Here is a 54064-nt window from a genome sequence, read left to right as displayed (position 1 = left end):
CGGGCCATCGTCAGCTCCCCGTGACCGAGGCGACGACGTCTCCCCAGATGCGCAGTGCGTCGTCGACCTGCCCGGCGCTGACGACCAGCGGCGGCACCATGCGGACGACGTTCATGTACGGCCCGCAGGTGAGCAGCAGCAGCCCGCTCTTCGTCGCCGCCTGCTGGGCGGCCTGCGCGGTGGCCGTGTCCGGTTCGCCGTCGGCGGTGGTGAACTCCGAGCCGACCAGCAGCCCGAGCCCGCGCACCTCGCCGATCGACGGCGTCTTGTCCGCGATCACGCGCGCGCCCTCCAGCAGCTGGCGGCCGCGCTCGGCGGCGTTCTCGACCAGGTTCTCCTGCTGGATGACTTCGAGCGTCGCGATCGCCGCGGCGCACGAAACGGCGTTGCCGCCGTACGTCCCGCCTTGCGACCCCGGGAACGCCTTCGCCATCAGCTCCTGCGAAGCGGCGATGCCGGACAGCGGGAAGCCGCTCGCCAGGCCCTTCGCGATGAGCACGACGTCAGGGGAGACGTCGAAGTGGTCGTGGCCCCAGAACTTGCCGGTGCGGCCGAAACCGGTCTGGATCTCGTCGACGACCAGCAAGATGCCGTGCCGGTCGGCGCGCTCACGCAGACCCGCCATGAACTCGGTGTTCGCCGGGACGTACCCACCCTCGCCCAGCACCGGCTCGACGAAGAACGCGGCGGTTTCGTTCGGCGCGCAGACGGTCTGGAACAGGTAGTCCAGCTCGCGCAGCGCGAACTTCGTCGCCGTCTGCTCGTCCCAGCCGTAGTGGTAGGCGTACGGGAACGGCGCGACGTGCACGCCCGCCATCAGCGGGCCGATACCGGCGCTGAACCGCGTCCCGGACGTCGTCATCGACGCCGCCGCCACGGTCCGGCCGTGGAAGCCGCCCTGGAAGACGATGACGTTCGGGCGTTTCGTCGCCTGCCGCGAAAGCCGCAACGCCGCTTCGACGGCCTCGCTGCCCGAGTTCGCGTAGAAGAGCGAGTCGAGCCCGCTCGGCAGGACCTCGCCGAGGCGCTCGGTCAGCTCGAGCAGCGGCTTGTGCATGACCGTCGTGTACTGGCCGTGGACGAGCTTGCCGATCTGCTCCTGCGCGGCCCGCACGACGTGGGGGTGGCAGTGCCCGGTGCTCGTGACGCCGATGCCGGCGGTGAAGTCGAGGTGGCGTTTGCCCTCGACGTCGTAGAGGTAAACCCCTTCACCGTGGTCGACCACGACGGGCGTTGCCTGCTTGAGCAGCGGAGAGAGCTGGGCCACAGCGTGCTCCTCGGTCGGTCTGAGCGGGTTGTCGATTGTTGACAATATCCATAGCATGGCCCTCGGGACAACACGTGAGGAGCAAGTCGGGATGAGCACGAGCACCGAGTCCGGCGTCGTCGAGGCGGTCGGCAAGGAACTGTTCATCGGCGGCAAGTGGGTCGCCGCCCGGAACGGGAAGACCTTCCCGGTGGTCGACCCGGCCACCGGCAACGAGCTGTGCCACGTCGCCGACGCCTCGCCGTCGGACGGCGTCGCGGCGCTGGACGCCGCCGTCGCGGCACAGGCCGATTTCGCGAAGGTGGCGCCCCGCGAGCGCGGCGAGATCCTGCGCCGCGCCTACGAGCTGCTGATGCGGCGCCAGGACGAGCTGGCCCTGCTGATGACGCTGGAGATGGGCAAGCCGCTCGCCGAGTCGAAGGGCGAAATCGCCTACGCCGCGGAGTTCTTCCGCTGGTTCGCCGAGGAGGCCGTCCGCATCGGCGGCGGCTACGCGACCGCCCCGAACGGCGCGGGCCGGTTCCTGATCACGAAGCAGCCGGTCGGGCCGGCGCTGCTGATCACGCCGTGGAACTTCCCCATGGCGATGGGGACGCGCAAGATCGGCCCGGCGATCGCCGCGGGCTGCACGTCGGTGATCAAACCCGCCGCGCAGACGCCGTTGTCGATGCTCGCGCTGGCCGGCATCCTCGCCGAGGCGGGACTGCCCGAAGGCGTGCTCAACGTCGTCACCACCAGCGACTCCGGCGGCGTGATGGAGCCGCTGATCCGCGACGGCCGCGCCCGCAAGCTCTCCTTCACCGGCTCCACCGGCGTCGGCCGCAAGCTGCTGGAGCAGTGCGCCGACAAGGTCCTGCGCACGTCGATGGAGCTGGGCGGCAACGCGCCCTTCCTGGTCTTCGACGACGCCGACATGGACGCCGCCATCGACGGCGCGATGCAGGCGAAGATGCGCAACATCGGCGAGGCGTGCACCGCGGCGAACCGGTTCTACGTGCAGCGCGGCGTCGTCGAGGAGTTCGCGCGGCGGCTGACCGAGCGCATGCGGGCCCTGCCGATGGGCCGCGGCACCGAGAAGGACGTCGTGGTCGGCCCGCTGATCGACCAGAACGCCGTGGACAAGGTGACCGAGCTGGTCAAGGACGCCACCGACCGCGGTGCGAAGGTGCTCACCGGTGGCTCGGGCGTCGACGGGCCGGGCCACTTCTACCCGGCCACCGTGCTCACCGACGTGCCGCAGGAGGCGCGGCTGACGCACGAGGAGATCTTCGGGCCGGTCGCTCCGATCACGCCGTTCGACACCGAAGAAGAGGCCGTGGCGAAGGCGAACGACACCGAGTTCGGGCTCGTGTCCTACGTCTTCACCAGCGACCTCAAGCGGGCGCTGCGCGTCTCGGAAGCGCTCGAAGCCGGGATGATCGGGCTCAACCAGGGCATCGTGTCGAACCCGGCGGCGCCGTTCGGCGGGATCAAGCAGTCCGGGCTCGGCCGTGAAGGCGGCTCGGTCGGCATCGAAGAGTTCCTGGAGACCAAGTACATCGCGGTGGCGCTGTGACGGCCTACCGCCTCGCGAGCATCCCCGGCGACGGGATCGGCGTGGACGTCACGGTCGAGGCCCGCAAGGTCCTCGACCGGGCGGCCGCGTTGTCCGGTTTCTCGCTGGAGTGGACGGAGTTCGACTGGAGCTGCGAGCGGTACGCCCGCGTCGGCGCGATGATGCCGGAAGACGGCGTCGAGCGGCTGTCGGCGTTCGACGGGATCCTGCTCGGCGCGGTCGGTTTCCCCGGTGTCCCGGACCACGTTTCCCTGTGGGGCCTGCTGATCCCGCTGCGGCGGGCGTTCCAGCAGTACGTCAACCTGCGGCCGGTGCGGCTGCTGCCGGGCACGACGTCCGTGCTGGCCGGGCGGAAGGCCGAGGAGCTGGAGCTGGTCATCGTCCGGGAGAACTCCGAAGGGGAGTACTCGGCGATCGGCGGCCGGCACAACGCCGGCCGGCCGGACGAGTTCGTGCTGCAGGAGTCGGTTTTCACGCGCGTCGGCGTCACGCGGATCATCCGGTACGCGTTCGAACTGGCGCGGACGCGGTCTTCGCGAGTCTGCTCGGCGACGAAGTCCAACGGCCTGATCCACTCGATGCCGTTCTGGGACGAGATCTTCGCCGAGGTCGCGGCGGAGTTCCCGGACGTCCACAGTGAACAGATGCACGTCGATGCGCTGGCGGCGCGGATGGTGCAGGCGCCGGACCGGCTCGACATCGTGGTGGCGTCGAACCTCTTCGGCGACATCCTGAGCGACCTCGCGGCCGCGATCACCGGCGGGCTCGGCATGGCCCCGTCCGGAAACATCAACCCATCGGGTGAATATCCGTCGATGTTCGAGGCGGTCCACGGGAGCGCTCCGGACATCGCGGGGCAAGGGATCGCCAACCCCGTGGCGCAGATCCTGGCGGCCGCGATGCTGGTCGAACACCTGGGTGAAACCGTTGCCGCGCAAGGAATCCGCGCCGCCGTGGACCGGGTGCTCGACGAGGGCCGCGTGCGCACGCCCGACCTCGGCGGCACGGATACCACAGAACGGCTCGGCACGGCGGTGGCCGAAGCGCTGGGCTGAGTTTTTGTCGGTGCCCTCCGGCACGGTGGTTCCCGAGCCCACCGAGGGGGAGGAGTCACCGATGTGCTTCGAGTGCGAGAACCGGGACAGACCCGGTTACCTGGAGCGGCTTCGCTGCGGCGTGGCCGACCGGGGCTGGCTGGTGCAGGCAGTCGCGGGAACCGGGCCGTACCCGCCGTGGGCCTACACGATCGGCCTGAGCGGGTACGGCTTGCCGGAGCTGGTCGTGACGGGCCTGCCGATCCTCGCGGCCGGCGGCCTGCTGAACGACCTGGCCGCCCACACCCTGCACGGCCCGCCACCGGTGGCCGGCGAACGCATCCCGCTGGACGACGGCCTGCTGATCGAGGTCGTCGAGCTCGCCGAGCCGTCGGTGCACCTGGTGTTCGCGGCCGCACTGTACGGCCCGGAAATCCGTGCGCTGCAACTGGTCCACGCGGACAACCGGGGCCGCTTCCCCTGGTCCCCCGACTACCGCGACGGCCGCGCCGGCCAGCCGGTCCTGGGACCCCGCCATGCCCACTAACCCCACCCACACCCCCAACTTCCGCCCCCAGTCACACGAGTTCCGCCCCCAATCACACGAGTTCCGGCCCCAGTCACACGAGTTCCGCCCCCGGGCAGGCGTGTCGTCCGTCCAGGTACGCGAACCGACCCTCCAGGTACGCGAGTCGACCCTCCAGGTACGCGAGTCGACCTCTCAATCACGCGTGTCGGCTGTCCGATCACGCGTGTCGGCGTTCCGGTCACGCGTTTCCCGGCACCGGCGGGGCTTCCCCGTCCTGCAGGCTCGTGCCCGGCGCGAGCCGCTGGACGGCGTCCTCCATGTGGGCGTCGAGCAGCATCAGTGCCGTCTGCTCGTCGCCGTCGCGCAGGGCCTGGATCAGCTTCGTGTGCTCCTCCACGCGCTCCTCGACCCGCTGGTACGTGCTCTGCAACGCCGTCAGGCACATCCGCGTCTCGATCAACAGCGTCCGGGCCATCCGCACCAGCCGTTTGCTGCCCGAGGCGTTGATCAGCGCCTCGTGGAACTTCAGGTCCGCGGTGGAGAGCGCGCCCGGGTCGTCCTCGCTCGCCGCGGTCGCCATCTCGGTGACGGTCTGTTCGAGGACGTCCGCGATCCGGTCGCGGTCGCCGCCGCGCAGGGCACGCAGCATCGCGGCTCGCTCGATCGCCGAACGGGCGGCGTAGATGTCGTAGACGTCGCCCGGCTCGAGGTCGATCACGAACAGGCCGCGGTGCCGTTCGCTGCGCAGCAGCCCTTCGGACACCAGGTGCTGCATGGCTTCCCGGAGCGGCCCCCGTGACACCTGGAACCGCGCGGCCAGCTCGGTCTCGCCGAGCTGGGTCCCGGGCGGGAGGGCGCCCGTCATGATCGCGTCACGCAGCTGGCGTGCGATGACGGCGGCCGTCGACTCGCGGCTCACCGGCTCGATCTCGGGCAGCATGCCCGGTGGCAGGGCCATCAGTCTCTCCCGTCCGGAAGCTGGCGGAAGAGCGCGCCGAGCGAGCGGACGAGCCGGTGCCGTCCGGTCAGGCGCAGGCCCTCCCAGACCGTGACCTGGTTGGCGGTCAGCACGGGCTTGCCGAGCGCGGCCTCCACGGCGTTGATCTCGCCCAGGGTGCGCATGGCGGTGTCCGGCACGAGCACCGCTTCGGCGTTCGGGTGGTCGTGGCCGACGGCGAGGCCGACGACGGCCTCCGGGCTCATCGCGCCCACCTCGGCCGCCGTGACGATGTCGGCGCTGGCCATCGAGACGACCTCGATGCCGCCGGCCTTGAGGAAGTCCACGAACAGCCGGGCGATGTCGTCCGGGTAGCTGGCGGCGACGGCGACCCGCTTGACGTCCAGCGCCCGCGCGGCGTGCACGAACGCGAAGGAGGTGCTGGAGGCCGGGACCCCGGCGACGGCGGCGAGGCGGTCGGCCTGGTCGCGGGCGCCTTCCCAGCCGTAGACGAAGCTGCCGCTGGTGCACGCCCAGATGACCGCGGCGGGCTCGTGCTTGGCGAGGAGGGCGGCGCCGTCGGCGAGGCGGGCCTCGCTGCCGAGGTCCAGCAGCTCGGTCACCGCGTGCTTGTCGGTGCCGTAGATGTGCTCGACCGCCAGCCGGATGTCGCCCTCGTCGACGGCCGTGCCGCCGAGCAGCTGCTCGGCCAGCGGGTAGTCGTCTTCGGCCGCGTGGTCGGGGTAGATGAAACCGATGGTGGTCACGGAACCTCCGGAGGGGACGCAAATTGTCGACAATCCTAGAGGGGAGGTCAAGGAAAACCTTCACGACACGTCACGGAGCCACCTTCCGGGTCCGACGATGGGGAGGTTCATCCGGCGCAGGCACGCCCACATCGTCAGCTGGTTGGCCGTGAGCACCGGTTTGCCGAGCGCGGCTTCGAGGGGTTCGATCAGGTCGTAGGTGGGGAGGTTGGTGCAGCTGACGAAGATCGCTTCGGCGTCGCCGTGGTCGGCGGCGAGGATGCGCTCGGCGATGGTCCGGTAGCTGACCTTCCAGATGCCGCCGCCCAGGCCGAGGTGGTCGCTGGCGACGGTCGCGACGTCCAGCTCGGCGAGGAAGCCGTGCAGGGCGGCGGTCAGGTCGGCGTCGTACGGCGTGAGCACCGAGACGCGGTGCAGGTCGAGCTGGTGCAGCACTTCGGCCAGCGCGCCCGAGGTGGTGACGGCGTCCGGCGCGCCGGCGTCGCAGATCGCCTTGGTCAGCGAGCGCTCGTAGTCGACGCCGTTGACGAAGCTGCCCGACGTGCAGAGGTAGGCGACGACCTCGGGCTCGACGTGCAGCACGTCCCGGGTCGCGCCGGCCAGGTGGTGGCTGTCGCTGACCAGGCGGGCCATCTCCATGCTGACCGGCACGGGCTCGTACGGCGTGCGGGCGAGGTGGAGGGACACCTCCATCGGCACCCAGCGCCAGAGCTCGCGCTCCAGCGCGAGGTCGAAGGGGGCGATGACGCCGATGCCGCGTTGCGCCAGCGGGCCGTCGAACGCCAGGAAGTCGAAATCCAAGGCTCAGCCTCCGGAATACGTCTGTGTGGGACAGTCCGGTGCTCCGGGGGTCGTTCCTCGGATTGTTGACAATCATACGAGTGACTTTTACCGTGTCAACGTGATCGCCTCGGAACCCCGGGAAGCTCCCGTCCTGGCAGTGCTCTGCGGCGAGTCCCGCCCACCGGACATGCGTGCTGTCGAATCCGGGGCGGTCGTGCGTTACACGGACGCGGCGGGCCTTGCCGAAGCGTTGTCCGGAGCGGACGCCCTCTTCGTCTACGACTTCCTCTCCACGGCGGTGCCCGGCGCGTGGCACGCGGCCGACCGGCTGCGCTGGCTGCACATCGCCAGCGCGGGGGTCGACCCGGTGCTGTTCCCCGGGCTGCGCGAGAGCGACGTGGTCCTGACGAACTCGCGGGGGGTCTTCGACGACGCCATCGCCGAGTACGTGCTGGGCGTCGTACTCGCCTTCGCCAAGGACTTCGCGCGCTCGCACGACCTGCAGCGCGAGGGCCGCTGGCTGCACCGCGAAAGCGAGCGGGTCGCCGGGCGTGAGGTGGTGGTCGTCGGCACCGGGCCGATCGGCCGGGCCATTGCGCGGCTGCTGCGCGCGGCCGGGATGCGGGTGAGCGGCGCCGGACGTCGTGCGCGCACCGGTGACCCCGATTTCGGCGTGGTGCACGAGTCGGCGCGCCTCACCGAAGTCCTGCCGCACGCCGACTACGTCGTCGCGGTCGCGCCCTTGACCGAGCACACGAAGGGCATGTTCGACGCGCGCGCGTTCGCCGCGATGAAGCCGACGGCGCGGTTCGTCAACGTCGGCCGGGGCGAGCTGGTCGTCACGTCCGACCTGGTCGCGGCGCTCGAAAGCAAGGCCATCGCCGGGGCCGCGCTCGACGTCTTCGACACCGAGCCGCTGCCTGCCGAAAGCCCGCTGTGGAGGATGCCGGACGTGCTGATCTCGCCGCACATGTCCGGGGACTTCGCGGGCTGGCGGAACACGCTGGTCGAGGTGTTCGCCGAAAACTTCCGCCGCTGGCGCGCTGGGGAGCCGCTGCGCAATGTCGTCGACAAGACGCTCGGCTACGTGCCGTCGGGGAACCAGGGAGCCGGATGAACGACAGGATGCTGACCGCCAGCGAGCTCGTCGCCGCCTACGCGACCGGCGAGCTTTCGCCGGTCGAGGCGACCCAGAACGCACTGCAGGCCATCGAAGCCCGGGACGGCGAGTGCAACGCCTTCTGCCTCGTCGACGCGGACCGCGCGCTGGAACAGGCCAAGGCGTCCGAGGTTCGCTGGCGCGACGGCAACCCGATCGGGTGGCTCGACGGCGTGCCGTCCTCGATCAAGGACATGTTCCTCACCCAGGGCTGGCCGACCGTGCGGGGCTCGAAGAGCATCGACCCGGACCAGCCGTGGGACGTCGACAGCCCGGTCACCGCGCGGATGCGCGAGGCCGGCCTGGTGCTGCTGGGCAAGACGACCACACCGGAGATCGGCTGGAAGGGCGTCACCGACAGCCCGCTGTCCGGCATCACGCGCAACCCGGCCGACCCGTCGAAGACGGCGGGCGGGTCGAGCGGCGGCAGCGCCGCGGCCGTGGCGGCCGGGATGGGCGACCTGTCGGTCGGCACGGACGGCGGCGGCTCGGTGCGGATCCCGGCGTCGTTCTGCGGCATCGTCGGGCTGAAGCCGACGCACGGCCGGATCCCGCTCTACCCGGCGAGCCCGTTCGGCCCGCTCTCGCACGCCGGCCCGATGGCGCGGTCGGTGGACGACACCGCGCTGCTGCTGGACGTGCTTTCGCTACCCGACCACCGTGACCCGGCCGCGCTGGCGCCGCCGGCGGGGTCGTTCCGCGAGGCCGTCCGGCGGGACGTGCGCGGCCTGATCGCCGCGTTCTCGCCGACGCTCGGCTACGTCGACGTCGACCCGGAGGTGGCCGCGATCGTCGCGGCAGCCGTCCGCGCGCTGGGGGACGCCGGCCTGCACGTCGAAGAGACCGATCCCGGGTTCGCCGACCCGAAGCCGGCGTTCGACGTCCTGTGGTCGTCGGGTGCGGCGAAGCTGCTGGACTCGTTCCCGCCCGGGTCGGAGGGCCGGACGGACCCCGGCCTGCGCCGGGTCTGGGAACTCGGCCGGAAGTGGACGGCGAGCGACTACCTCGACGCGACCGCCGAGCGCGCCGCGCTGGGCATCCGGATGGGCGAGTTCCACACGCGCTACGACGTGCTGATCACGCCGACCATCCCGATCGCGGCGTTCGAGGCCGGGCACGACGTGCCGCCGGGCAGCGGGCTGAGCGAGTGGCCGGAGTGGACGCCGTTCACCTACCCGTTCAACCTGACCCAGCAGCCGGCGATCAGCGTGCCGGCCGGGCGCACGTCGGCGGGACTGCCGGTCGGCCTGCAGATCGTCGGGCCGCGGCACTCGGACGACCTCGTGCTGGCGGTGGCGAAGCTGCTGGAGGAAGTGCGGCCCTGGGCGCCCGCCTGACCACACGTGAGGGTGAACCCCGGACCGGAACAGGGAAAGCTGTGCCACTGTCGGCCGGGTGAACGCGCAACGCTGGCGGTACGAACGAGTCATCCCGACCGTCGACGTCGCCGGGGAGCCGGCCCGGGTGGTCGTCGGCCTGGTCGAACAGGGTGACCGGCTGGCCGCGGCGTTGCGGGTGGACGACGGCAAGGCGGCGCTGGTCCCGCTGGAGACCGGCGGCGAGCTGCTGAAGGCGCTGCGCGAGACGCTGGAGAGCTGGTGGCGCCTCGACGGGCACCGCGACTTGACGTCCGGGCCCCGCGTGGGCCGCTAGCTCCGGCCCGAGCCGACCGGTGGCCGGCGGACGAGCCGTCGCACCTGCGAGCTGCACAGCACGAGCGCGGTGGCCCCGACGACGAGGGCCGCGCCGCCGAAGAGCGTCGCCGACCGGCCGGCGTGTTCGGCCAGCGGGCCCGCGCTGAGCTGGCCGAGCGGCATGGCGACGAACGAGCCGAGCATGTCGTAGGAGTAGACGCGGGCGAGCTTGTCCGGCGGGATGTTCTCCTGCAGTGACACGTCCCACGCGACGGAAAACTGTTCGATCGCGACGCCCGAGAGGAACATCGCGGCCAGCAGCGGAAGCAGGTACGGCGTCTGGCCGAGGGCCAGCATCGGCAGCGCGTCGACCATGATCAGCGCGACGCCGGCGAGCAGCATCCGCCGCGGTTGCCAGTGGGCGGCGAGGATGCCGCCGAGCAGCGACCCGGCGGTCTGCACGGCCAGCGCGAGCCCCCAGCCGGTGCGGCCGAAGGTGTCGTCGGCGACGAGCGGGCCGATCACCAGCAGCGCGCCCGCGTTCACCGCGTTGGCGATCATGAACTGCAGCACCACCAGCCACACCCACGACCGCGAACGGAACTCCCGCCAGCCTTCGGCGAGTTCGGCGAGCGGGCGGCTGCCGGGCACGCGGGCACCGCGCGGCAGCCGGATCCGCCGGTAGGCCAGCGCGGCGGCGAGGAAGAGCAGGGAGTTCACGGCGAGCGCCCACCCGGAACCGGCGAAGGCGACGAGAACGCCGGCCAGCCCGGCTCCGGCGATGCGGCCGGTGTTGGAAAGCAGCCTGACCAGGGCGTTCGCCTGGGCGAGCAGCGACGGGGGAACGGTCGACGGCGTGAGCGAGGCGGCGGCGGGCAGCGAGATGGCGGAGACGGCGCCGTTGACGAGCCCGAGCCCGGCCAGCAGCGGCACCGAGGCGAATCCACCGAGGACACTCGCGGCCACGGCGGCCTGGGTGAGGGCGGCGGCGGTCTCGGTGCCCTGCAGGATGACGGACCGGGGAAGCCGGTCGGCCAGCATCCCGCCGAACAGCAGGAGCAGCACGTTGGCGATCGAGCGCGCCCCGACGACGATGCCGAGCGCAACGGCGGACCCGGTCAGATCGACAACGGCGAAGGCGAGCGCGAAGGGCGCAACGGCATTCCCGAAGTCGGCGAGGCTCCGGCCGGTGACCAGTGCGCGAAACGGCGCTTCCCGCAGCGGGACGAGCAGGGGCGTGGTCACGGCAGCGGCTCCGGCCGGTCGGCGAAGCCTGGGTGGCGGGCGGCGGAGGCGGGGAGGATCACGATGTCGGCTCCGACAGCTCGAACAGCGCCACGCTCGCGCTGACCCGCACCGTTCCCGGTGTTCTCGGTGGCTTCGCCGCGGCGTGCAGCTCCTCGCTCAGCGCCGTCGCCTTCGCCAGCAGCCGCGCCCACAGCTCCGGGGCCACCCACAGCTCCGCGTCCGTCAACGACGCCGGGCGGTCCGCCGCCCGCGCGGATGCCCGCCTCAGCAGCTCGTTCGCGATCGCCTTCGTCAGGAGCTCTTCCTCGCCCGGCGCCCGGGTCATCAGGCGCTTGCCCGAGTCGGGCTGGTGGCGGTAGCGCTTGGCCCGGCCGCCGCGGATCCGGACCTCTTCGGCCACCTCCAGCAGGCCCGCGTCGTGCAGGCGGCGGACGTGGTAGCTCACGTTCGCCTGCGTCTCGCCGAGTTCGCGGGCCGCTTCCGCCGCGCTCAGGGCGGTGCCCGTCAGCAGGGACAGGATGCGCAGGCGCAGCGGGTGGGCCAGGACCCGGAGGTGGTCGTGGGGCATGGCGCCAGTCCACCACAACCATCAAACAGTTATTTGGGGGTTCTCAGAACGAGTACCGGGTGCCGTCCGGTGGCAGCGAGGCACCCGCGGCCAGCACCGCGGCGTGCTCGGCCGACGCCGGGTCGAGGACCGGGTTCGTGTTGTTGAGGTGCGTGAACGCCCAGTGCCGACCGGCCACCAGGGGCAGGCTCGCCGTGATCGGCAGGTGGCCCATCGCGAGCTGGTCCGGCCCGCCGACCCCGGCCATCTCGTCCGGCGCGTAGAACGTCCCGTCCAGCAAGACGAGAGAAGCGTCCGCGACGAAAGCGTCGAACCCGGGAGGCCGGCTGCGCAGGCACGGCGCGTACACCAGCACCCCGCCGGTCGCCGGGTCCGTGATCCGGTAGGCGACCACCCACGGCCCGCCGGCGGTGGCCGTGGCGTACTTCGGCCGCTTGTCGCTCACCGGCAGCACGTCGACGCGCAGCCCTGAAATGTCCACATCGGACGACCACGTCCAATCGCCGTAGCCGTCCACAATGGCCCGCAACGGCGACAGCGCGGACAGCGCGGCCGCCGGCGCCCACACCGGGAGCCCGCCCGATTCGCGCACCATCAGCAGGCCCAGCGTGTGGTCGAGTTCGGCGTCCGTCAGCAGCACCCCGCGCAGCGGGCTCTCGCGCGGCCCCGGCCCGGCCCGCAGCTCCGGCGTCCCGAGGATCTGCGACCGGATGTCCGGCGAACAGTTCAGCAGGTACCAGCCGGCGCCGTCGGCGCTGATCGCGACGCAGTCCTGCGAGCGCGGCACCAGCCCGGCGGTGCAGAGGCGGCACGCGCAGTTCCACTGTGGACACCCGCCGCCCGCCGCGGTGCCCAGCAGGATCACCTTCACCGGCGCATGACCGGATCGGCTGCCGGCGGACGGGCCAGCACCAGGTCGACGACGTCACGCCGCGGCGACCGCGAGCACACCGGGTCCGTCGCCGCGGCGTCACCGGTGAGCAGGAACGCCTGGCAGCGGCAGCCGCCGAAGTCGAGCCCGCGGCGGTCGCACGTGCGGCACGGCTCGCTCATCCACTCTTCGCCGCGGTAGGCGTTGAACGACGGGGAGTCGTACCAGATCTCTGACAGCGGCGTGTCGCGGACGGACGAAAGCGAAAGCGTCGAGATCGCCGAAGCCGCCGGGCACGGCAGCACCGTGCCGTCCGGCGCCACGGTCAGCTGCCGCGCACCCCAGCCGTACATGCACGGCTTCGGGTACGGCTCGTGGTAGTCGGCGACGACGTAGACGATCTCCATCGTGCCCCGCAGGCGGGCAACCGCCGCACGCACCAGCGGCTCCGCGGCCGCGAGCTGCGCGGCGGTCGGCATCAGCGCGTCCCGGTTGCGCAACGCCCAGCCGTAGTACTGGGTGTTCGCCAGCTCCAGCCGGTCCGCGCCCATCCGTTCGGCCAGCTCGATGATCCCGGCCAGCTGGTCGTGGTTGCGCCGGTGCAGCACCACGTTCAGCGACAGCGGCAGCCCGGACGCCTTAACCAGGGCGGCCGCGGCGAGCTTCCGGTCGTGCGCCTTCGCCCCGGCCAGCCGGTCGGCCCGCTCCCGGGTCGCGCCCTGCGCCGACAGCTGGACGTGCGCCAGCCCGCGCTCGACGAGGTCGTCCAGCCGCGAAGAAGTCAGACCGAGTCCCGAAGTGACCAGGTTGACGTAGCAGCCGAGCTCGCCGGCGTGCCCGACCAGTGCAGGCAGGTCCGGCCGGAGCAGCGGCTCACCGCCGGACATGTGCACCTGCAGCACACCCAGTGCACGGGCCTGCGAGAACACCGACAGCCAGTCCTCAGTGGACATCTCAGCGGAGCGGGCGGTCAGCTCCACCGGGTTCGAGCAATAAGGACAGTGCAGCGGGCAGCGGTGGGTCAGCTCGGCCAGCAGTCCCAGCGGCGGGCTCACGTCCATGCGACGACCCGCCGTTCGCCCAGCCGGGACAGCACGGAAAGGACGTCCTGCGCGACCACGCCCGAGTAGCGCCGGGAAAGCACCGTCGTGATTTCGGTGACGGACCGGGTGCCGTCGCAGAGTTCGAGCACCGCGGCCGCCGTCGCGTTCGGCACCAGGACGCCCTCGGGGAACAGCAGCACGTGCGTCTCCCGGACGTGGTCGAAGGACAGCCGCACGCCGCGGCGCAGCTGCGGGACGGACTCGGGGGTGATCACGCGGCCGCCCGTTCGATCGCGTCGAGCATCGACCACAGGACGTCGCACTTGAACGCCAGCGCGGCGATCGCGCGGTCCTGCTGTTCACGTGTGACGCAGTGGCGGACCACGATGTCGAGGGTGTCCTTGCCCTCGCCGGAAACCTTGTCGATCCGGTTGGTGAAGTAGGCGAGGTCTTCGCGGGCGATCCACGCATAGTGAGCGAGCATGTCCGCGACGCGCTGCTGCATCAGGTGCCCGGCGAACATCTCGGTCAGCCCCGACGCGACGGCCTCCTGCCACGGTTTCGTCCGCGCGAAGGTGACGTAGGCGTCCACGGCGAACCGGACACCGGGCGCGACGTGCCGTTCGTCGAGCACCTCGTCGCGGGTCAAGCCGACCGCCGTGCAGAGCCGCAGCCAGCGTTCGATGCCGCCGGTGCCGTCGCTCACGCCGTCGTGGTAGACGATCCGGTCGAGCCACTGGCGGCGGATCTCCGGCCGCGGGCAGTTGCTGATGATCGCCGCGTCCTTCTGCGGCAGCACACACTGGTAGTACCAGCGGTTCGCCGCCCAGATCCGCAGCGCGCGCTCGTCGAGCTCGCCCGCGTGCAGCCGGCGGTGGAACGGGTGCGTGCCCCAGTACCGGCCGGAAAGACCGCGCAGCGCGTCGACGAATGCGCTTTCCGCGAGTGGCTCGACCGGCATCCGTCAGTCCGCCATGCGCGCGGCGTAGGCGGTGACCTCCATCGGCGTTTCGTACTCGACGAAGTCCGGGGTCGTCCATTCCTCGGTCATGTCCAGCTCCTCTTCTCCGGGGTTGATCGTGGTCACCCTAGGAGCGGGAAGAGTCGCCTGACCAGCATTTTCGCCCCGCTTTCGGAAAGTTTCCTTCCGATGGGGGAGCCGGGGTGTCGGTGAGCGGGCTACCTTACCGCAGCTTCGAGTTCCACCAAGGCCGTGTCGAGGTGCGTCAGGATCCGCTGCAGGTGCGGGACGCTGCGGCGGCAGCCGGTGACGCCGAAGTCGAGGTTGTCGCCGTTGCTGGTCAGCGTGATGTTCACGGCCTGGCCGTCGAGCAGCACCGACGCCGGGTAGATGCCGTCGAGCTGGGCGCCGTTCCAGTACATCTGCTTGCGCGGGCCGGGCACGTTCGAGATCACCAGGTTGAACGGCGGCCGGGTGTTCTTGACGACGCCCGGGATCGGGGAGACGCCGAGCTGGGCGACGTTCACCGCCGACAGCAGCAGCGTCTGCACCGGCGTCAGCTCCGAGAACAGCCGCTTGCCGTTGCGCATCGACTGGTGGATCGTGACGAGCCGCTTGCCGGCGTCCGGCAGGTCGGTGGCCAGGTTGCACAGCAGCGCACCGATGTTGTTGCCCGCCGCCTCACCGGGGTCGTTCTGGCGGCGCAGCGACACCGGCACCATCGCGATGAGCGGCGCGTCCGGCAGTGCGCGCTGTTCGATGAGGTAGTCCCGCAACGCGCCCGAGCACATCGCGAGCACGACGTCGTTGCGCGACACCCCGGCCGCCGTCGCCACCTGCCGGACGCGGTCCAGCGACCACGACTGCGCCGCGAACCGCCGCGCGCCGCCGATCGGCACGTTGAACATCGTCTTCGGCGCCTGTCCGGGCAGGGTGATGGTGTGTTCGCCGAACGCCTCGCGCGCCACCTTCATCGCGGCGGGCGCCAGGCTCGCGAGCTGGTTGGCGGTCTTGCTCGCGGTCCGCAGCAACGACCGGGGCCGCTTCGCGCGTTCCTCGCCGGGCTTGCGCCGGCTGCCCCACCAGGGCGGGCAATCCAGATCTGCCGCATCGTCCGAGAGCGTGCCCTGCAGCTGGCGCAGTGCCGAGACGCCGTCCATCAGCGCGTGGTGGACCTTGGTGTAGACGGCGAACCGGCCGTCGGCGAGCCCCTCGACGAGGTGGGTCTCCCAGAGCGGCCGGTGCCGGTCGAGCAGGGTGCTGTGCCAGCGGCTGGTCAGCTCCAGCAGTTCGCGGACGCGGCCCGGTTGCGGCAGCGCCGAGTGCCGGAAGTGGTAGTCGAGCTCGAGCTCGGTGTCGTTCGCCCAGGCGACGTGCCCCATCGTGTTCACCGGCCGGGCCGGGCGGCGCCGGAACACCGAGCGCATGTTGTCCGACTCGAGCAGCGAACGCCGGACGTCGCGGAGGTAGTCGGGGCCGGCGCCGTCCGGTTTCTTGAACAGCTGCAGACCACCCACGTGCATCGGATGCTCGCGCGTTTCGACGAGGAGGAACATCGAATCGGTCACGGGCATCATCGCCATGGGACATCACCTTCCGCACTCGGCACGCCGGACTCTACGCGCTCGGCGGCCGCCGGTGGATCACGTTCTACTCTGACTCGGATGACCATCCGCGGCGCAGGGGAAACGTCCTTGCCACCGATGGCCGAATGCGTCGTGATCGGCGGTGGCGTCATCGGCGTCAGCTGCGCGTTCCGGCTCGCCGAAGCCGGTGTGGGCGTGCTGCTCCTCGACCGCGGCGAGCTGGGCGGCGGCTCGACGGCGAAGGCCGCGGGCGGCATCCGGTCGTCGTTCACCAGCCGCGTGAACGTCGAGCTCGGCCTGCGCGGGCTGGCCGGGTACAGCGCTTTCTCGCGGGACTTCGGCACCGAGATCGACTTCCGCCGCGACGGCTACCTCTACCTCGTCACCGACCCCGCCGACGTGCCCGCGTTCGAGAGCTGCGCCGAACTCCAGCGCGAGCACGGCGTCCGCAGCCACCTGCTCGACCCGGCGGAGGCCGGGAAGGTGCTTCCGCTGGTGGAAACCGACGGCGTCGTGGCCGCGCTCTGGTCGCCGGACGACGCCAAGGCGACGCCGGACGCCGTCGTCCGGGGCTACGCGAAGGCGGCCCGCGCGCGCGGCGCGAACCTGCGGACCGGCGTCGAGGTCACCGGGATCGAGCGCGACGGCGACGTGCTGACCGGCGTCGTCACGACGGCGGGGTTCGTGCGGACCGGCGCGGTGGTGTGCGCGGCCGGCGCGTGGTCGGGCCGGATCGGCGAGCTGGCGGGCCTGGACCTGCCGGTGCGCCCGTACCGGCGGCAGGTCGTGTTCACCGGGCCGGTACCCGGGCTGCCGGAATCGGTTCCGCTCACCATCGAGATGCCGTCGGCCTTCTACTTCCACCGCGAGGGCCCCGGCCTGGCGATGTCGTTCTCCGACGGCGACGGCGTCCCGGGCTTCGACACGCGGTACGAGGCGGGTGAGTGGCTGCCGCGGCTGGCCGAGCTGGCGGCCCGCCGGATCCCCGCCGTGCTCGACGCGGGCATCCGGACCGCCTGGGCCGGGTTGTACGAAACGACGCCGGACCGCAACCAGATCATCGGGGAAAGCGTCCTGCTGTCGCGGTTCTTCTACGCGACCGGGTTCTCGGGGCACGGTTTCCAGATGGGCCCGGCCACCGGCGAGCTGATCCGGGACCTCTACCTGCGGCGACGGCCGTCGGTGGACATCGCCGAGCTCGACGTCCGCCGGTTCGCCACGGGGGCGGCGAGTGCCGAGCACAACATCGTCTAGGGGCTGATTGCCCGATCGTTCAACGATCTGGCAGTATCCGGGCCGTGGCTGTGAGTGGTGCTCGGGAGCTGGTGGACGCGCTGGAAGCGCTCGGAACGGAGATCGTCTTCGGCCTTCCGGGGGTGCACAACCTGCCGTTGTGGGAGGCGCTCGGCGAGACCGGCATCAAGCTCGTCGGGGTCCGCCACGAGCAGACCGCCGGGTACGCGGCCGACGGCTACGCCCGTGCCACCGGCAAGCTCGGCGTCGCGCTGGTCACCACCGGCCCGGGCGCGGCGAACACCCTCGGCGCGGTCGGCGAAGCCATGGCCTCCGCGGCCCCGGTGCTGGTCATCGCCACCGACATCCCCTCGACGCTGCGGCGGCCCGGCGTCGTCCGCGGTGTGCTGCACGAGACCTCCGACCAGCAGGCGATGTTCGCGCCGGTCACCAAGGGCGGGTTCACCGTGCGTGCCGCCGACCAGATCGGCACCACCGTCCACCGCGCCGCCCGGCTCGCGCAGCTGCCGCAGAGCGGCCCGGTCTACCTCGGCGTGCCGACCGACTACCTGCGTGAACAGGTGCCGCACCGCCGTCCGCCCGCCCCGCACCGCAAGCCCGACGTCGACGTCCCCGACCTCGCCAGGGCCGAGGCGATGCTGTCCGACGCGCGGCACCCGCTGATCTGGGCCGGCGGCGGCGCGCTGCGGTCGGGGGCGGGCGACGCGATCGGTGCGCTGGCCGAGAAGCTCGCCGCGCCGGTGATCACCACGTTCGCCGCCCGCGGGCTGCTGCCGCTCGACCACCCGTGCCTGGCGCCGAACCCGGTGCACACGCCGGAGGTCGGCGAGCTGTGGGACGAAGCCGACGTCGTGCTCGCCATCGGCACCGACTTCGACGGCCTGATGACGCAGAACTGGCGGATGCCCAAGCCGCCCCGGCTCATCGCGGTCAACGTCGACGCCGACGACGCCGCCAAGAACTACCGGCCCGACCTGACGCTCGTGGGGGACGCGCGCTCGATCGTCGAGCGGCTGCTGCCTAAGCAGCGGTCCGGCCTCGACGACATCACGCTGCGGCTGGCCGGCATCGGACGGCGCGTGCGCCAGCGGATCCGCGACGAGGAACCGCAGGCCTACGACTTCCTGTCCACTTTGGACGAGGTGCTGCCGACGGACGCGGTGCTGGTCTCGGACATGTGCGTCGCCGGCTACTGGGTCGGCGGCTTCCACCGGGTGCGGGCGCCGCGCAAGCTCGCCTACCCGATGGGCTGGGGCACCCTCGGCTACGGCTTCCCGGCGTCGCTCGGCGCCGCCGCGGCCGGCACCGGGCGCGCCATCTGCATCACCGGCGACGGCGGTTTCCTCTACGGCTGCGGTGACCTGGCGACGCTCGCGCAGGAGCAGCTGCCGGTCACCGTCGTCCTGGTCGACGACGGCGGCTACGGCATGCTCCGCTACGACCAGGACCGCGAAGGCCTGCCGCACCGCGGCGTCGACTGGGACAGCCCGGACTTCGTCGGCCTGGCCCGGTCGTTCGGGGTGCACGCCGACCGCGTCTCCGGCTTCGGGCGGGCGTTCCGGCGGCTGCTCGGCGAGTTCGTCGAGTCGGACGAGCCGAACGTGCTGGTCGTGAAGGCCAAGCTGAAGCCGCCGCTGAACACGTCGCCGCGGTGGTACCGGACATGAGGATCGGCGTCGACATCGGCGGCACGTTCACCGACCTCTGCGCCGTGGACGAGACCGGGATCGTCGCCGTCCACAAGGTCCTGACCACGCACGACGAGCCCGCGCGGGCGGTCGAAGAGGGCTTGGCCGCGCTGCTCCCGGACCTCGGCGCCGTCGAGCAGGTGGTGCACGGGACGACACTGGTCACGAACGCGCTGATCGAACGCAAGGGTTCGCGGACCGCGCTGCTCGCGACCGCCGGCTTCCGCGACGTCCTGGAGATGCGCCGCGAGCACCGGTACGAACTCTACGACCTGCACCTGGAACTGCCCGCGCCACTCGTGCCGCGGCACCTGCGGTTCGACGTCCCCGAGCGGCTCCTCGCCGACGGATCCGTCCACACCGGACTCGACGAGGAGTACGTCGCGCGGCTCGGCCGGGAGCTGGCCGGCCGCGGGATCGAGGCCGTCGCGGTCTGCTTCCTGCACGCGTTCACCAATCCCGCGCACGAGCGCCGGGCCGGTGAGATCCTCGCCGAGGTCGCGCCTTCGCTCAGGGTGGCGCTGTCCTCCGACGTCGTGCCGGAGATCCGCGAGTTCGAGCGGACGTCGACCACGGTGGCCAACGTCTACGTCCAGGACCTCACCGAGCGGTACCTGCGCGACCTCGAACAGCGGCTGCACCGGCTGGGGATCGGCCGGGCGCCGCACATCATGCTGTCCAACGGCGGACTGGCCACTGTAGACACCGCCGCCCGGTACCCGATCCGGATCCTGGAGTCCGGCCCCGCGGGGGGCGCGCTGGCGGCGGCCGCGATCGGGCCGCCGGACCTGCTGGCCTTCGACATGGGCGGAACCACCGCCAAGCTGTGCCTGATCGCCGGGGGCGAGCCGCTGGTCACCCACCAGTTCGAAGTGGACCGCAAGTACCGGCTGCTGCCCGGCTCCGGGCTGCCGGTACGGGTGCCGGTCACCGACCTGATCGAGATCGGTGTCGGCGGGGGCTCGATCGCGCGCATCGACGCACTGGGCCTGCTGACCGTCGGGCCCGACTCGGCGGGCTCCGAGCCCGGCCCGGTCTGCTACGGCCGCGGCGGCACCGAGCCCACGGTCACCGACGCCGACCTCGTCCTCGGCTACCTCGACCCGGGCTACTTCCTCGGCGGCGGCCTGCGCCTGGACGCCGAGGCCGCGAGAGCGGTGCTCCGCGAGAAGATCGCCGGTCCGCTCGGGGTGAGCGTCGAAGAAGCCGCGTGGGGCATCCACACCAGCGTCAACGACGACATGGCCAACGCGGCACGGGTGCACGCCGTCGAGCGCGGGCACGACCCGGCGAAACTGCCGATGTACACCTTCGGCGGGGCAGGCCCGGTCCACGGCGCCGGCGTCGCGCGAGCGCTCGGGGCGTCTTCGGTCGTCGCGCCGCCCGCCGCCGGAGTGCTGAGCGCGGCCGGGTTCCTCACCGCACCGCTGGCGTTCGACTTCGTGCGTTCGGCCCGCGCGGCCGTGCACGACCTGGCGTGGGAGCAGGTCGACGCGCTGTTCGCCGAGATGGAAGCCGAAGGCGCGGCGCTGCTGGCGAAGTCCGGGGTGGACGAGGTGACGCACCGGCGCGTCGCCGAGATGCGCTACGCCGGGCAGGGCTACGAGATCCGCGTCCCGGTCCACGGCGGTCACTGGCCCGGGACCCTGATCGACGAGTTCACCCGCACCTACCGCGCGCTCTACCGGCGCAGCGGGCCCGAGGTCGGCGTCGAGGTGCTGAACTGGCGGGTCGTTTCGAGCGGTCCCAAACCGGTGGTGTCGCTGCGGCTGACCTCCTCGGACGCCTCGGGGGACGCGCGCAAGGGGACCCGCAAGGCCTACTTCCCGTCGGCCGGTGGATTTGTCGACACGGCGGTGTTCGACCGGTACCGGCTGGCACCGGGGACGCGGGTCGGCGGACCGGCCATCGTGGAGGAACGCGAGTCCACTGTGGTCGTCCCGCCCGGCGCGCACTGCGTCGTCCGAGCCGACAGCGCGGTGGAGGTGACGGTGTGAGCCCCGCCGACGCACTCCCTCCCGCGGAGGCGGCGATGGGCACTGATCCCATCGTCGCCGGGCTGTTCGGCAACCGGCTGCAGTCGATCCTCGCCGAGCAGCAGAACTCGCTGGTCAACACGGCCTTCTCCGCGGTCGTGCGTGAGTCGCTCGACCTGGCCTGCGCGGTGTTCGACTCGCGCGGCGAGATGATCGGCCAGTCCGTCGGCGGCACGCCGGGGCACATCAACGCGATGGCGACCGGCATGCACCACTTCGTCGCCGCGTACCCGCCGGAGACCCTCGAACCCGGCGACGTGCTGCTCACCAACGACCCGTGGCAGACCGCGGGCCAGATCAACGACATCACGGTGGCGACCCCGGTGTTCCGGGGCGGCCGGCTGGTCGCGTGGTTCGCCTCCTGCTGCCACGCGCCGGACATCGGCGGGCGGCTGGTGTCCGCCGAGGCCCACGAGGTCTTCGAAGAAGGCCTGCGCCTGCCGATCCTGAAGTTCCTCCGCGCGGGCGAGGTCAACGCCGACCTCGAACGGCTGATCCGGGCGAACGTGCGGACGCCGGAGGAGACCATCGGCGACCTGTACGCGCAGGTCACCGGCAACGAGGTCGGCGCGGCGAGCCTGCTGCGGCTGCTCGCCGAGCTGGGCCTGGAAAGCCTGGACGAAGTCGCCGCCGAGCTGATGGACCGCTCGGAGCGGGCCCTGCGTGACGCGTTGCGGGAACTGCCTGACGGCACGTACACCAACGAGATCGCCACCGACGGCTTCGACGACGAAGAGATCGTCCTGCGCGTCGCGGCCACTGTGGACGGTGACGAGATCCACCTCGACTTCGCCGGCTCCTCGCCGCAGAGCCGTCGCGGGATCAACGTCGTCCTGAACTACACGCGGGCGTATGCGTCCTTCGCGGTCAAGGCGGCGATCTCGCCGGAGGTGCCGCACAACGCCGGGTCGTTCCGGCCGGTGCACGTCACCGCGCCCGCGGGCTCGGTGCTGAACTGCCTGCCGCCGGCGCCGGTCGCGTCCCGGCACCTGATCGGGCACTTCCTGCCGTCGCTGCTGATCGGCGCGCTGCCCGGCACCGCGATCGCGCCGAGCGCGGACGCGCTGTGGATGACCATCTGGCGCGGGCCCGGTTTCATGCTGAACGTGTTCCAGACCGGCGGCATGGGCGCGCGATCGGGCAAGGACGGCCTTTCCACCACGGGTTTTCCCAGTGGCCTGCGGTCGACGCCGACCGAGGTGATCGAAACCACGGCGCCGCTGGTCCAGCAAGCCCGCGAACTGCGCGTGGACTCCGGTGGCGCCGGCCGGTGGCGCGGCGGCCTCGGACAGGTGACCACGATGGGTGCACTCGACGTGACTTCCTGGAGCGTCAACGGGAACGTCGACCGGGTGCGGGCCGCGGCGTCCGGGGTGGCGGGCGGGCGGCCGGGCGCGCCTGGCCGGTTCGGCCTGCACGGCGGAGCGGACCTGCCCGCGAAAAGCCGGGTGCCACTGGCCGCGGAGTCCGTTGTGGACGTCACGCTGCCCGGTGGTGGCGGGTACGGGCCGCCGTCCGAGCGGCCGGTGGCGGCGGTGCTGGCCGACGTCGTCGAGGGTTACGTCTCGGTGGAAGCGGCGCGTGAGGTGTACGGCGTGGAAGTGCGTTACCTCGGGCCGCCGGACGCACTCGTCCGGCTGCCCGGGGACTACGCCGTGGACGAAGAGCAGACAGCACGACGGAGAGCGGGGCAGTGAGCATGGGTCGGTTGGCCGGCAAGGTTGCGGTGGTCTTCGGCGGCGCGCGGGGGATCGGTCTCGCCACGGTGAAGGAGTTCGTCGCCGAAGGTGCGACGGTCTTCGCCGCCGACATCCGGGAGCCCGCGAAAGCACTCGACGGCTACCGCCATTCCATGGTGGACGCCACCGACGAGGCCGCCGTGACGGCGTTCGTGGACGGCGTCCTCGCCGAGGCCGGCCGCATCGACGTGCTGTTCAACAACGTCGGCATCCACCTCGGCAAGTCCCTTGTGGACACGACGCTGGCGGACTTCGACCACATCTTCGCGCTCAACGTGCGGGCTGCCTTCCTCGGCACCCGCGCCGTGCTGCCGCACATGATCGAGCGGCGAGCCGGCAGCATCATCACGACGTCGTCGAACGGCGGGGTGATGGGCCGCCCCGGCGACCCGGTGTACAACGCCACCAAGCACGCGCTGGTCGGGCTGACCAAGTCGATCGCCGTCGCCCACGCGCACCAGGGCATCCGGGCCAACACGGTGAACCCGGGCGCGATCGACACCGACATGCTGCGCAGCACGTTGAACTCGCCGGAGGAGTTCGAAACCAAGCAGCACCAGCTGGTCGCGAGCACGCCCGCGGCCCGCGTCGGCGAGGCCTGGGAGGTCGCGAAAGCCGTGGTGTTCCTGGCGAGCGACGAGTCCCGGTTCGTCAACGGCGTCGTGCTGCCGATCGACGGCGCGAAGGCCGCGGGCGCCATGCCGGGGAACCGGTACAGCCTCGACTTCGAACTCGGCGTCAGGTAGTGCCGTGACCGTCGATGCCTCGGGACTGGAGAGCGCACGGCACCTGCTCGAGCGCAGCGGCACGGCCGAACGGGTCGCCGCGATCCTGCGCCAGTACATCACGGACGGCGTCTTCGCCCCTGGTGAACGGCTGTCCGAGCCGGTGATCAGCTCGGCACTCGGCGTTTCCCGCAACACCCTGCGCGAGTCGTTCCAGCTGCTCGCCCACGAGCGGCTGGCCGTGCACGAGCTGAACCGCGGCGTGTTCGTGCGCGAGCTGACGACGGAGGACATCGAAGACCTCTACGTCGTGCGCCGCGCGACCGAATGCGGTGCCCTGCGGCGCGCGGCCGAGCTGTCCGCAGTGGATCTTTCGGTGGTGGAGCGGGCGCTGCGCGACGGCCGGGCGGCGGCGGAGGCCGAGGACTGGCCCTCGGTCGGCACCGCGAGCATCCACTTCCACCAGGCCCTCGCGGACCTGGCCGGCAGCGAGCGCCTGTCCGCAACGATGCGCCAGGTGCTCGCCGAGACGCGGCTGTTCTTTGTGCTCAACGAGAACACGCGCGAGTTCTACGAACCGTTCCTGGACTGTCACGAGAAGATCCTGCGCGACCTGCGCCGCGGCCGGTTCGCCGCCGCGGAGGCCGCGCTGGACCGCTACCTGCGTGACGCCGAAGCCCGGCTGCTCGAACTCAGTGCACCGGCGCCGGGAACCGGACCACCGGGAACACCACGCTGAAGGCGTACGGCTTGCGGACCGTGACGGGGTGGTACCGCCCGTCACCGCCGGCCGCCCAGCCGTGCCAGGCGATGGTGCGGAGGACGGAACACGCGCGGTAGCCGGCGGCGGGTGGATCGGCGGCGCGGGCCGCGGCGGCCGGTGCCGAGGCGAGCAGCACGGCGGCCACGGCGGCGACGGTCCTCGCACGTCGGAAGCACACCAGCCCACTCAACCCCGCGGGACTCCCCGACCGGAAAGGATTCGAGCCGGTTCAAATCCGTCTTCCCGGCTGCTACGGTCGGTCAGTGTTCAAGCTGCGGGTCGATGCCGAGACGGTGGCCAGGACACGGTTTTCCCCGTCGCTGGCGGCGGAGTCCCTCGCCTGGCTGAAGCTCGCCGCCGATGCGGGCAGGCACCCGGTGTTCGGCGATCCCGGCCCGGTCGCCCGCGCGGCGCTCACCCACCCGGACGTCGCCCTGCTCCGGGACCTGCTGCCGCGCCCCGGCGAGGTCTACACGCCGGACCTGCTCACCCCGCAGCCGGGCACGGCCGGCCGGCACCGCGACCTGCTCGACGAGCAGATCGCGCGGATCGAAGCGGCCACGCAGGACGACCTCGAAACCCAGGTGCTCGCCTACACGCGGGTCCACTGGGCCCGGCCGCTGCCGGTGGCGGTCCGGCGGAGCCTCGAGTCGGGGACGATGCCCCGGCGCCTGGCCAACGGCCTCGCCCGGTTCTGGCGCGAAGTGCTGGCCGAGGACTGGTCCGGCCTGCAGACGGTCCTCGACCGGGACATCACCCACCGCGGGCAGGCCATCGCCCGCCACGGCGTCGGCGGGGTGCTCGGGAGCCTGCACCCGACCATCGGCTGGGCCGGCGACGCGATCACGGTCGTGAAGCCGTTCGACGGCGAGGCCGACATCTCCGGCCGGGAGCTGGTGCTCGCCCCCGGCGTGCTCAGCTGGCCCGGTGTCAGCATCCAGATCGACGTCCCCGGCCAGGTCGTCCTCTGCTACCCGGCCCACGGGGTCGGCACGGGCGCCGGCCACCGGCCGGGCCGGATCGCGCCGGTCGTCGGCGCGGCCCGGGCGGCGCTGCTGACCGACCTCGAACCCGCGCGGTCGACCGCGGAGCTCGCCACCCGGACCGGGTACAGCCCGGGCACCGTCTCCTACCACCTGAGCGCGTTGCACCGGGCGGGCCTGGTCAGCAAGGTCCGGGACGGGCGGTACGTGCTGTACCGGCGGACCGCCCAGGCCGTCGCGCTGCTCGACGGGGACGGGGCCGGGTAGAAAGGGAGACCGGACGCCGAGCCTGACGAGGAGCCGTCGATGCCCCCTGTTGTCCGCCCGCTGGACGGGATCAAGGTCGTCGACCTCTCGCGCATCCTCGCCGGGCCGTACTGCACCCAGTACCTCGGCGAAATGGGCGCGGACGTGGTGAAGGTCGAGCCGCCGGGGCACGGCGACGACACCCGCGGCTGGGGGCCGCCGTTCGTCGGCGACGAGGCCGTCTACTACCTGGCGGCGAACCGGAACAAGCGCGGGATCGTGCTCGACCTCAAGAGCGAGCGCGGTCGCGAAGCCCTGCGGCGGCTGGTCGTGGACGCCGACGTCCTGGTCGAGAACTTCCGGCCGGGGACGCTCGAGAAGTGGGGCATCGGGTACGACGAGCTGTCCGCGCTCAACCCCCGGCTGATCCACGTGTCGATCACCGGGTTCGGGCAGACCGGGCCGTACCGCGACCGCGCCGGGTACGACCTGGTGGCGCAGGCCCTCGGCGGCGTGATGTCACTGACCGGCGAGCCGGACGGCGCGCCGGCGAAGGTCGGGCTGCCGGTCGCGGACCTGAACGCGGGGACGTGGGCGATCATCGGCGTGCTGATGGCACTGCAGGCCCGGCACACGACCGGCCGCGGCCAGTACCTCGACGTGTCCCTTTTGGACAGTCAGCTGGCCTGGCACGTGTACGCCGCGGGCGCGCACTTCTACGACACGCCGCGGCCGCGCCGGATGGGCTCGGCGCACCCGAGCATCGTCCCCTACCAGGGGTACCACGTCGCCGACGGCTGGCTGATCATCGCGGTCGGCAGCGAAAAGCTGTGGCACGCGTTCTGCGGGGTGCTCGGCCTGGACATCGCGTCCGATCCGCGGTTCTCTTCGAACGCCGCGCGCGCGGCTCACCGCGACTCGTTGAACGCGCTCCTGGAACCGGTGCTGCTGGCCCGCACGGCGGCGGAGTGGATGAAGGCGTTCGACGCGGCGGGCGTCCCGGCGGCGCCGGTCAACGAGATCGACGACGTCTACGCGGACCCGTGGGTGGCGGCGCGCGAGCAGGTGGTGCGGCTGCCGCACCCGACGGTGGGGACGTACGTGGGCACGGGCTTCCCGGTGAAGGCGTCGGACACCCCGGCCCGGCCGACGTCCGCCCCGCCGACCCTGGGTCAGCACACCGCGGAGGTGCTGGCCGAGCTGGGGTACTCGACGGCGGAGATCGCGGAGTTCCTGGACCGGCCGGCCAGTCCCGGTGGGTGAACTGTGCACGATGGGGTGTTCGCGTTCGGCCCTTCGCCCTGGTAGGGATGGGGGCAGGAGCGAGGAGGACCGATGTCAGCACAGCACGCCCTGTGGCACCCGTTCGCCGACATGGGCGCCGTCGACGGCGATCGGATGGTCATCACCCGAGGCGAGGGCTCGTACGTCTGGGACGACGCGGGCCGCCGCTACTTCGACGCGACGGCGTCGCTCTGGTACGCGAACTTCGGGCACGGCCGTCCGGAGATCACCGAAGCGGTCTCCCGCCAGCTGAGCGAGCTCGACTCGTGGAACCTGTTCGGCTACAACGCGAACCGCCCGGCGATCGAGCTGGCGGACCGCGTCGCCGCACTGGCACCGGAGCCGGGCTCGAAGGTGTTCTTCGGCTCGGGCGGCGGCGACGCCATCGACACGGCGGTGAAGCTGGCGCGGGCGTACTTCGCGCAGACCGGCCGTCCGGAGAAGGTGCACGTGATCGGCCGCGCCCAGGGCTACCACGGAACGCACGGTTTCGGCACGGCGGTCGGCGGGATCCCGGCGAACGCGGCCGGCTTCGGCCCGCAGCCACCGGAGTTTTCGCACGTACCGTTCGACAGCGCGGCAGCGCTGGAGGCGGAGATTTCCCGGGTGGGCGCGTCCCGCGTCGCGGCGTTCGTCTGCGAGCCGGTGATCGGCGCGGGCGGGGTGTTGCTGCCACCGGAGGGCTACCTCCAGGAGGTGGCGGCGATCTGCCACCGTCACGACGTGCTGTTCGTGGCGGACTGCGTGATCGCGGCCTGGGGAAGGCTGGGCACGTGGTTCGGCATCGACCGCTGGCCGGTGCGGCCGGACATGATCACGACGGCCAAGGGCATCACGGGCGGAACGATCCCGCTGGGCGCGCTGGTGGTGGCGCCCCGGGTGGCAGAGCCGTTCTTCACGGGAAGCCCGGGAGCCCCGATCTTCCGCCACGGGCCGACGTACGCGGGCCACCCGGTGGCGTGTGCGGCGGGCTTGGCCACGCTGGACATCTACGAGCGCGAAGGCTTGATCCCCCGCGGCCGCGAGCTGGAGAAACCCCTGTCGGACGCGGTATCGGGGGTAGCGGGGCACCCATTGGTGGCCGAGGTCCGGGCCGGCCTGGGGTTCCTGGCGGCGGTGGAGCTGACCCCGGAGGTCCTGGACGCGGACCCGGGAGCCCCGGTGAAGCTGCAGCGGGCCTGCCGCGACGAGGGCGTGATCGTGCGCAACCTGGGCAAGGGCGTGGCGGTATCGCCTCCGCTGGTGGCGGCAGAGCCAGAGCTGGACCTGCTGGCAGCGGCCCTGCCCAAGGCCCTGGACCGCCTGGCAGCCGCGGTTTGACGTTTGCGCCGGGGTGACCGAGGCCGGGATTGGCGTGCTTGGGCACGGGACTCGCGTGGTGGGGGCCGGATCTGGCGTGACTGAAGCCGGATCTGGCGTGATCGGGGCCGGAACTCGGGTGCTTCCCGGCACGTGGGACACCACACCCCCGCGTACGCATCTTTCCTAGGGAAAGTGAATGTGCGAAAGCGAAGATGGGGGCCGGATCTCGCGTGATTGAGCCCGGAACTCGCGTGCGCAAGCCCCGAACTCGCCTCACCAAGCCGGCGGCGGCCCCCAGTCCGCCGCCGACCTAGCCTCATCCCGGCCCCGGCCGGACCTCAGGACACGCAGAACTCGTTGCCCTCCGGGTCCGCCATCGTCACCCAGCTGTGCGGCCCCTGCCGCCCGCGGTGCAGGAACTCCGCTCCCCGGGACTTCAGCTTTTCGACCGCCGCTTCGACGTTGTCCGCGCCCACCCACACGTCCACGTGGACCCGGTTCTTCACCGTCTTCGCCTCCGGGACCTCCTGGAACAGGATCCGCCGTGGCGGGCCGTCCGGTGGCGAGTCCGGATGGCGGATCCCCGCGCCCGTTCTCCACACCAGCGATCCCCGGTAGGTCCGGGTCTCCTCCTCGGAGGCGTACCCCTTCGCGATCATCTCGCGGATGAAGTCCTCGTCCGTCGGCTCCACGGACCAGCCGAGCGTCTCGGCCCACCAGTCGGCGAGCACGTGCGGGTCGGCCGAATCCACCACTACCTGGAAGTCATGCGCCATACCGGCACATTAACGACCGAGTCCGACATTTTCCGGAGCATCGGGTCCTCGGGCACGACCGTGAAACGCCACTTGTCCACGCCGCCGCCCATGATTTCGGCGTACCGGCGGGCACCGTCGGCGTTGGCGAACCGCACCTGCTGGCCGTTCATCAGGTGGGTGATCTTGACCGCCACGACTACCTCCCGAAGTTGGTGGGCCGGCCCGCGGAGCTTCCCCCTCCGGGACCGGCAGGCACAGTAGAACACATGTTCGACCGGCCGCGCCACTCTCTCCCCCAAGTAGGGGAGAAATCCGCAAAAGCGCAGGTCAGAGTGGTCGGATCATGGCGACACGCGGCCACGCGTCCAGGCCGCGGGCCGCTTCGGCGCGGCGGATCGAGCGCAGCCCGGCACCGATTTCCGCGTCCGGGACGACCCGGAACCGCAGCCGCTCGTAGTACGGCGCGTTCCACGGCACGTATTCGAACGTCGTCAGCGTCAGCGCCGTCATCCCGCGAGAACGAGCCCACTCGGCGAGCGTCTCGATCAGCGCGCTGCCCAGCCCGCGCCGCGCGTGCGACGGCCGGACCGACACCTGCTCGATGTGCGCGTGCCCGTCGACGACCTCCGCGACCAGGTAGGCCACCGGCCGGTCGCCGGAGTCGACGCTCACCCACGCGCGACCGGCGGACTGGTGCACCGCCAGTCCCGCCACCGAACCGGGGTCGTCGTCGGCGATCGCCGCCATGCCGATCTCGCGGAACAGCGCGCCGGCCTCCCGTTCGACGTCGATGAGCGCGGGCAGGTCGCCGGGACGTGCGAGTCGGATCACCCGGCCAGTTCTACGCGCCCCGGCGAAACGCTCACAGCGAATAAGACGCGATCGTCCGCTGGATGCGGATCGCGTACCCCTGCAAGGCGGTGATCGCGGTGTGCCGCGTCTCCTCGGTGATCCGGGCGGCCGGGCCGGCCATGCTCAGCACCGTGGGCCGCCTGCCGATCGTCGGCACCGGCACCGAACAGGCCCAGACCCCTTCGTCGAGCTCGCCGGAGCTGACCGCGTACCGGTTCTCCAGCGCCCGCTTCAGCTCGTCGCGGACGGCGGTGCCGCGCTGGTCGACGATCGCCGCCCACCGCCGGTCGCGTTCGATCTCCGGCAGCAGCGCGAGCAGCATCTTGCCGGACGCGCCGACGCCGAGCGGCAGCGAATGCCCCGGTTCGAAGGTGAACCGCATGGCGCGGTCGCACTCGACGCGGTCCGCGCACACCGCCGAGTCGCCGAACCGCTGGAACAGCATGACGGTCTCGCCGAGCTCCCGCGCGGCTTCCTCCATGGCCGGCCGCGCCAGCCGCACCATGTCGTTCGCCAGCTGCGCGGCCCGCGCGAGCGGCATCACCTGGCTCGTCAGGTGGTAGTGCCCGGCCCGGCCCTCCTCGAGCAGCTGCAGCTCCTTGAGCAGCGCCACGTAGCGGTAGGTCGTCGCCACCGGGGTCCCGATCGTCGCGGCCAGCTCGGCGACGCTCGCCTCCCACCGGCGTTCCGAAAAGGCCAGCAGCAGCTGGAGGACCTTGCGGGAACTGCTGGCACCGGGGGTGCGTCGCGGGGCAGTGGTGGCGGAACCGTCGACGGGACTGACGGCAGGCGTCATCGTGACCTCTCGGTGAGCCAAAAACGACCTTCGCTATCACACGGGGTGAATAAATTAGCACGTAGTGTAAAAGGAAAGCCAGGTATTCCCGGAAAAGGGCCGCCGGGCATCGAATATCCACCAAAACGCGCCGACCTGCTGTTTGTTGTAGTACGACGCGGGGTCATTTCGTTTCACGGCAAGGTTTTCCGCACAAGCGACGCCGGTGGGGCCGTCAACCGCGGTCCCGGCCATCGGTGAGGAACGGCGTCAGCAGGCCGGGGAGGGCCCGGTCGGCGAGGGCCAGCCCGTCGGCCTCGCCGACGTCGAGCACCTGGTACCGGCCCTTGCCCGCGGCGACCGGCGCGATCAGCGTGACGAGCCCGGCCCGGCGCTGGAAGTACGAGCGCTCGACGACGATCCCGGTCAGCCCGTCGCAGCGGACCGCCGCCGTGCCGCGGTCCAGCGAGCCCGACCGGGTCACCAGGTAGCGGCCGGTGAGCGCGTGACCGAGGCCGCGGTAGCGGTCCCAGCCGACGAGCGCGGCGAACGGCACCAGCGCGAGCGCGACCTGCCACGGCCAGTCCGGCAGCGCGCCGAGCCACGCGAGTCCGGAGAGCGCCCCGGCGAGCAGCAGCACGCCCAGGACGGCCCGGGACAGCCGCCGGTACAGCGCCCGCCGCGGGTGCCGCACCAGCGGCGTCGCGGCCGGGTCTTCGCCGAGCACGTCCGCGAAGACCTCGTGCGCCCGCGCCAGGGGCGCCGGCGGCAGCAGCAGGCCGCCGCCCTTGTCCGCGCCCTTGCCCTCGCGCAGGCCGCCGGCGATGGCGACGCAGCGGGCACCGCCGGCCAGCCGCAGTGGCAGCGGCTCGCGGATTTCGGCACCCCGCAGGCGGTCCTCCTCGATCGACACCGATCGCGTCGTGATCAGCCCCCGCCGGACGTGCAGCGTGCCGGCGGGCTCGCGGGTCAGCCGGAAGTTCCAGAACGACAGCACGTACCCGCCGATCGACAGCAGCGACACGAGCACCAGCAGCCCCGCGGCGGCGAGCACCAGGCTCAACCACACCGGGGTGTCGGCGAAGTGCCCGACGACCGTCTGGACCAGCGAGAACTGGATCGGGTCGAAGTGCAGTTCGTGCGCGAAGTGGTAGACGGTGCCGACGGCCGCGCCGACCACCGCCAGCCCCGACAGCGTGAACGGCGCGTACCGCAGCCACCGCTTGTCGACCGCGGCGATCAGCTGCTCCGGCGGCGCGGCGGCCGCCTCGTCCGGTGCGGCTTCGGCCTTGCGGTGCAGCAGCAGCGTCCGCAGCCGCCGGGCCTCGGCGATGGTGACGGCGTCGAGGACGAGCTCGTCCTTGCCCGGCCCCTTGCCGTGCGAGTGCCGCCCGGTGCCGATCCGCGCGGCGGCCAGGGAGAACAGCCGGTGCTTCGGCTCGGAGGTGACGTCGACCGTGCGGACCCGGTCGCGCGGGATGGCCCGCTGCTTGCGCAGCAGCAGCCCGGTGTGCCACTCGACCTGCGACTCGGTGATCCGGTAGCGCGAGGTCAGCACGTGCGAGACACCGGTGAACACGGCGATCACGGTGAACACGAGGCCCACCCACTGCCACGGCTCGCCCTGCCCGAACAGCAGCGCGCCCAGCAGCACCGGCAGCGACTTCACCAGGTCCAGCACGGGCCGGATGACCAGCATGCGCCGGTCGAGGTGGTGCCACGGCGCCGTCTGCGTGCCCTCGGCGGGCGGGATCACGACGGTTTCGGCCGTGCTCTCTGCCGCCTCCGCGGGAGAGCGTGCGTCGGCGGGGCTTTCTGCCGCCTCCGCGGGAGAGCGTGCGTCGGCGGGGCTTTCTGCCGCCTCCGCGGGAGAGCGTGCGTCGGCGGGGCTTTCTGCCGCCTCCGCGGGAGGGCGTGCGTCGGCGGGGCTTTCTGCCGCCTCCGCGGGAGGGCGTGCGTCGGCGGGGCTTTCTGCCGCCTCCGCGGGAGGGCGTGCGTCGGCTGTGCTTTCTGCCGCCTCCGCGGGAGGGCGTGCGTCGGCTGTGCTTTCTGCCGCCTCCGCGGGAGGGCGTGCGTCGGCGGGGCTTTCTGCCGCCTCCGCGGGAGAGCGTGCGTCGGCGGGGCTTTCTGCCGCCTCCGCGGGAGGGCGTGCGTCGGCTGTGCTTTCTGCCGCCTCCGCGGGAGAGCGTGCGTCGGCGGGGCTCACGTCGCGTCCCCTCGGGCCGCCTGGGTCGTTTTCGTCAGCTCGTCGGCCAGCTCGAGCGCGCGGTGGTGCGCCAGGCCCGCGATGCGCAGCGGACCCGCCGCGGACGCCGTCGTCACGGTGATCTTCGCCAGCCCGAACAGCTGCTCGAACGGGTCTCGCTCGATGTCGACGGTCTGGATCCGCGACACCGGCGCGATCCGCCACTCCTGCTTCAGCCAGCCGGCCTGCGTGTAGACGGCCTCGGCGGTGACCTCCCACCGGTGCACCCGGTAGCGCCACTGCGGCATCACGACCAGGTGCAGCGGGCCGGCCACGCAGGAGAACACCAGCGTCACGGTGAGGAACGAGGGCGCGTCGTCGCTGGTCACCACGATGAGCGTCTGGATGCCGATCAGGACGATCCACAGGAGCGAGGCGGTCACCGTCCAGTAGCCGATGGCCCGGCGGCTGACCCGGTGCGCCGGCGGCCGTAACCGCAGCGCCGTGTTCGTGGTGTGTTCGCTCACGGCTCAAGCGTGCCCGATCGGGGCCTTGCGTGCCCAGGACAGGGGTCACGATGGCGATGCGGTCCCGCCTCGACCGCGTGGGGTTACGATCAGCGACACCGTCGGCGGAATGGAATCCCACCCGGGGTGTGTTGTGCTTGACGGGTAATCATGTGGACGACCAGGAGGATCCGGTGGGACTCGATCCCGACGACCTGTACGAGGTGGACTCGGACGTCCCCGACCTGACCGGCGTGGTGCTGCTGCACTACTTCGAAGGGTTCATGGACGCCGGCTCGGCGGGCCGTCTGCTGGCCGAGCACCTGCTGGGCGGCGAGCACCGGGTGGTCGCCCGCTTCGACGTCGACCGGCTCATCGACTACCGCTCGCGGCGGCCGGCGATGACCTACGCGGTCGACCACTGGGAGGACTACGACGCGCCCGAGCTGGTCGTGCACCTGCTGCACGACGCCGACGGCACGCCGTTCCTGCTGCTGTCCGGCCCGGAGCCGGACCACGACTGGGAGCGCTTCTGCATGGCGGTCCGGAACCTGGCCGACCGGTGGGGCGTCCGGCTGACCGCCGGGTTCCACGGCATCCCGATGGGTGCGCCGCACACCCGCCCGCTCGGCGTCACCGCGCACGCCACCCGCAAGGACCTGGTCGGCGACAACCAGCCGCTGCCGAACCGGCTGCAGGTGCCGGGCAGCCTCGCCGCGCTGCTGGAGTACCGCCTCGGCGAGTGGGGCCACGACGCCATGGGCTTCGCCGCGCACGTGCCGCACTACCTCGCGCAGTCGACGTACCCGGCGGCGTCGCTGATCGTGCTCGACGCACTGACCCGCGCGACCGGGCTGAGCCTGCCCGAAGGCGAGCTGCGGGCGGCCGCGGACCTCGCCGACGCCGAGATCAACCGGCGGATCGCCGAGTCCGACGAGATCGCCGACGTCGTCCGCGCACTGGAACAGCAGTACGACACCTTCATCGAGGCGTCCGACCGCGGCAGCCTGCTGGCGGAGTCGGTCGAGCACATGCCGACCGCGGAGGAGCTCGGCTCGCAGTTCGAGCGGTTCCTCGCGGAGCAGAACGGTGGCGACGGACCCGAGCGCTGATGACGCGCTACGACGAAATCGGCGTCGGCTACGCGCGGGGCAGACGGACCGACCCGCGCTGGCTCACCCCGGTGCTGTCCGCGCTGGGTCCTGCGGCGTCGGTGCTGGACGTCGGTTCCGGGACGGGGTCGTACGAGCCGCCTTCGCGCGACGTCGTCGCGGTCGAGCCGTCGGCGGAGATGATCCGGCAACGCCGTCCGGGGGCCGCACCCGTCGTGCGGGCGGTCGCGGAAGCGCTGCCGTTCGCCTCGGGCACGTTCGACGCCGCGCTGGCGGTGCTGACCGTGCACCACTGGGGTGACTGGCGCGGGGGCCTCACCGAGCTGCGCCGCGTCTCGCGTCGCCAGGTCGTCCTGGCCTACGACACCGCGCTGCACAACGACTTTTGGCTGGTGCGGGAGTACGTGCCGGAGATCGCGGCGCTGGAGAACTCGCGTCCTTCGGCCCCGCAGATCGCGGACTTCCTCGGGGCGGCTTCGGTGCTGCCGTTGCCGGTGCCGTGGGACTTCACCGACGGCGTCTTCCCGGCGTACTGGCGCCGCCCGGAGGCCTACCTCGACCCGGCGGTCCGCCGGTCGTGTTCGGCACTGGCCCAGACCGCCCCGGCGGCGGTGGCCCGGGGAATGGCCCGGCTGCGGGCGGACCTGGAGTCCGGCCGCTGGTACGCGGACCACGCGGAGCTGCTGGCCCGGCCGGAGTGGGACGCGGGGTTCCGGCTCATCGTGGCCTGAAGCTAGCCGTGGCAGCCCTCCTCGTTCAGCGGCCCGAACGACGGCAGCACCAGCCCGCACAGGTAGCCGTCGACGAAGCGGCCCGTTCCGGCGATGTTGGTGCCGAGCCGGACCAGTGGTGCGAACCCGCGGATTCCCGCGGCCAGCGCGTCCTGGTTGCGTTGCAGCATCGACGTCAGCTGGTCGAGCTGGGTGAGCAGCGGGCCGAGCTGCGCCTCGTTGTCGCCGATCAGCCCGGACAGCTCCGTCGCGAGCCGCCGCGAGCCGTCGAGCAACGCGCTGATCACGGTCTCGCGGTTGCTCAGCTCCGCGAGCAGCCGGTTGCCGTCGTCGAGGAGCCGTCGCACGGCCGCGTCGCGGTCGACGAGCGTCCGCGAAATCACGCGCGTGTTGCCCAGCAGCGTGGCGAGCTTGCCGTTGCGGGAGGCGAGCGTGTCCGACAGCCGGGAGAGGCCGGTGAGCGCGGCGCGCACGCTCTGGGGTGTGTTCGCCAGCGTCGCCGTCAGCGTGTCGAAGCTCTTCGCCAGCCGGGCGGTGTCGATGTGGTCCACTGTGGACGCCAGGTCGCCGAACGCCGCGAGGATGTCGTACGGCACGGTGGTGCGCGACCGCGGGATGGGCCGCCCCGGGTCGAGCGTGCCCTCGCCCTGCGGGTCGAGGGCGAGGTACTTCTGGCCGAGCACGGTCTTCAGCCGGATCGCCGCCCCGGTCGCGTCGCCCAGCCAGGCACCCTTGGCCCGGAACGAAACCAGCACGTGGTCGCCGCGCAGCCGCACGTCCGACACCCGGCCGACCTCGACGCCGGCGATGCGGACGTCGTTGCCCTCGCTCAGCCCGGCCGTTTCGGTGAACTCCGCCGAGTACGTCGTCCCGTCGCCGATCACCGGCAGGGAGCGCGCGTTCAGCGCGGTGACGACGCCCAGCGCCAGCACGGCCAGTCCGGCGAGCGCCGTCCGGACCGGGGCATCGGCGGCCCGACGTGGTGACATGGCGGCCAGGGTGACCCACCTCACGCCGGGCCGCCAGCCGGATCCCCCGATGAGACGAATCACGCGGCGGCGAGCGCCGGGTATTCCCGGTATTCGAGCGCGTTGGCCGCCCGGTCGGTCATCCAGCTGAAGATGCCGCCGAAGACCCGCGTGCTCAGCATCCGGTAGGCGCGGTTGCGGCTGCGGATCTTCGCGGCCGTGCGCGGCGCGAGGAAGTTGCCGGAGCCCTTGCCGTTCTTCTGCCCGATGGTGGCCGGCTTGCGCAGCCGCTGCTCGTACTTCGCGAACGCCGTCACGTGGTCGCCGCCGGCCGCCGTGAGCTCCCCGGCCAGCACCTGGGCGCCCATCATCGCCAGCCCGGTGCCGGACCCGCCCGGCCCGGCGCACCAGGCGGCGTCGCCCAGCAGCACGACCCGCCCCTTCGACCAGCGGTCGAGGTGGATCTGGCTGATCGAGTCGACGTACAGATCGTCGGCCGCGGGCAGCGCTTCGAGCAGCTTCGACGTCTCCCAGCCGGTGTCCGCGAACAACTGCGCGATCAGTGCCCGCTGCTCGGCCGGCGTGCGGCGGTGGAACTCGACGCCGTCGGCCGCGAAGACCAGGCCGACGTGCAGCCGGTCCGGCAGCCGGTGGCTGCCGACCATCAGGCCGCGGCCGGGCTCGTTGTACAGGACGCTGGTGTGGTCGAGCCCGAGGTGGTTGGGCGCGGTGAACCCGGCGAGGCCGAAGCCCAGGTCGCTGCGGAAGTCCCGCTCCGGCCCGAAGGCGGCGGCCCGCACGCCGGAGTGCACGCCGTCGGCCCCGACGACCAGGTCGAACTTCCGCGGTGCCCGGTGGCGGAAGGTGACGTCGACGCCGTCCGCCGTCTCGGTGAGGCTCGTGACGCGGTCGCCGAAGACGTACTCGGTGTGGTCCGCGGTGTGTTCGTACAGGATCCGCGCGAGATCGCCGCGCAGGATTTCGACTTCGCCGCTCCACGCGGCGCCGGGCACGGTCAGCGCGGGACGGCCGTCGAGGCCGAGCACGGTCTGGTCGCCCATCGCCGTCTCGTACCGGCGGATCTCCTCGAGCACGCCCATCGCGGCCAGCAGCTTCACCTGCTCACCGCGGAAGTCGACGGCCTGGCCGCCGGGCCGCAGGGTGGACGCGGACTCGACGACGGTCACGCGGTAGCCACCGCGGTGCAGCCAGTGGGCCGCGGACGGGCCGGCGATGCCCGCCCCGGAAACGAGCACGGTCTTGGTGGTCATCGGGAGGTTCCTCTCGGGTCGGTGGGTGCCGACGCCGAGACTGCGGGTGGCCGCTGACCGTCCTCGCACGGTCCGCTGACGGCTGGGCCGGTGGCCCGCGATTGCAGTCGCTGCTGTGCCGATCGTTACTGATCCGACCACAGCCACGGCCGAATGACTTTTGGAGCAACGGTGACGTGCCGCGTGGGGGGTCGGCCTACTTTTGGCCGGATTAGTAACATGACCCGGGTGGACCGCGCCGCCGAAGGCCGGATCCAGGAGGACGGCGAGGGCGTCGTCGAGGCACGCATCCTGGATGCCGCTGCACACCTGATCGCCGAAGAGGGTTTCGGCAGGCTGAAGATCGGTGGCGTCTGCGCCCGGTCCGGTTACGCGCGGTCCGTCGTCTTCCAGCACTTCGGTGACAAGGACGGGCTCGGGCGGCGGCTCGTCGAGCACGCCGTCGAGGAGTTCACCGACGCCTACAGCGAGGCGGTGGCGGCCCGGACCGGGTCGGCCACCGCCACGCCGATGGACATGCTCCGCGCGCTGCTGGACATCATCTTCGAACTGATCCGCACGATGCCGACGCTCAACCAGGCGTTCCTGGCCCTCTGGGGTGACGCGGCGGCGGAGTACTCGGCCCTGCGCGGCGCGCTGACGGAGGCCGACCGCCGGTTCCGGTTCGCCATCGCGCAGACCGTGGCCAGCGGGGTCGCGGACGGCTCGATCACCGGTGTCCGCGACCCCGACTCGTACGCTTCGGCGCTGCTGGCCCAGCTGCGCGGGATCTCGATGCAGGCCCTGATCGACCCCGACGGCGTCGACCTGCGGGGACTCCGCGCCGAACTCGAGCGCGGCGTCGACCGGCTGTCCGCGGGTTTCCGCGGCTCGCTTTAAAGGGCGTACACGATCCCCCGCAGCACGATCACGCCGATGAAGACGAGCGTGAAGGCCAGGTCGAGCGAAAGCCCGCCGATCCGCACCGGCCGCACGACCCGCCGCACCGGCCCGATCACCGGCTCGGTCGCGGCGTAGGCGAGGCCACGGGCGCGTCGCGCCCACGGCGGAGTGTTCGCCATCACCGCGACCCAGTCCAGCACCATCCGCGCGACCAGCACCAGCAGGTACAGGCTCAGCGCAAACCCGAGCAGCGTCCCTAGTGCACCCATGGGTCCCTCCGTTTCTGCTACCCGGAGAACGCGCGGGCGGTGCGGGAAGTGCCAGGTCTGTCCGGTTCACAGGTTCTCGACAGGATCGGGTGACGGCGCTCACCGCGCGTAGCGGGCCGGCTCAGCCGAAGTTGACCACGAGCCGGCCGTCGGAGGCGAAGGACCACTTCAGCGTGCCGGCGTAGGACGAGCACCGTGACCCGTTCTTGCCGGTCCAGAACTGGTTGGAGCTGTCGGCGTTGCCGACGGTCTTGTCGTTCGACCCGCCACTGGCGAAGCGGCACGAAGTGTCGTTGCGGAACACCGAAGTCCCGGTGTCGAAGGAGAAGTTGCGTTCGGCGTTGTCGATGCCGATGTTGTCCGAAACGGTCATCGAGCCGGGGTTGCTGTTGTAGGTGAACCCGTGGTGGCCGTTGCGGTAGGCGATGCTGCGCCGGACGACGTGGTTGACCGCGATCTTGTCGCCGCCGAGCTTGTAGCCGTTGCGGTCGCCGTTCTCGTTGACGGTGCCGTTGCTGAGGGTGCCGTTCGCGTAGGCGAGCGAGTCCTCGATGGTCACCGGGCCGATCGGGCCGGTTTCGGACTTGGTGTAGAGGTCCCACCCGTCGTCGATGTTGTGGTGCGAGACGTCGTAGCGGAAGACGTTGCCGGGCCCGGAGGTGAGTTTCGCGGCGAAGCCGTCGGCGTCCTCGCCGTCGGAGTCGGCGTTGTCGTGCGATTCCGAGCTGACGACGAGGTTGTTCGCCGGCCATTGGTCCTTCGGCGTGCTCGACGCCATCCGGGAGATCTGCACCCCGGAATCGCGGTTGTAGCGGGTCACCACGCGTTCGATGATGTTGTTGCTCCCGCCGACGAAGATCCCGTTGTCCCCGGCGCGTTCGACGACGATCCCGGCGACGCGCCAGTAGGAGCCGTTGACGGCGAGGCCGCGGTTGGCCGGGTCTTCCTTCATGGCCGCGAAGTTCAGCACGGGCTTCTCGCCCGCGTAGGCCGACAGCGTCTTGCGCGCGCTGGAGGTCCCGCTGTTGCCGGGTGCGATGGTGACGGTCTGGGCGTAGGAGTAGGTGCCGCCGCGGAGTGAAATGGTGCCGCCCGCGCCGATCCGGGTGAGCGCCGACGGCAGGGTGGTCGGATCCGCCTGCGTCCCGGCGGCGGAGTCCTTGCCGTTGGGTGCCACGTACAAGGTGGTGGCCGCGGCGGCGGACGGCGGTGCCAGCGCAGCCATCGTGGCCAGCGCGGCCGCTGCTGTAAGCGCTTTCTTGAAACTTCCGTACGAACTCATGCGCGCCTCCTTGCGGGCAAGAATCGACACCGAATCCGAGAGCGCTCCCAGTGTCGATGGGGAACGGGATCTTCGGTGAGGCGACGGTAGCACCGGGCGCGGCGGGCGCGACTGGGCCAAGCGGGTCGTTCGTACTGAAAACGCTTTCAGCGCCGCCGCCGGCCGCGTGTGCGGTCGTACTCGCCCGCTTCGGCCGCCGGCGCGGGCTCGATCGGCACGGCGGGCAGCAGCGCTGCTCAGGCGGAGGGCCTCCGCGCGTTCGGCATCACGGCCGGCGGCACGCTGATGGCCACGTTCACCGCCGACCGGGTCTGCTGACCCGGCGCGGCGACCGTCGGGGGGCAGTTCCCGCTGGGCATCACCGACGTCGCCACGGCCCTCGGCACCGGCCGGCGGCCCACACCGTCCACATCGGACAGTGGCCTATCCGCGCGGTGGTGGACCGGCGATGCCGTCCTCGGGCTCGAGCCCGAGGACGGCGAGCAGCAACGCGCAGTCCTCGGCGTCGTTCGCCGCCGAGGCCACCGCCCGGGCGCCGTGATAGCGCTGTTCGGGGGTGAGGTCGAACGTCGTTTCCCTGAGCGGTGGTGGTGCCGGGATGCGCCTCACCGGTACGGGAAGTGTCGTGGGCGGCCGGGTTTCCGGGCTGTCGCAGTGGTCATCGGTCCTCCGCCGGTATCGGCGCTTCCGGGGCGCACCGCCCGGGGCCGGGTCGGGGCACGCACCGGCGACCGACGCGGCGTCGGCCGCCGAACGTTCAGCGTAGCCCCGGCGGCGCGCGGCGTTGGGGTGAAGCGGCCGGGAATTTCCCCCGGACCACCCGCTCGGACGACTCCTGCCGTCGGCCAGGCGCTGGGTGCGGCCACCGGCGGCGACCGGGTCAGCGCCGGGTTGTGAGGTAAGGCCCCGGATCGCCGCCGGCCCGGGCGTCGTCGGCGAGCCAGCGGAGGAAACCGCTCCGGTCGCGGCGCTCGATCTCGTCCAGGTAGTCCTGCCGGCGCTGGACCAGCCGACGGCGAACCTGCGCATCGTGGCTGACGAGCAGCTGGAAGTAGCTGCGCCGCCACGCCGTGCACAGTTCGTCGGTGCTCAGCGCGGCGACCGGGCGGGCCGGCGGGGGCAGGGCGACCACGTCATCCGGGCCGGCCGAGGCCCGGTGGCCTCGGCGCCGCAGGTCGGCCACCAGCGCGGCGACGGCGCACCCCGCCACCAGCGTCGCCGTCGGCCAGCCACCCAGGGCCGCCAGCATCCCGGAGACGGTGAACCACAACGCGAAGAAGATCGCCGCGGCGAGTGCGCCCGTCCGCAGTGCCGTGGTCCGCGTCCGCGTCGCGCGTGTGGTGTGCGGGGCGACCACGGCGACGAGCGCGCCGATCGCCAGCCCCAGCATGCCCAGGCCGGCCAGCTCACCGGGTGGGGTCCCCCGGACGCCGAAGGTCGCGAAGACGCCGGCGACGAGAGCGGCCGCGGGCCAGGCCGTGCGTGCGCGCATGGATTCGCCTCAGCGCTCGGGGCGGCGGTCCGGGCTGTCCGCCCGCGCTGCCTTCGACAATCGTGATCGCCGGGGTCTGAGGCGTGGTGAGAACTTTAGCCGGTCTCGTGGCCGGGGCCTACGGTGCCGGGCCGGACCACCCGGCCGGAGCTGTCGGCGCACCGAGATCGCCGCGTACGGTGGGCATCGCCCCGGACCCCGGCCATGCCTGTCGATCGAACCCCGGGGCACGCCATGGATTCAGCGCTGGACGATCTCTACGACGAGTACCCGGTGGGCTGGGTGCTGACCTACCGGTGCCGGCGGACGCCCGGTCCGCCGTTCGGCGGTTGCGCGGCCGGGGTGGTGCTCGGACCGCCCGTGCGGGACGCCTGCACCGGTCTCGAATCCATCCCGCTGGCTTTGCTCGGCGACGGTCCGACGGTCTGGGTCCCGGACCGGGACGTCGTCGGCATCGAGCCCCGGTGGGCACCGGACGGTGGGCCGGCCGCGGGCTGAACCGACTCCACAAAGGACACGCGCACCGAGATCACCCGCCTGGCTGACGACTTCGCGGCCCGGCCGGGGTTACGGTGGATGGCGCGTCCTGGACCCCGGCGCCCGACGGTCGAATGAGCGGGGTGGCGACATGGGTACGGCAGAGGGCCCCGAACCCGGCGCGGACCGCGCCTGGCCGGCCCGCCACGGCGGCGGCTACCCACCGGGCTGGCAGGTCCGGTACCGGGGTCGCCGGGAGCGGACCCCTCCCGGCGCGGCCGGAACACGGGCGGGGCAGGAACGGATCGGGACGATCGCGGGCCCCGCCCTTCGCGACGAGCACACCGGCACCACGTGGGTGCCGGTCCGGCCCTTCTGCGCGACTCCGGACACGCCGCTGAGACCGGTGCGCGCGAACGACATCCTCGACGCCTACCCACCCGGCGAGTCCGATCCCGCGGAAGCCGCGGACGACGGAGACCGGGGCGACGCGGTGGTCGTCAAGCTGCCCGAACGCGGACCCGGCGGCAACTAGGGTTCGTGGCCGGGAGGCCCAGCCCGGCGGTCCGAGGTGAGCCGGTCGCCAGGGCCGGAGAGTCGCGATGTCTTCCGGAAGCGAGGGGTGAGGTCGGCCGGGAGGCACTGAGCAGGGGGTTCACCATCCGTGACGCGTGGGGCGAGCACTCTCCGCTGGGCCGCCTGTGGGCGAAGGTCACCGCTTTGGCCGGGGAACGCGGCCGGGTGCCGTCCGTCGAATTCGTGTGCGCGGTCGCCGCGGAACGGTTCGGGACCGCGGGGTCCTGCCTGGTCGTGATCGGGACGAGCGGGGTGGCGAAGGTGCGCAGTGCGAGCGGTGCGCTCGCCGTCCGGATCGCCGAGATCGAGGTGACCGTGGGCGAGGGGCCGATCCGGGATGCGCTGGAGCTGGCGTCCCCGGTGCTGGTCGGCGACCTCGACGCGGTGCGCGTGCTGCGCCGGTGGCCGCTGTTCGCCCCGCTGGCGGTCGAAGAGGGGGCGAGGGCGTGTTTCGCCTTCCCGCTGGCGGTCGGCGTCGTCCGGTCCGGTGTCGTCGTCCTGCTGAACGGCACGCCGATCGTGCCCGAACCGGCGATCCTCCGGGACGCGCTGCTGTTCGCCGACCTGCTGCTGGCGAGGATGCTGGGCGAGCAGGTCGCGGGAGGCGGAACGGTCCCCGGTCCGGCGGAGGACGAGTTCCCCCTCGTCGGCCGCGAAGTGCACCAGGCGACCGGGATGGTGGCCGGGCAGCTGAACACGCATCCGGACATCGCGTTCGCCCGGCTGCGGGCGCGCGCCTTCGCCGAGGGACGCCGCTTGTCCGAGGTCGCGGCCGACGTCGTTGCCCGCCGGACGCGGTTCGTCCCCGATCCGGGCACCGAATGACCTGAAGCACGTGGCGTGCACGGGAAGTGTGGCCGATTGTCCGGCATTTCCGGACGGTTCTCGCAAATGCACGCGAAGATTAACGGCCTGGTGAAGGAAACCCGTCCGGTGGTTTCCGGCGTCGTTGGCCGCGTAAAATCGAGCTTTCCGGTGCCGCCATGAAAGCGTCGCGGCCGGACACCCCGGACCCTGGTTGGTGAATTCCGCCCTAGGGCACGGAGGCGTTCCGATGGGCCATTTACCCCCAGTCCCGCCAGCCCGGGTCACGACCACGGATTCTCGATGATCATCACCTCGCCCGGCGGAGAACTGCCGATCCGGATCGAGGTGGGCGACCTCCGGGCGCTCGAAACGACGACCCGAGCGTTCCGCGCTCTCGACTACCGGTGTGGCGGCGGAGTCTGCCGCGCCGCGCTCGCCGCGCTCGGCTCGTGGACGATCTTGCTGCGCCAGGGAAGCGTTCCGCCGCGGCTGCGGCGCCGCCTTTGCCGCGACCTGGCCGACCTGCACAACCTGCGGGCCTGGACGGAGTTCGACTCCGGCCACGACGAGTCCGCTGTCCGGTCGTTCGACGTCGCGGCGGAGCTGGCGGTGGAAGCCGGGGACCACGATCTGCTCGCCAACATCCGCTACCGGCGCGGTCGCCTGCGCCTGCAGCAGGGCGCGGTCGACGACGCGCTTGCGGAGTTCGAGCAGGGGCAGGTCGCCGCGCTGCGGGCGCAGTCGGCACTGACGCAGGCGATCCTCTCGGCCAACCAGGCGTGGGCCTGGGCCATGCGGGCGGACGAACCCGCCGCGCTGCGGCACCTGGGCCAGGCGACCGACGCGTTCGCGGCCGGCTCGGCCGCGGCCCCGTGGGCGCTGTTCTTCGACGCGAACGACCTTTCCGCGATGACCGGAACGGTCTGGACCGAACTCGGGTGCACGGTGAACCCCCGGCACGCGGTCCGCGCACTCCCGTTCCTCGACGACGCCGTGGCCGCGTACGGCCCCGAGATGGGCAGAAGCCGTTCGCTGACCCAGATCGTGCTCGCCCTCGCACACGCTGTCGGGCGCGACACGAAGGAAGCCGCACGGGTGGGTGCCGAGGCCATCGCCGCGGCGCGGGAGATCGGATCGGTGCGCACCAAAGCCCGCCTGCGGCCGCTGGAGGCCGTGGTCCGCGGCGGCACACCCACACGCGAAGGCCGGCAGCTGCTGGCCGGGATCGCCGCGTTCCGGGTTGCGACCGGCTGAGCCCGGCCTGGCTGCCGGCGGTGGATCACCGCCGTGGTCCGGTGTGCGCCTCCCTCCGTGCCAGGCGCTGCGGGGTGGGCCAGCGGACCTTGGTGGCCCAGCCGAGTTGCTCGAAGATCCGGATGACGCGGGCGGAGATGTCGATCTGCCCGCGGAGCACGCCGTGGCGGGCGCAGGTGGGGTCGGCGTGGTGGGAGTTGTGCCAGGATTCGCCCATCGACAGGATCGCCAGAGGCCAGAAGTTGGCGGAGCGGTCGCGGTTGGCGAACGGGCGGCTGCCGATCATGTGGCAGATCGAGTTGACCGACCAGGTGACGTGGTGCTGCAGGGACACCCGCGCCAGCCCGGCCCAGAGGAACGCGGTCAGCGCCGTCCACCAGGACCCGCCGATCAGGCCGCCGAGGGCGGCGGGCACCAGAACGGTGGCCGCGACCCACAGGGGAAAGAGCCGGTCGACCGCGCGGATGTCGGGGTCGGCGGCCAGATCCGGTGCGAACCGGGCGATGTTGGTCTTGTCGCGGCCGAAGAGCCAGCCCAGGTGCGCGTGCCAGAACCCGTGGGCCAACGCGAGCGGCGAGGTGCCGTAGAGCCAGGGGGAGTGCGGGTCGCCCTCGCGGTCGGAGAACGCGTGGTGCCGCCGGTGGTCGGCGACCCAGCTGATCACCGGGCCCTGCGCGGCGAGGCCGCCGGCGACCGCGAGCGCGATCCGCAGCGGGCGGGCGGCGGTGAACGCGCCGTGGGTGAAATATCGGTGGTACCCGACGGTCACGCCCAAGGTCGTCACGACGTAGAAACCCGTCGCGATCCCGATGTCGAGCCAGCTCAGCCCCCAGCCCCACACCAGGACCATGACCGAAACGAGGGCCAGGAACGGGGCGAGGAGAAAGATCCGGATGGTGATCAATTCGCCGCGGGAATGCTCTCCGGCGAGGATGGGCTTCGGTCCCGACGGGTGGCGTGGGGTGTTCTTCGTGGTGGTCATGATCCTGCTCCTGGCGATTGATGGCCGGGGTACGGCCACATTTGCCGGTCGTCGTGAGAGCAGGGTCCGGACGCTCAGGCGCCACCACGATCATACGGCCGCGTGGGCTCCGGCGCGGTATATTGGGGATAACGCCCCAGACCTCGGCGCCGGTGGTTTCCCCTGGCTCGAGCTGTCCGGCTCGTGCCCGACCGGACGGCGAGGCACACGATGGTCGCACGCGTGACAAGAATTTTCCCGATCCTCCCGCCGGGATCCGAGCACCGAGGCTGACCGGCGGGAGGCTTTTCATGGCGACGGTCGACGGCGCGCTCCTGGCTTCGGCGGTGGCGGGCGATCGCGCCGCCATGGAGGAATTGCTGGGCCTGCTGCGCCCGGGTGTGCTGCGGTACTGCCGCGCACGCGTTGGCGACCGGCCGCACCGTGACAGCGACGCGGAGGACTGCGCACAGGAGGTCCTGCTCGGTGTGCTGAGGGCGCTGCCGGGCTACTCCTACGGCGCCGGGAAGTTCTGGGGCTTCGTCTACGGGGTCGCCGCGCACAAGGTCGTCGACGCGCACCGGCGGCGGGACGACGACCGCAGCGTCCCGGTCCCGGAGTTCCCGCGGGTGCCCTGCGGACTGCGGGATCCGGCCTGCCAGGTCGAGGCCCTCGAGCGACGGCGGCGGCTGCACCACCTGCTCGACCGGCTGGCGCCGCAGCAGCGGGACGTCGTCATCCTGCGCGTCATGTTCGGCCTTTCCGCCCGCGACACGGCCGACGTGCTCGGGGTGGCCGGCCCGGGTGCGGTGCGGGTGAGCCAGCACCGGGGACTGGCTGTGCTGCGCCGGCACATCGCCGCTTCGCCGGTTCCGTGACGGCGTGGCTCGGCTCGGGGTGGGTATGGTCGGTACACGCAGCCGCGGTAGCGGTGCTGATCCGGGCCCGGTCATGTCCGAGTTGGTGTGGCGATCCTGAACGCCGACTCGGAAGGAACCGGATGTGGGAATGCGCAGTTCGCCCGTGGTGGGTTCGCGGTGGCTGAGGTCGAGGTCCTGCGTGCGAGCGTGCTGGCCGCGCTGGACGAGGGCGGCGCCGGGAGCGGGGTCGACGTCGTCGGCCGGGTGTGCCGGGCGTGCGTGCGCATGCTGCCGGTGGACGGCGCGGCGGTGTCGATCATGGTCGACGCCGGGCACCGCGAGATCGTCTACGCCAGTGACGCGGTGAGCATGGCGCTGGCGGAGCTGCAGTTTTCCCTCGGTGAAGGGCCGTGTTTCGAGGCCTACGTCACCGGTGGGCCGGTGCTGGTGCCGGATCTGGCGGCCGGGACGCCGTCGGCGTGGCCGGTGTTCGCCGCGGAGGCCGCGGCGCACCCGGTGGCGGCGTTGTTCACCTTCCCGGTGCAGATCGGGGCGGTGCGGGTGGCGACCCTCGACACCTATCGTCCGACGCCGGGTTCGCTGAGCCCCGGTGAGCTGTCGACGGCGTTGCAGGTGGCCGACGTCGCGGCGCTGGCTTTGTCGGGGTTGCGGGACGGCGGTGGTCGGTGGCTGGACGGGGACGGGCAGTGGATGGAAAGCGCGGGGATGCGGTACCGGGAGGTGCACCAGGCCACCGGGATGCTGATCGCGCACCTGGACCTGTCCGCGTCCGCCGCCTTGGCCCGGTTGCGGGCCTATGCGTTCGGGCACGGCCGTTCGCTGCTCGAGGTTGCGGGCGACATCGCGGCGGGAAGGTTGCGGTTGGACGAGGCATTCGGTGGGGATTCGCCATGAGGGCAGCTGATGGACGAGGAGATGGTGGGCATGGCCGACCGTGAGCGACAGGTGACCCGTGCGTTCGTTGCGTTGGCGGACACGTTGGTCGATGACTACGACGTCGCGGATTTGCTGCACACGTTGGTGGTGCAGTGCGTGGAGTTGCTCGACGTCGCGGCGGCGGGGTTGACGCTGGTCGACGAGCGGGGCGGGCTGCAGGTGCTGGCCTCCTCCACCGAACAGGCGCGGCTGATCGAGCTGTTCCAGTTCGACATCGACGAGGGTCCCTGCGTGGATTGTTTCACCACGAGCGCGCCGGTGTTGGTGGCCGACGTTGCCGCGCAGGCGGCGCGGTGGCCGCGGTTCGCGGCCGAGGCGGCCAAGGACGGGTTCGCGTCGGTGCACGCGGTGCCGATGCGGCTGCGCGGGCAGACGATCGGGGCGTTGAACCTGTTCGGGCTCAACGCGGGAGAGCTGTCGGCCGACGACGTGGCGCTGGCGCAGGGGCTGGCCGACACCGCGACGATCGGCATCCTCCACGAACGGGCCTTCCGCCGGGGAGAGATCCTGTCCGAGCAGCTGCAGAGCGCGTTGAACAGCCGGGTGATCATCGAGCAGGCCAAGGGCGTGCTCGCCGTCACCGGACAGCTGAGCATGGACGCGGCCTTCCAGGCACTGCGCGGCTACGCCCGGCGGAACAACCTCCGCCTCAGCGCCGTGGCCCGAGCCTTGGCCGAGCGCGACCTGGCACCCGCAACTGTCCTCCTCCCCGCGGCGACCGCCCACACTCTCAGCGAGTTGTAGTCCTTTGTGGACGCCAGAGCCGCTGGCTCCGGTGCGGTCCCCGGGGTTCGAGGGTTCGATTGCCGCACTGTTCGTCCATTGTGGAGTAAGCTCCCCGGGAGCTCCCGGGGAGCTCCCTGCGGTTCCGCGATCGCCGGGAAGTTCGCGAGCGGCCCGGTGTGCCGGCTCCGTGGCACCGGGCTGCGGGCCTCGGCGTGTCCGAGGGCTGGTGAGATCGGCACGCCGCTGAACACCCTGCTCACCCAGCGGATCGAGGCCGCCGGTCAGGGCCGGGGGAGCGGCGTGGCCGTCGGCCTCGGGGATCCGGCCGCAGTCCGCTGGCGTGGACATGAAGCGGCCCCTACCGCGTTCTCGCTGGTAGGGGCCGGTTTTGCGTGTTCAAGAAGGGTGCCCTCGGCAGGATTCGAACCTGCGACACCTGCCTCCGGAGGGTTAAGAACGCTCCATCGCATGGATGCGCCCTGACCTGCGCGAAGGCGCGGCTTGCGTCGTGTCGACCCCGGCCGTTGGGCACACATTGGGCGTAGCGTTCATGCAGCAAGCCCTTTAAGTCGCCCTCGACCGCTGTGGTCACGCGGGCGACCAACCCGATCCGGCGCCTCGTGCTCTGCACGGGGACAGGTCTGGCTGTATCGACCAGTGGTGGCCGTGACCTGCGCCAACTTGCGAAAGTCGAACGTGTGTTCTACTTTCGAGGAAGCGGCGGCGGGACGGGCAGGGAAGTGCCTGCCCCCCACGCCCTGTACGAGGAGCACGCCATGGTCACGAAGTACGAGCGCCAGCTGGAACGCGCCGAAGAAGCCAAGCGGATGAGGAAGCACGCCGACGAGGTGCATGCCGTCGGCTCCAGGGTGCCGTTCTGGCGCCTCGATGACTCCGGCGACGAGATCATGATCCGCGACCTCGACGGCACCCCGCTGGTCACCTTCCATGGAATGTACGCGTCGGGGATGGCGCGCTGGTTCGAGTTGGTCGGCCACCGCACCGCCGGCATGGCGCTCGCCGAGCTCATCCGTGCGTCCACGGGCAGCGCCGAGCACGCCCCTGGCCGTGATGCGGCGCGGCAGCTCCTACAGGAGATGAAGCTCGAACCCAAACCCACCCGCTACCGCCGCCGCTGAGGACCGCATGGACGCTCCTGACCTGACCGCTGCAATCACCTACGTCATCGCCAATCAGCCCAACGCCGTCGACCGCTGGCACGTCCTGTCCGACATGACCGTTATCTACGAGCGTCGCCCCGGCGAGTTCGAAGAGGCACGCGTGCTCACGGCGAGCACACTTCGCGACCGCCCGCTGTGGGCGGAATTAGGATCCGAGCCGGGTCGCTAGGCTCGCGTGATTGGCGTTGTGCTAGCCGGGATTCGAGCCTGTGAACCTTGCTCTAATTCGGCGACGGCCGGGCCTGTGACGGAAAGATCAAGATTGTCTCCTAAGATCGGCGTCATGGTCATTAAGCGGCGAGACACTACGGCCGGACAGCCCGTCCGCCGTCATCTGGGGCACGTTTCGGTGAACACTGATGACCTGCAGGCACTTATTGATCTTCTGCGCTCGCGCCCTGAGGTTGACGATGAAGTTCTCGTCGAGTTCGATGAGGGAGACTTCACGGAAGGTAAAGACCTTAGGGCATTGAGTCAGGGAAGCCTTCGGGATCTCCGGGTTAAGGCCGGAGATCTCATAGTTCATCTTGGCGAACGGCGAGCGGAAGCTATCGGCCCGGGAGAGTTAGTAGACTTCGTCTTCAATGCATGGGCACGATCCAGGCAGACTTCGAGATATCCTGAATCATTCAGGAGTGGAGATAAGTTCTACCCTCGATTATCGATGGCTATCTCGGCTCTCATGGCTGTCGGATTGTTGATCTATGTAGCGATTAGTCTACCTGTGATGGACGGCTTGCATGCCACTCTTGTTGGGGCGGTCATCGTGGTGCTGTTTGGCTTCGAGGGTTGGCTGGGTTACTTCTCAAGTAAAAAGGCTTTTCATGGTACGGCATGGGCTGTGATCAGGCCCTATAGTGCACATGAAATTCGTGAGATGGATTCCAAGAAGACCGTTGTCCCGCTGTGGTCGTTGATTGTTGCAATTCTTGCATTCGCTGTTTCGTCAACTTTTCTGATTTTGAACTACCTAAAATAGGGTGAAAGTTAACCCTGAATAGCGGGCGGCCTTCGGCATTTCGTCGGCCGGACTGTAGCGGTCCGCTGACGTCTGTCAGCGTCCACCAAGATTCGCTGTCATGTCAGACAGGGGGAGTCCGATGCAAGTTCATGCCGCGCCCTCCTTTGCAGTGCACGCCGCGTGCCGCTTTGCTCACATTGCCGACTCGACCTGGGCTCTGCGTCGGTTCGCCTCGATGGGCGCGTTACGGCTTTGCCGACTTCCGGACGGCATCCCGCAGTATGGCGGCAGCCCTGGCCAATGCCCGTGCGCGCTCATGCTTTGGCAACGTGACGCGCTCGGTGATGGCTTCGATGTCCTCCGTCAGTCGGCGGGCATCTTCAGCGGTCTTGGTAACCTCGGCGACTGTGACAAAATACTCGTATGCTTCGGAGTGGCGGCGCTCCTGGTAGCCGTGCATTGATGCGGATTTCGGGTGAAAAAAATCCCAGTATGTGTGAACATACCTATTTCGCAATGAAATCAATCCCTTGGCCTTCCGTAGAAGGGTCAGCAAGGCTTCGGTCTCTTGGGTAGAGAAGGGCCCTTCTGACTCAAGGACGCTCACGCATCGGTTGCGCAGCCAGTCTGTCGACTCGCCTTGCGACAAGAGTCCTGCCACGTAGCCTGTGCCAGGTTGAACCTGGACTGACAAGAGTGAGCCGAGTGCTCCATCAAGGCGTCCGAACTCGAAGACAAGGCGCCCAAGTCCTTCGAAGAATTCCTTGGGTACTTCGCCGGTCTCGATCTCTTCGTAATTGCCGTCCGCGGTCATTCCTGGATTGTAGCGGGCGCGTTGCACGGATTCCGCTTCCTCTGCCGGCGGGCGTGGATGTGAGCGTCGTTCAGTAGATGCTCGGGCATGTCGACGGGGCTATGACCCTCAACGTGTACGGGCACCTGCTTAGGACCGCCTCGATGAGTCCGCAGAGGGGGTCTTTGCCCGCTTTAGGGGTGCGCCAGCCTGGGCTCCTGGTGCCCGAGCCAGCGGCCGTGTGGATCGACGCGCGCACACGGCTTGCAGGGCGGCAGGACAGTGGCCAAGATCGGGGGTGTGAACGAACTGGTGCTGACGGCCGAACGTCGTGATGAGCTAGCAACCCTGCTTGCCGATGAACAGCGGTTACGCGCCGAATACCCAAAGGTGGCCGACTACCTCGACATGGCGCCTCGGTTGCAGGGAACGGGTGATGAGCGGGTGGACGCGGCTTTCGACCTTCGGTTCGTCCACTACATGACCGCCGATGCAACTATCAGCTCGAACCCGTACTGGGACATCGTCGCGCCGTTTGTGTTCGAGCACGGTGGACGTCGCGTAGTCAACGGTGGTCAAGCGACCGGCAGCAGCCGACTCGGCTATGCGGCGATGGTCTTGCAATCCGCCTACGCCTACGCGATTCCATCGCCGGAAACCCTTGAATGGGTAACAGCATCTTCGTCGGGTCGGTCGCTAATTGAGTTGGGTTCCGGTAGGGGGTACTGGGCTGCTCAGCTCGCCCGGTGCGGCCTTACGATCGACGCATACGACGTCGAACCCCCAGGCGCGGAGCAAAACCTCTCGTTTCCAGCTGCAAAGGGACAACGAGACGAATGGCACAAAGTTAGAAGCATGGAAGAGTTCGAAAGTCGCAAAGAGAGCCAGGGAGATTCAGTTATCTTTCTCTGCTGGCCACCGGGATGGGGTAGCGACATGGCATCTAAGGCCCTCATCGATTTTGAGAACGCCGGTGGTACCGAGATCATATTTATCGGTGAGCCGCGAGGCGGAAAAACGGGGGATGAACGGTTTTTTGAACTGTTGTCGGAGGGATGGAAGATCGCGTCACAAGACGCGAACTTCGTGTCCTGGTGGAACTTGAAGGACGTTGCCCAGTATTGGACCAAATCCTAGGCTGCGGCTGGGGTGGCTCGATTGCCACCCCGGCCGCAGTCAACGGTCTGGGCATCGAAGTACTGCCGTCTAGTTCCTTTAGTCGAGCGTCATTCGGAAGATGAACGCGTCGTAGCGATCGCGCGGATAAGATACGTCCGACACCATGACCACTCGCCCGTCTGCGTCAATAAAGCGCTGATGAACTGACTTGACCAGTTCTCCCGAGTTCACTCGCAACCATTGTGCGTGATCGGCCGAGGGAATCCGGTCCGCAATCGTCTCCTCTAGGGTTTTCGCCGTCGAAATACCCTCAATCTGCGCAGGCTGGTAGGTGTCGGAAATTGAGATCGGCTGCCCTCCTTCCGAGGCCCGCGTGATAACTCGGGAAACTTCCCGCCCTACTTCTAATCCGAGCGCTTCGGCCGTTTCTGCACTAGCCGAAACTTGGGCAACATCTCGTTCGATCTGGATCTCTCGGTCGGACTCGTTGCCGAAAGATGTCTCGGGGTCCTGCATTTGTCGCTCAGGTGAGATTCGCACCAAGTTGGTCCGACTCGCAACGAATACGCCTCGGCGACGGACGGAGCGAACGAGTCCCTGATTCTGCAATAGCTCAACGGCCTTACGGACAACAATATCCGAAACGTCGTTTCGTTCTGCGATTTCCGCGTAGCTCGGCAACTGAGTGCCCGGCGGGAGTTCCCCTGTTCGGATGCGACGCGCGTAATCGCCTGCGATCGTGACGTATGCCGGCTCGGCCACAGCCTAATCCCTTCATCGAACTCGGTAGTTCGGGATGGTCGCGCACAGTATACCCAACTTCGTATACGCAAGCGATGGGCCGCCAGGGCGTCGCCTCGATGTCTCGCCGTTTGGGGGGCTGTCGGACGGGCTTGCCCCTCGACAACTTGCCTTTCCGCAGGTGGGAGCCGCGCACGGTAGGCCGAACGAGTGAATCTAGAGACCTACGTATACGCAAGCGTTGTGCGTATACGTAGCTGCGTATACGTTGATTCGTGTCAGACAACGCCGAACCAACGGAGCAAGACCATGAGGTATGCACAGCCCAGCCGCCGCCAGGTCGAGATGGCCGCCGAAGAGCTGGACTTCGACGTGTTCGCCGACAGCGGCAGCCTGGCTGCTGACGTCGCCCAGTTCGTGTCGGTGGACCTGCTCGCCGGTGTCGACCGCCGGAGCTGTGCGGAGCAGGCTCGGGCCGCTGCGTGGCTGGATGAGGTGGCCTGATGGTTGACCGTCTGTTCGTTCCGGCCGTGTTCGCGGGTGTGCTGGCCACGATGCCGCCGGGGTCGGCGGTCGCGGAGGACCGGGCGCACTGGCTGGACGTCGCCTACCGCACGATGCGCGCGGAGTTCTCCGGGCCGCACGGGCTGGAAGCGATGCGCCTGGCCCGGGTGTTCCGGGCTGCCCTCGCCGACGTCACCGCCGAACTCAACCCGGCCGCCTGACCACCGCCATTCTTCGCTGTCTGCGCACTTTCCGCGCCTGATCCACAAATCTTCGGCATTCGTCCCGGGGCAGAGCTATGCCCGCTCCCGGTCACGGATCGCCTGGCCGAAAGGGATTCCGCTCATGTCTTGCACGCTGATTCAGGTGATCGCGGCCCGGCTGTCGGGCCTGGCCGACACGCTGACCCGCAACGCCGCGGTGCTGACCGGGGCGGGCCTGCCGGAGGTCGTGACCGGTGTCCGTGTCGCGGTGTACGGCGACGTGGCTGCTCAGTTGCGGCTGTGGATCGAGACGGGCCCGCAGACGGCGGCCAACCCGCTGGTCGTGGCGCTGGCGGCCGACGACGCGGCCGGGGTCGCGGTGGGTGTGGCGCGGGAGTTCGAGGCGCTGGCCGGGCTGCTGGCGGCCAACGCCCGGCTGCTGCTCCGCCGCACCGGCGACGTGGTGATGCACCGCCGCGCCGGTGTCTACCGGGACGTGGCCGCCCAGCTGCGGATCTTGGCCGCCGATGAACGCCAGGCCGCGGTGGCGACGGGTCCGCGGACCAGCCGGCCGCCGCTGTCGAACACTGCGCCGCTGAGCCCGATCGTCCTCGCGGCCACCGTCCGGGCCCCGCGGGTGCGTCCGGAATTCCTGGAGCCGCTGATCGCGGCGATCGCGGCCCGACGCGGGCGGGGCTGGTCGGTGGCGCGGCTGACGCTGTGGCTGCGCGCCGCGCTGCGGGACCCGCAGACCGACCACGCCCACCCGTGTGCCGACCGGACGTTCGTCAGCTACGTCACCCGCCTGCTCGCCGGGCCCGCGCACGGCATCGCCGCCGCCTGACCCCGCCTGCCCTGTCAAACCTGCTCGCTTGCTGTCACAAGGAGTCCTCGATGTC

Annotated in this window: 63 protein-coding genes (2 of these 63 running past the window's edge); 34 read left to right on the top strand and 29 right to left on the bottom strand. The window is 70.9% G+C overall.

Annotated features, from left to right (window positions below; genetic code table 11):
* Together ACLJQE_RS19915 and ACLJQE_RS19910 are read right to left on the bottom strand one after the other, a co-directional pair.
* Positions 1–8, bottom strand: the 5' portion of a protein-coding gene (locus ACLJQE_RS19915) for a DUF3830 family protein (RefSeq protein WP_013229621.1). Its footprint begins 490 nt before the window's first position; 8 of the gene's 498 nt are visible here — the first part of the coding sequence; the start codon lies at positions 6–8; its stop codon lies off the left edge, out of view.
* Between the two features lie 2 nt (positions 9–10).
* Positions 11–1267 (bottom strand): aspartate aminotransferase family protein, encoded by a 1257-nt coding sequence (locus ACLJQE_RS19910; protein WP_410640762.1) that lies wholly within the window; start codon positions 1265–1267, stop codon positions 11–13.
* A 91-nt stretch (positions 1268–1358) separates the two neighbouring features.
* Here ACLJQE_RS19910 and ACLJQE_RS19905 point away from each other — a divergent pair, with 91 nt between their 5' ends.
* The 3 genes from ACLJQE_RS19905 (at position 1359) to ACLJQE_RS19895 (ending at position 4403) form a co-directional block, all read left to right on the top strand.
* Entirely contained in the window at positions 1359–2822 is a 1464-nt protein-coding gene (locus ACLJQE_RS19905; protein ID WP_410640761.1) for an NAD-dependent succinate-semialdehyde dehydrogenase, read from the top strand.
* The gene (locus tag ACLJQE_RS19900; protein ID WP_410640760.1) at positions 2819–3877 is read left to right on the top strand and encodes a tartrate dehydrogenase; all 1059 of its coding nucleotides are present in this window, start codon (positions 2819–2821) and stop codon (positions 3875–3877) included. Before ACLJQE_RS19905 ends, ACLJQE_RS19900 begins: the two co-directional genes overlap by 4 nt.
* Positions 3878–3938: 61 nt before the next feature.
* A complete protein-coding gene (locus ACLJQE_RS19895) occupies positions 3939–4403 on the top strand; it encodes a DUF4262 domain-containing protein (RefSeq protein WP_410640759.1) in 465 nt (154 codons plus the stop codon).
* Positions 4404–4623: 220 nt separating this feature from the next.
* Here ACLJQE_RS19895 and ACLJQE_RS19890 read toward each other — a convergent pair whose 3' ends face one another.
* The 3 genes from ACLJQE_RS19890 to ACLJQE_RS19880 are packed head-to-tail and all read right to left on the bottom strand — an operon-like array spanning position 4624 to position 6890.
* Positions 4624–5343, bottom strand: a complete 720-nt coding sequence (locus ACLJQE_RS19890; RefSeq protein ID WP_410640758.1) for a GntR family transcriptional regulator — start codon at positions 5341–5343, stop codon at positions 4624–4626.
* Positions 5343–6089 carry a maleate cis-trans isomerase gene (locus tag ACLJQE_RS19885; protein WP_410640757.1) on the bottom strand — a complete coding sequence of 249 codons (747 nt, stop codon included), beginning with the start codon at positions 6087–6089 and terminating at the stop codon, positions 5343–5345. Before ACLJQE_RS19885 ends, ACLJQE_RS19890 begins: the two co-directional genes overlap by 1 nt.
* Positions 6090–6149: 60 nt before the next feature.
* A complete protein-coding gene (locus ACLJQE_RS19880) occupies positions 6150–6890 on the bottom strand; it encodes an Asp/Glu/hydantoin racemase (protein ID WP_410640756.1) in 741 nt (246 codons plus the stop codon).
* A 100-nt stretch (positions 6891–6990) separates the two neighbouring features.
* Here ACLJQE_RS19880 and ACLJQE_RS19875 point away from each other — a divergent pair, with 100 nt between their 5' ends.
* The 3 genes from ACLJQE_RS19875 to ACLJQE_RS19865 are packed head-to-tail and all read left to right on the top strand — an operon-like array spanning position 6991 to position 9684.
* Positions 6991–7989 carry a D-2-hydroxyacid dehydrogenase gene (locus tag ACLJQE_RS19875; RefSeq protein WP_410640755.1) on the top strand — a complete coding sequence of 333 codons (999 nt, stop codon included), beginning with the start codon at positions 6991–6993 and terminating at the stop codon, positions 7987–7989.
* The gene (locus ACLJQE_RS19870; RefSeq protein WP_410640754.1) at positions 7986–9368 is read left to right on the top strand and encodes an amidase; all 1383 of its coding nucleotides are present in this window, start codon (positions 7986–7988) and stop codon (positions 9366–9368) included. Before ACLJQE_RS19875 ends, ACLJQE_RS19870 begins: the two co-directional genes overlap by 4 nt.
* Positions 9369–9426: 58 nt before the next feature.
* Positions 9427–9684: a hypothetical protein gene (locus tag ACLJQE_RS19865; RefSeq protein ID WP_410640753.1), complete on the top strand. Its 258-nt coding sequence runs from the start codon at positions 9427–9429 to the stop codon at positions 9682–9684.
* Here ACLJQE_RS19865 and ACLJQE_RS19860 read toward each other — a convergent pair.
* From ACLJQE_RS19860 to ACLJQE_RS19825, 8 genes are all read right to left on the bottom strand, one after another.
* Positions 9681–10910 carry an MFS transporter gene (locus ACLJQE_RS19860; protein ID WP_410640752.1) on the bottom strand — a complete coding sequence of 410 codons (1230 nt, stop codon included), beginning with the start codon at positions 10908–10910 and terminating at the stop codon, positions 9681–9683. The two genes, ACLJQE_RS19865 and ACLJQE_RS19860, sit on opposite strands and share 4 nt — an antisense overlap.
* A 58-nt stretch (positions 10911–10968) precedes the next feature.
* On the bottom strand, positions 10969–11481 hold the full coding sequence (locus ACLJQE_RS19855) for an ArsR/SmtB family transcription factor (RefSeq protein WP_410640751.1): 513 nt from the start codon (positions 11479–11481) through the stop codon (positions 10969–10971).
* Positions 11482–11524: 43 nt separating this feature from the next.
* Entirely contained in the window at positions 11525–12352 is an 828-nt protein-coding gene (gene pqqB, locus ACLJQE_RS19850) for a pyrroloquinoline quinone biosynthesis protein PqqB (RefSeq protein ID WP_410640749.1), read from the bottom strand.
* Positions 12349–13413 (bottom strand): pyrroloquinoline quinone biosynthesis protein PqqE, encoded by a 1065-nt coding sequence (gene pqqE, locus ACLJQE_RS19845; protein ID WP_410640748.1) that lies wholly within the window; start codon positions 13411–13413, stop codon positions 12349–12351. Before pqqE ends, pqqB begins: the two co-directional genes overlap by 4 nt.
* Positions 13404–13670, bottom strand: coding sequence for a pyrroloquinoline quinone biosynthesis peptide chaperone PqqD (gene pqqD / locus ACLJQE_RS19840; RefSeq protein WP_410640747.1), 267 nt, complete (start codon positions 13668–13670; stop codon positions 13404–13406). Before pqqD ends, pqqE begins: the two co-directional genes overlap by 10 nt.
* A complete protein-coding gene (gene pqqC / locus ACLJQE_RS19835; protein ID WP_410640746.1) occupies positions 13667–14356 on the bottom strand; it encodes a pyrroloquinoline-quinone synthase PqqC in 690 nt (229 codons plus the stop codon). The genes pqqD and pqqC overlap by 4 nt, the downstream gene beginning before the upstream one ends.
* 3 nt (positions 14357–14359) lie before the next feature.
* A complete protein-coding gene (gene pqqA / locus ACLJQE_RS19830) occupies positions 14360–14446 on the bottom strand; it encodes a pyrroloquinoline quinone precursor peptide PqqA (RefSeq protein ID WP_043776987.1) in 87 nt (28 codons plus the stop codon).
* Between the two features lie 128 nt (positions 14447–14574).
* Complete coding sequence (locus ACLJQE_RS19825; protein ID WP_410640745.1) at positions 14575–15939, bottom strand: WS/DGAT/MGAT family O-acyltransferase; 1365 nt, start codon at positions 15937–15939, stop codon at positions 14575–14577.
* Between the two features lie 81 nt (positions 15940–16020).
* Here ACLJQE_RS19825 and ACLJQE_RS19820 point away from each other — a divergent pair, with 81 nt between their 5' ends.
* Genes ACLJQE_RS19820 through ACLJQE_RS19795 form a run of 6 tightly spaced genes read left to right on the top strand, consistent with a single transcriptional unit; the run spans position 16021 to position 24123 of the window.
* On the top strand, positions 16021–17196 hold the full coding sequence (locus ACLJQE_RS19820; RefSeq protein WP_410640744.1) for an NAD(P)/FAD-dependent oxidoreductase: 1176 nt from the start codon (positions 16021–16023) through the stop codon (positions 17194–17196).
* Between the two features lie 44 nt (positions 17197–17240).
* Positions 17241–18863 carry a thiamine pyrophosphate-binding protein gene (locus tag ACLJQE_RS19815; protein WP_410640743.1) on the top strand — a complete coding sequence of 541 codons (1623 nt, stop codon included), beginning with the start codon at positions 17241–17243 and terminating at the stop codon, positions 18861–18863.
* Positions 18860–20881 carry a hydantoinase/oxoprolinase family protein gene (locus tag ACLJQE_RS19810; protein ID WP_410640742.1) on the top strand — a complete coding sequence of 674 codons (2022 nt, stop codon included), beginning with the start codon at positions 18860–18862 and terminating at the stop codon, positions 20879–20881. The genes ACLJQE_RS19815 and ACLJQE_RS19810 overlap by 4 nt, the downstream gene beginning before the upstream one ends.
* Positions 20882–20916: 35 nt before the next feature.
* Entirely contained in the window at positions 20917–22617 is a 1701-nt protein-coding gene (locus ACLJQE_RS19805; RefSeq protein WP_410640741.1) for a hydantoinase B/oxoprolinase family protein, read from the top strand.
* Positions 22618–22619: 2 nt separating this feature from the next.
* Entirely contained in the window at positions 22620–23405 is a 786-nt protein-coding gene (locus ACLJQE_RS19800; RefSeq protein WP_410640740.1) for an SDR family NAD(P)-dependent oxidoreductase, read from the top strand.
* A 4-nt stretch (positions 23406–23409) separates the two neighbouring features.
* Positions 23410–24123, top strand: a complete 714-nt coding sequence (locus ACLJQE_RS19795) for a GntR family transcriptional regulator (RefSeq protein WP_410640739.1) — start codon at positions 23410–23412, stop codon at positions 24121–24123.
* On the opposite strand, the gene ACLJQE_RS19790 is transcribed toward ACLJQE_RS19795, so the two are convergent.
* Complete coding sequence (locus ACLJQE_RS19790) at positions 24077–24292, bottom strand: hypothetical protein (protein WP_410640737.1); 216 nt, start codon at positions 24290–24292, stop codon at positions 24077–24079. The genes ACLJQE_RS19795 and ACLJQE_RS19790 overlap by 47 nt on opposite strands.
* A 118-nt stretch (positions 24293–24410) precedes the next feature.
* Here ACLJQE_RS19790 and ACLJQE_RS19785 point away from each other — a divergent pair, with 118 nt between their 5' ends.
* The 3 genes from ACLJQE_RS19785 (at position 24411) to ACLJQE_RS19775 (ending at position 27980) form a co-directional block, all read left to right on the top strand.
* Entirely contained in the window at positions 24411–25397 is a 987-nt protein-coding gene (locus ACLJQE_RS19785) for a DUF5937 family protein (RefSeq protein ID WP_410640736.1), read from the top strand.
* 39 nt (positions 25398–25436) lie between these two features.
* Entirely contained in the window at positions 25437–26639 is a 1203-nt protein-coding gene (locus ACLJQE_RS19780) for a CaiB/BaiF CoA transferase family protein (protein WP_410640734.1), read from the top strand.
* 72 nt (positions 26640–26711) lie between these two features.
* On the top strand, positions 26712–27980 hold the full coding sequence (locus tag ACLJQE_RS19775) for an aspartate aminotransferase family protein (protein ID WP_410640733.1): 1269 nt from the start codon (positions 26712–26714) through the stop codon (positions 27978–27980).
* A gap of 320 nt (positions 27981–28300) precedes the next feature.
* Here the strand turns inward: ACLJQE_RS19775 and ACLJQE_RS19770 are convergent, their stop codons facing one another.
* The 6 genes from ACLJQE_RS19770 to ACLJQE_RS19745 form a co-directional block, all read right to left on the bottom strand.
* Entirely contained in the window at positions 28301–28717 is a 417-nt protein-coding gene (locus ACLJQE_RS19770) for a VOC family protein (RefSeq protein WP_410640815.1), read from the bottom strand.
* Positions 28717–28914 carry a hypothetical protein gene (locus tag ACLJQE_RS19765; RefSeq protein WP_410640732.1) on the bottom strand — a complete coding sequence of 66 codons (198 nt, stop codon included), beginning with the start codon at positions 28912–28914 and terminating at the stop codon, positions 28717–28719. The genes ACLJQE_RS19770 and ACLJQE_RS19765 overlap by 1 nt, the downstream gene beginning before the upstream one ends.
* A gap of 133 nt (positions 28915–29047) precedes the next feature.
* On the bottom strand, positions 29048–29551 hold the full coding sequence (locus ACLJQE_RS19760; protein WP_410640730.1) for a GNAT family N-acetyltransferase: 504 nt from the start codon (positions 29549–29551) through the stop codon (positions 29048–29050).
* Positions 29552–29582: 31 nt separating this feature from the next.
* On the bottom strand, positions 29583–30368 hold the full coding sequence (locus ACLJQE_RS19755) for an IclR family transcriptional regulator (protein WP_410640728.1): 786 nt from the start codon (positions 30366–30368) through the stop codon (positions 29583–29585).
* 214 nt (positions 30369–30582) lie between these two features.
* On the bottom strand, positions 30583–32046 hold the full coding sequence (locus tag ACLJQE_RS19750; protein WP_410640813.1) for a PH domain-containing protein: 1464 nt from the start codon (positions 32044–32046) through the stop codon (positions 30583–30585).
* A gap of 503 nt (positions 32047–32549) precedes the next feature.
* Positions 32550–33059, bottom strand: coding sequence for a PH domain-containing protein (locus ACLJQE_RS19745; protein WP_410640727.1), 510 nt, complete (start codon positions 33057–33059; stop codon positions 32550–32552).
* Between the two features lie 173 nt (positions 33060–33232).
* Between ACLJQE_RS19745 and ACLJQE_RS19740 the strand changes: the two genes are divergently transcribed.
* Both ACLJQE_RS19740 and ACLJQE_RS19735 read left to right on the top strand, forming a co-directional pair.
* On the top strand, positions 33233–34150 hold the full coding sequence (locus ACLJQE_RS19740; RefSeq protein WP_410640725.1) for a PAC2 family protein: 918 nt from the start codon (positions 33233–33235) through the stop codon (positions 34148–34150).
* Positions 34150–34881 (top strand): class I SAM-dependent methyltransferase, encoded by a 732-nt coding sequence (locus ACLJQE_RS19735; protein ID WP_410640724.1) that lies wholly within the window; start codon positions 34150–34152, stop codon positions 34879–34881. The genes ACLJQE_RS19740 and ACLJQE_RS19735 overlap by 1 nt, the downstream gene beginning before the upstream one ends.
* Positions 34882–34883: 2 nt before the next feature.
* Here the strand turns inward: ACLJQE_RS19735 and ACLJQE_RS19730 are convergent, their stop codons facing one another.
* Positions 34884–35870 carry an MCE family protein gene (locus ACLJQE_RS19730; protein WP_410640723.1) on the bottom strand — a complete coding sequence of 329 codons (987 nt, stop codon included), beginning with the start codon at positions 35868–35870 and terminating at the stop codon, positions 34884–34886.
* A 59-nt stretch (positions 35871–35929) separates the two neighbouring features.
* Positions 35930–37120, bottom strand: coding sequence for an FAD-dependent monooxygenase (locus ACLJQE_RS19725; RefSeq protein ID WP_410640722.1), 1191 nt, complete (start codon positions 37118–37120; stop codon positions 35930–35932).
* Positions 37121–37339: 219 nt separating this feature from the next.
* On the opposite strand from ACLJQE_RS19725, the gene ACLJQE_RS19720 reads away from it, so the two are divergent.
* Positions 37340–37999: a TetR/AcrR family transcriptional regulator gene (locus tag ACLJQE_RS19720; protein ID WP_410640721.1), complete on the top strand. Its 660-nt coding sequence runs from the start codon at positions 37340–37342 to the stop codon at positions 37997–37999.
* Here ACLJQE_RS19720 and ACLJQE_RS19715 read toward each other — a convergent pair.
* A complete protein-coding gene (locus tag ACLJQE_RS19715) occupies positions 37996–38271 on the bottom strand; it encodes a YggT family protein (protein WP_410640720.1) in 276 nt (91 codons plus the stop codon). The two genes, ACLJQE_RS19720 and ACLJQE_RS19715, sit on opposite strands and share 4 nt — an antisense overlap.
* Positions 38272–38392: 121 nt before the next feature.
* Positions 38393–39553 (bottom strand): right-handed parallel beta-helix repeat-containing protein, encoded by a 1161-nt coding sequence (locus ACLJQE_RS19710; RefSeq protein ID WP_410640719.1) that lies wholly within the window; start codon positions 39551–39553, stop codon positions 38393–38395.
* 168 nt (positions 39554–39721) lie between these two features.
* On the opposite strand from ACLJQE_RS19710, the gene ACLJQE_RS19705 reads away from it, so the two are divergent.
* Complete coding sequence (locus tag ACLJQE_RS19705) at positions 39722–39871, top strand: hypothetical protein (RefSeq protein WP_410640718.1); 150 nt, start codon at positions 39722–39724, stop codon at positions 39869–39871.
* Positions 39872–39976: 105 nt separating this feature from the next.
* Here ACLJQE_RS19705 and ACLJQE_RS19700 read toward each other — a convergent pair whose 3' ends face one another.
* Together ACLJQE_RS19700 and ACLJQE_RS19695 are read right to left on the bottom strand one after the other, a co-directional pair.
* On the bottom strand, positions 39977–40162 hold the full coding sequence (locus tag ACLJQE_RS19700) for a hypothetical protein (RefSeq protein WP_410640717.1): 186 nt from the start codon (positions 40160–40162) through the stop codon (positions 39977–39979).
* 271 nt (positions 40163–40433) lie between these two features.
* Positions 40434–41045 (bottom strand): hypothetical protein, encoded by a 612-nt coding sequence (locus ACLJQE_RS19695; RefSeq protein ID WP_410640716.1) that lies wholly within the window; start codon positions 41043–41045, stop codon positions 40434–40436.
* 234 nt (positions 41046–41279) lie between these two features.
* Here ACLJQE_RS19695 and ACLJQE_RS19690 point away from each other — a divergent pair, with 234 nt between their 5' ends.
* The 4 genes from ACLJQE_RS19690 to ACLJQE_RS19675 all read left to right on the top strand — a co-directional run bounded on the left by ACLJQE_RS19690 (position 41280) and on the right by ACLJQE_RS19675 (position 44159).
* The gene (locus ACLJQE_RS19690; protein ID WP_410640715.1) at positions 41280–41543 is read left to right on the top strand and encodes a hypothetical protein; all 264 of its coding nucleotides are present in this window, start codon (positions 41280–41282) and stop codon (positions 41541–41543) included.
* Positions 41544–41673: 130 nt separating this feature from the next.
* Positions 41674–42057 carry a hypothetical protein gene (locus ACLJQE_RS19685; protein ID WP_410640713.1) on the top strand — a complete coding sequence of 128 codons (384 nt, stop codon included), beginning with the start codon at positions 41674–41676 and terminating at the stop codon, positions 42055–42057.
* A 185-nt stretch (positions 42058–42242) separates the two neighbouring features.
* Complete coding sequence (locus tag ACLJQE_RS19680; RefSeq protein ID WP_410640712.1) at positions 42243–42923, top strand: ANTAR domain-containing protein; 681 nt, start codon at positions 42243–42245, stop codon at positions 42921–42923.
* Between the two features lie 282 nt (positions 42924–43205).
* Positions 43206–44159, top strand: coding sequence for a hypothetical protein (locus tag ACLJQE_RS19675; RefSeq protein ID WP_410640711.1), 954 nt, complete (start codon positions 43206–43208; stop codon positions 44157–44159).
* Positions 44160–44184: 25 nt separating this feature from the next.
* On the opposite strand, the gene ACLJQE_RS19670 is transcribed toward ACLJQE_RS19675, so the two are convergent.
* Positions 44185–45141: an acyl-CoA desaturase gene (locus tag ACLJQE_RS19670; RefSeq protein ID WP_410640710.1), complete on the bottom strand. Its 957-nt coding sequence runs from the start codon at positions 45139–45141 to the stop codon at positions 44185–44187.
* A 290-nt stretch (positions 45142–45431) separates the two neighbouring features.
* On the opposite strand from ACLJQE_RS19670, the gene ACLJQE_RS19665 reads away from it, so the two are divergent.
* From ACLJQE_RS19665 to ACLJQE_RS19640, 6 genes are all read left to right on the top strand, one after another.
* Positions 45432–45998, top strand: coding sequence for a sigma-70 family RNA polymerase sigma factor (locus ACLJQE_RS19665; protein ID WP_410640709.1), 567 nt, complete (start codon positions 45432–45434; stop codon positions 45996–45998).
* A gap of 159 nt (positions 45999–46157) precedes the next feature.
* Positions 46158–46895, top strand: a complete 738-nt coding sequence (locus ACLJQE_RS19660) for a GAF domain-containing protein (protein WP_410640708.1) — start codon at positions 46158–46160, stop codon at positions 46893–46895.
* Positions 46896–46925: 30 nt separating this feature from the next.
* The gene (locus ACLJQE_RS19655; RefSeq protein ID WP_410640812.1) at positions 46926–47681 is read left to right on the top strand and encodes a GAF and ANTAR domain-containing protein; all 756 of its coding nucleotides are present in this window, start codon (positions 46926–46928) and stop codon (positions 47679–47681) included.
* A gap of 758 nt (positions 47682–48439) precedes the next feature.
* Positions 48440–48802, top strand: a complete 363-nt coding sequence (locus ACLJQE_RS19650) for a hypothetical protein (protein WP_410640707.1) — start codon at positions 48440–48442, stop codon at positions 48800–48802.
* A 7-nt stretch (positions 48803–48809) separates the two neighbouring features.
* Positions 48810–49013 carry a hypothetical protein gene (locus tag ACLJQE_RS19645; RefSeq protein WP_410640706.1) on the top strand — a complete coding sequence of 68 codons (204 nt, stop codon included), beginning with the start codon at positions 48810–48812 and terminating at the stop codon, positions 49011–49013.
* 114 nt (positions 49014–49127) lie between these two features.
* Entirely contained in the window at positions 49128–49823 is a 696-nt protein-coding gene (locus ACLJQE_RS19640; protein ID WP_410640705.1) for a hypothetical protein, read from the top strand.
* Positions 49824–50049: 226 nt separating this feature from the next.
* Here the strand turns inward: ACLJQE_RS19640 and ACLJQE_RS19635 are convergent, their stop codons facing one another.
* Complete coding sequence (locus ACLJQE_RS19635) at positions 50050–50619, bottom strand: hypothetical protein (protein ID WP_410640704.1); 570 nt, start codon at positions 50617–50619, stop codon at positions 50050–50052.
* 279 nt (positions 50620–50898) lie between these two features.
* On the opposite strand from ACLJQE_RS19635, the gene ACLJQE_RS19630 reads away from it, so the two are divergent.
* Positions 50899–51735, top strand: coding sequence for a hypothetical protein (locus ACLJQE_RS19630; protein WP_410640703.1), 837 nt, complete (start codon positions 50899–50901; stop codon positions 51733–51735).
* Positions 51736–51813: 78 nt separating this feature from the next.
* Here the strand turns inward: ACLJQE_RS19630 and ACLJQE_RS19625 are convergent, their stop codons facing one another.
* Complete coding sequence (locus ACLJQE_RS19625; protein ID WP_410640702.1) at positions 51814–52479, bottom strand: GntR family transcriptional regulator; 666 nt, start codon at positions 52477–52479, stop codon at positions 51814–51816.
* 288 nt (positions 52480–52767) lie between these two features.
* On the opposite strand from ACLJQE_RS19625, the gene ACLJQE_RS19620 reads away from it, so the two are divergent.
* The 4 genes from ACLJQE_RS19620 to ACLJQE_RS19605 form a co-directional block, all read left to right on the top strand.
* Positions 52768–52962, top strand: a complete 195-nt coding sequence (locus tag ACLJQE_RS19620; protein WP_410640701.1) for a hypothetical protein — start codon at positions 52768–52770, stop codon at positions 52960–52962.
* Positions 52962–53183, top strand: coding sequence for a hypothetical protein (locus ACLJQE_RS19615; protein WP_410640700.1), 222 nt, complete (start codon positions 52962–52964; stop codon positions 53181–53183). Before ACLJQE_RS19620 ends, ACLJQE_RS19615 begins: the two co-directional genes overlap by 1 nt.
* Before the next feature lie 124 nt (positions 53184–53307).
* Positions 53308–54009: a hypothetical protein gene (locus ACLJQE_RS19610; protein ID WP_410640699.1), complete on the top strand. Its 702-nt coding sequence runs from the start codon at positions 53308–53310 to the stop codon at positions 54007–54009.
* 50 nt (positions 54010–54059) lie between these two features.
* On the top strand, positions 54060–54064 hold the beginning of the coding sequence (locus ACLJQE_RS19605) for a hypothetical protein (protein ID WP_410640698.1). It continues 412 nt past the right edge of the window; the window shows 5 of its 417 coding nt (coding positions 1–5); it begins with the start codon at positions 54060–54062; its stop codon lies off the right edge, out of view.

Source organism: Amycolatopsis sp. lyj-346 (assembly GCF_046548975.1).
Taxonomy (GTDB): Bacteria; Actinomycetota; Actinomycetes; order Mycobacteriales; family Pseudonocardiaceae; genus Amycolatopsis.
Note: the sequence above shows the minus strand (reverse complement) of the source record. Positions and strands in the feature narration are given on the sequence as shown.

Coding starts and splice junctions, on each gene's coding strand:
- ACLJQE_RS19905 (WP_410640761.1), top strand. CDS start 1,359: ATGAGCACGAGCACCGAGTCCGGCGTCGTCGAGGCGGTCGGCAAGGAA.
- ACLJQE_RS19895 (WP_410640759.1), top strand. CDS start 3,939: ATGTGCTTCGAGTGCGAGAACCGGGACAGACCCGGTTACCTGGAGCGG.
- ACLJQE_RS19890 (WP_410640758.1), bottom strand. CDS start 5,343: ATGGCCCTGCCACCGGGCATGCTGCCCGAGATCGAGCCGGTGAGCCGC.
- ACLJQE_RS19870 (WP_410640754.1), top strand. CDS start 7,986: ATGAACGACAGGATGCTGACCGCCAGCGAGCTCGTCGCCGCCTACGCG.
- ACLJQE_RS19855 (WP_410640751.1), bottom strand. CDS start 11,481: ATGCCCCACGACCACCTCCGGGTCCTGGCCCACCCGCTGCGCCTGCGC.
- pqqE (WP_410640748.1), bottom strand. CDS start 13,413: ATGGACGTGAGCCCGCCGCTGGGACTGCTGGCCGAGCTGACCCACCGC.
- pqqC (WP_410640746.1), bottom strand. CDS start 14,356: ATGCCGGTCGAGCCACTCGCGGAAAGCGCATTCGTCGACGCGCTGCGC.
- pqqA (WP_043776987.1), bottom strand. CDS start 14,446: ATGACCGAGGAATGGACGACCCCGGACTTCGTCGAGTACGAAACGCCG.
- ACLJQE_RS19825 (WP_410640745.1), bottom strand. CDS start 15,939: ATGGCGATGATGCCCGTGACCGATTCGATGTTCCTCCTCGTCGAAACG.
- ACLJQE_RS19820 (WP_410640744.1), top strand. CDS start 16,021: ATGACCATCCGCGGCGCAGGGGAAACGTCCTTGCCACCGATGGCCGAA.
- ACLJQE_RS19810 (WP_410640742.1), top strand. CDS start 18,860: ATGAGGATCGGCGTCGACATCGGCGGCACGTTCACCGACCTCTGCGCC.
- ACLJQE_RS19805 (WP_410640741.1), top strand. CDS start 20,917: ATGGGCACTGATCCCATCGTCGCCGGGCTGTTCGGCAACCGGCTGCAG.
- ACLJQE_RS19800 (WP_410640740.1), top strand. CDS start 22,620: ATGGGTCGGTTGGCCGGCAAGGTTGCGGTGGTCTTCGGCGGCGCGCGG.
- ACLJQE_RS19780 (WP_410640734.1), top strand. CDS start 25,437: ATGCCCCCTGTTGTCCGCCCGCTGGACGGGATCAAGGTCGTCGACCTC.
- ACLJQE_RS19775 (WP_410640733.1), top strand. CDS start 26,712: ATGTCAGCACAGCACGCCCTGTGGCACCCGTTCGCCGACATGGGCGCC.
- ACLJQE_RS19755 (WP_410640728.1), bottom strand. CDS start 30,368: ATGACGCCTGCCGTCAGTCCCGTCGACGGTTCCGCCACCACTGCCCCG.
- ACLJQE_RS19750 (WP_410640813.1), bottom strand. CDS start 32,046: ATGCTGGTCATCCGGCCCGTGCTGGACCTGGTGAAGTCGCTGCCGGTG.
- ACLJQE_RS19735 (WP_410640724.1), top strand. CDS start 34,150: ATGACGCGCTACGACGAAATCGGCGTCGGCTACGCGCGGGGCAGACGG.
- ACLJQE_RS19730 (WP_410640723.1), bottom strand. CDS start 35,870: ATGTCACCACGTCGGGCCGCCGATGCCCCGGTCCGGACGGCGCTCGCC.
- ACLJQE_RS19725 (WP_410640722.1), bottom strand. CDS start 37,120: ATGACCACCAAGACCGTGCTCGTTTCCGGGGCGGGCATCGCCGGCCCG.
- ACLJQE_RS19720 (WP_410640721.1), top strand. CDS start 37,340: ATGACCCGGGTGGACCGCGCCGCCGAAGGCCGGATCCAGGAGGACGGC.
- ACLJQE_RS19715 (WP_410640720.1), bottom strand. CDS start 38,271: ATGGGTGCACTAGGGACGCTGCTCGGGTTTGCGCTGAGCCTGTACCTG.
- ACLJQE_RS19710 (WP_410640719.1), bottom strand. CDS start 39,553: ATGAGTTCGTACGGAAGTTTCAAGAAAGCGCTTACAGCAGCGGCCGCG.
- ACLJQE_RS19695 (WP_410640716.1), bottom strand. CDS start 41,045: ATGCGCGCACGCACGGCCTGGCCCGCGGCCGCTCTCGTCGCCGGCGTC.
- ACLJQE_RS19690 (WP_410640715.1), top strand. CDS start 41,280: ATGGATTCAGCGCTGGACGATCTCTACGACGAGTACCCGGTGGGCTGG.
- ACLJQE_RS19685 (WP_410640713.1), top strand. CDS start 41,674: ATGGGTACGGCAGAGGGCCCCGAACCCGGCGCGGACCGCGCCTGGCCG.
- ACLJQE_RS19675 (WP_410640711.1), top strand. CDS start 43,206: ATGATCATCACCTCGCCCGGCGGAGAACTGCCGATCCGGATCGAGGTG.
- ACLJQE_RS19670 (WP_410640710.1), bottom strand. CDS start 45,141: ATGACCACCACGAAGAACACCCCACGCCACCCGTCGGGACCGAAGCCC.
- ACLJQE_RS19665 (WP_410640709.1), top strand. CDS start 45,432: ATGGCGACGGTCGACGGCGCGCTCCTGGCTTCGGCGGTGGCGGGCGAT.
- ACLJQE_RS19655 (WP_410640812.1), top strand. CDS start 46,926: ATGGCCGACCGTGAGCGACAGGTGACCCGTGCGTTCGTTGCGTTGGCG.
- ACLJQE_RS19650 (WP_410640707.1), top strand. CDS start 48,440: ATGGTCACGAAGTACGAGCGCCAGCTGGAACGCGCCGAAGAAGCCAAG.
- ACLJQE_RS19645 (WP_410640706.1), top strand. CDS start 48,810: ATGGACGCTCCTGACCTGACCGCTGCAATCACCTACGTCATCGCCAAT.
- ACLJQE_RS19640 (WP_410640705.1), top strand. CDS start 49,128: ATGGTCATTAAGCGGCGAGACACTACGGCCGGACAGCCCGTCCGCCGT.
- ACLJQE_RS19635 (WP_410640704.1), bottom strand. CDS start 50,619: ATGACCGCGGACGGCAATTACGAAGAGATCGAGACCGGCGAAGTACCC.
- ACLJQE_RS19620 (WP_410640701.1), top strand. CDS start 52,768: ATGAGGTATGCACAGCCCAGCCGCCGCCAGGTCGAGATGGCCGCCGAA.
- ACLJQE_RS19615 (WP_410640700.1), top strand. CDS start 52,962: ATGGTTGACCGTCTGTTCGTTCCGGCCGTGTTCGCGGGTGTGCTGGCC.
- ACLJQE_RS19610 (WP_410640699.1), top strand. CDS start 53,308: ATGTCTTGCACGCTGATTCAGGTGATCGCGGCCCGGCTGTCGGGCCTG.